This window comes from Pseudomaricurvus sp. HS19 (assembly GCF_009857815.1).
In the GTDB taxonomy this organism is placed as follows: Bacteria; Pseudomonadota; Gammaproteobacteria; order Pseudomonadales; family Cellvibrionaceae; genus Pseudomaricurvus.
Genome location: NZ_WVVW01000001.1, coordinates 1322299 through 1379660 on the forward strand (window position 1 = coordinate 1322299; position 57362 = coordinate 1379660).

The 57362-nt window shown below is 59.5% G+C and carries 55 protein-coding genes (2 of these 55 only partly in view); 19 read left to right on the top strand and 36 right to left on the bottom strand.

Translation table 11 applies throughout. The annotated features are described in order from the left end of the window. Both pheA and gyrA read right to left on the bottom strand, forming a co-directional pair. On the bottom strand, positions 1-408 hold the start of the coding sequence (gene pheA / locus GSF27_RS05910; RefSeq protein WP_160966622.1) for a prephenate dehydratase. 708 nt of this gene lie to the left of the window's left edge; only the first 408 of its 1116 coding nucleotides appear in the window; it begins with the start codon at positions 406-408; its stop codon lies beyond the left edge, outside the window. A 73-nt stretch (positions 409-481) separates the two neighbouring features. Then, positions 482-3046 carry a DNA gyrase subunit A gene (gene gyrA, locus GSF27_RS05915; RefSeq protein WP_160966624.1) on the bottom strand — a complete coding sequence of 855 codons (2565 nt, stop codon included), beginning with the start codon at positions 3044-3046 and terminating at the stop codon, positions 482-484. 334 nt (positions 3047-3380) lie between these two features. On the opposite strand from gyrA, the gene GSF27_RS05920 reads away from it, so the two are divergent. The 4 genes from GSF27_RS05920 to GSF27_RS05935 all read left to right on the top strand — a co-directional run bounded on the left by GSF27_RS05920 (position 3381) and on the right by GSF27_RS05935 (position 6958). Beyond that, a complete protein-coding gene (locus GSF27_RS05920; protein ID WP_160966626.1) occupies positions 3381-4712 on the top strand; it encodes a TRZ/ATZ family hydrolase in 1332 nt (443 codons plus the stop codon). 67 nt (positions 4713-4779) lie between these two features. Continuing rightward, positions 4780-5481, top strand: a complete 702-nt coding sequence (ubiG, locus tag GSF27_RS05925; protein ID WP_160966628.1) for a bifunctional 2-polyprenyl-6-hydroxyphenol methylase/3-demethylubiquinol 3-O-methyltransferase UbiG — start codon at positions 4780-4782, stop codon at positions 5479-5481. Beyond that, positions 5478-6155 (top strand): HAD-IA family hydrolase, encoded by a 678-nt coding sequence (locus GSF27_RS05930; RefSeq protein ID WP_370462566.1) that lies wholly within the window; start codon positions 5478-5480, stop codon positions 6153-6155. Before ubiG ends, GSF27_RS05930 begins: the two co-directional genes overlap by 4 nt. 53 nt (positions 6156-6208) lie before the next feature. Beyond that, positions 6209-6958 (top strand): YciK family oxidoreductase, encoded by a 750-nt coding sequence (locus GSF27_RS05935; RefSeq protein ID WP_160966630.1) that lies wholly within the window; start codon positions 6209-6211, stop codon positions 6956-6958. Between the two features lie 281 nt (positions 6959-7239). Here the strand turns inward: GSF27_RS05935 and GSF27_RS05940 are convergent, their stop codons facing one another. From GSF27_RS05940 to GSF27_RS05960, 5 genes are all read right to left on the bottom strand, one after another. Next, positions 7240-8853, bottom strand: a complete 1614-nt coding sequence (locus tag GSF27_RS05940) for a GMC family oxidoreductase (protein ID WP_160966632.1) — start codon at positions 8851-8853, stop codon at positions 7240-7242. Positions 8854-8975: 122 nt separating this feature from the next. Then, complete coding sequence (locus GSF27_RS05945) at positions 8976-10244, bottom strand: cyclopropane-fatty-acyl-phospholipid synthase family protein (protein WP_160966634.1); 1269 nt, start codon at positions 10242-10244, stop codon at positions 8976-8978. After that, positions 10244-11089: a DUF1365 domain-containing protein gene (locus GSF27_RS05950; protein ID WP_160966636.1), complete on the bottom strand. Its 846-nt coding sequence runs from the start codon at positions 11087-11089 to the stop codon at positions 10244-10246. Before GSF27_RS05950 ends, GSF27_RS05945 begins: the two co-directional genes overlap by 1 nt. Then, complete coding sequence (locus GSF27_RS05955; RefSeq protein WP_160966638.1) at positions 11083-12333, bottom strand: NAD(P)/FAD-dependent oxidoreductase; 1251 nt, start codon at positions 12331-12333, stop codon at positions 11083-11085. The genes GSF27_RS05950 and GSF27_RS05955 overlap by 7 nt, the downstream gene beginning before the upstream one ends. Before the next feature lie 61 nt (positions 12334-12394). Continuing rightward, positions 12395-12814 carry a nuclear transport factor 2 family protein gene (locus GSF27_RS05960; protein ID WP_160966640.1) on the bottom strand — a complete coding sequence of 140 codons (420 nt, stop codon included), beginning with the start codon at positions 12812-12814 and terminating at the stop codon, positions 12395-12397. A 177-nt stretch (positions 12815-12991) separates the two neighbouring features. On the opposite strand from GSF27_RS05960, the gene GSF27_RS05965 reads away from it, so the two are divergent. Then, entirely contained in the window at positions 12992-13573 is a 582-nt protein-coding gene (locus tag GSF27_RS05965; RefSeq protein ID WP_160966642.1) for a sigma-70 family RNA polymerase sigma factor, read from the top strand. Then, complete coding sequence (locus tag GSF27_RS05970; RefSeq protein WP_160966644.1) at positions 13570-14250, top strand: ChrR family anti-sigma-E factor; 681 nt, start codon at positions 13570-13572, stop codon at positions 14248-14250. The genes GSF27_RS05965 and GSF27_RS05970 overlap by 4 nt, the downstream gene beginning before the upstream one ends. A 378-nt stretch (positions 14251-14628) precedes the next feature. Here the strand turns inward: GSF27_RS05970 and GSF27_RS05975 are convergent, their stop codons facing one another. Beyond that, positions 14629-15840, bottom strand: coding sequence for a permease (locus GSF27_RS05975; protein WP_160966646.1), 1212 nt, complete (start codon positions 15838-15840; stop codon positions 14629-14631). After that, positions 15840-16235, bottom strand: coding sequence for a Cu(I)-responsive transcriptional regulator (cueR, locus tag GSF27_RS05980; RefSeq protein WP_160966648.1), 396 nt, complete (start codon positions 16233-16235; stop codon positions 15840-15842). The genes GSF27_RS05975 and cueR overlap by 1 nt, the downstream gene beginning before the upstream one ends. Before the next feature lie 143 nt (positions 16236-16378). On the opposite strand from cueR, the gene GSF27_RS05985 reads away from it, so the two are divergent. The 4 genes from GSF27_RS05985 (at position 16379) to GSF27_RS06000 (ending at position 19366) form a co-directional block, all read left to right on the top strand. Further along, positions 16379-17131: a M48 family metallopeptidase gene (locus tag GSF27_RS05985; RefSeq protein WP_160966650.1), complete on the top strand. Its 753-nt coding sequence runs from the start codon at positions 16379-16381 to the stop codon at positions 17129-17131. Between the two features lie 118 nt (positions 17132-17249). Next, entirely contained in the window at positions 17250-17477 is a 228-nt protein-coding gene (locus GSF27_RS05990) for a 4-diphosphocytidyl-2C-methyl-D-erythritol kinase (protein ID WP_160966652.1), read from the top strand. A gap of 163 nt (positions 17478-17640) precedes the next feature. Then, positions 17641-19047 carry a PhoH family protein gene (locus tag GSF27_RS05995; protein WP_160966654.1) on the top strand — a complete coding sequence of 469 codons (1407 nt, stop codon included), beginning with the start codon at positions 17641-17643 and terminating at the stop codon, positions 19045-19047. A gap of 100 nt (positions 19048-19147) precedes the next feature. Further along, positions 19148-19366, top strand: a complete 219-nt coding sequence (locus GSF27_RS06000; protein WP_160966656.1) for a hypothetical protein — start codon at positions 19148-19150, stop codon at positions 19364-19366. A gap of 13 nt (positions 19367-19379) precedes the next feature. Here GSF27_RS06000 and GSF27_RS06005 read toward each other — a convergent pair whose 3' ends face one another. After that, positions 19380-19667, bottom strand: coding sequence for a hypothetical protein (locus tag GSF27_RS06005; protein WP_237457350.1), 288 nt, complete (start codon positions 19665-19667; stop codon positions 19380-19382). Between the two features lie 212 nt (positions 19668-19879). Between GSF27_RS06005 and GSF27_RS06010 the strand changes: the two genes are divergently transcribed. Beyond that, on the top strand, positions 19880-20308 hold the full coding sequence (locus tag GSF27_RS06010; protein WP_160966658.1) for a hotdog fold thioesterase: 429 nt from the start codon (positions 19880-19882) through the stop codon (positions 20306-20308). 30 nt (positions 20309-20338) lie between these two features. On the opposite strand, the gene GSF27_RS06015 is transcribed toward GSF27_RS06010, so the two are convergent. Together GSF27_RS06015 and GSF27_RS06020 are read right to left on the bottom strand one after the other, a co-directional pair. Next, positions 20339-20911, bottom strand: a complete 573-nt coding sequence (locus GSF27_RS06015; RefSeq protein ID WP_160966660.1) for a DUF924 family protein — start codon at positions 20909-20911, stop codon at positions 20339-20341. 20 nt (positions 20912-20931) lie between these two features. Next, entirely contained in the window at positions 20932-21822 is an 891-nt protein-coding gene (locus tag GSF27_RS06020) for a LysR family transcriptional regulator (protein WP_160966662.1), read from the bottom strand. Between the two features lie 143 nt (positions 21823-21965). On the opposite strand from GSF27_RS06020, the gene GSF27_RS06025 reads away from it, so the two are divergent. Next, a complete protein-coding gene (locus GSF27_RS06025) occupies positions 21966-22379 on the top strand; it encodes an EthD domain-containing protein (protein ID WP_160966664.1) in 414 nt (137 codons plus the stop codon). A 33-nt stretch (positions 22380-22412) separates the two neighbouring features. Then, the gene (locus GSF27_RS06030) at positions 22413-22928 is read left to right on the top strand and encodes a nitroreductase/quinone reductase family protein (RefSeq protein ID WP_160966666.1); all 516 of its coding nucleotides are present in this window, start codon (positions 22413-22415) and stop codon (positions 22926-22928) included. Positions 22929-22986: 58 nt separating this feature from the next. Here the strand turns inward: GSF27_RS06030 and GSF27_RS06035 are convergent, their stop codons facing one another. Genes GSF27_RS06035 through GSF27_RS06050 form a run of 4 tightly spaced genes read right to left on the bottom strand, consistent with a single transcriptional unit; the run spans position 22987 to position 26106 of the window. Continuing rightward, a complete protein-coding gene (locus GSF27_RS06035) occupies positions 22987-23778 on the bottom strand; it encodes an SDR family NAD(P)-dependent oxidoreductase (protein WP_160966668.1) in 792 nt (263 codons plus the stop codon). A 29-nt stretch (positions 23779-23807) separates the two neighbouring features. Then, complete coding sequence (locus GSF27_RS06040) at positions 23808-24776, bottom strand: zinc-binding dehydrogenase (RefSeq protein WP_202410272.1); 969 nt, start codon at positions 24774-24776, stop codon at positions 23808-23810. After that, positions 24776-25540, bottom strand: a complete 765-nt coding sequence (locus GSF27_RS06045) for an SDR family oxidoreductase (RefSeq protein ID WP_160966670.1) — start codon at positions 25538-25540, stop codon at positions 24776-24778. Before GSF27_RS06045 ends, GSF27_RS06040 begins: the two co-directional genes overlap by 1 nt. Before the next feature lie 23 nt (positions 25541-25563). After that, on the bottom strand, positions 25564-26106 hold the full coding sequence (locus GSF27_RS06050; RefSeq protein WP_160966672.1) for a nuclear transport factor 2 family protein: 543 nt from the start codon (positions 26104-26106) through the stop codon (positions 25564-25566). A gap of 123 nt (positions 26107-26229) precedes the next feature. Here GSF27_RS06050 and GSF27_RS06055 point away from each other — a divergent pair, with 123 nt between their 5' ends. Next, the gene (locus GSF27_RS06055) at positions 26230-26829 is read left to right on the top strand and encodes a TetR/AcrR family transcriptional regulator (protein ID WP_160966674.1); all 600 of its coding nucleotides are present in this window, start codon (positions 26230-26232) and stop codon (positions 26827-26829) included. Between the two features lie 16 nt (positions 26830-26845). Here GSF27_RS06055 and GSF27_RS06060 read toward each other — a convergent pair whose 3' ends face one another. Next, entirely contained in the window at positions 26846-29347 is a 2502-nt protein-coding gene (locus tag GSF27_RS06060) for an ABC transporter permease (RefSeq protein ID WP_370462568.1), read from the bottom strand. Continuing rightward, positions 29344-30042, bottom strand: coding sequence for an ABC transporter ATP-binding protein (locus GSF27_RS06065; protein WP_160966676.1), 699 nt, complete (start codon positions 30040-30042; stop codon positions 29344-29346). The genes GSF27_RS06060 and GSF27_RS06065 overlap by 4 nt, the downstream gene beginning before the upstream one ends. A gap of 139 nt (positions 30043-30181) precedes the next feature. Between GSF27_RS06065 and GSF27_RS06070 the strand changes: the two genes are divergently transcribed. Then, the gene (locus GSF27_RS06070; protein ID WP_202410273.1) at positions 30182-30835 is read left to right on the top strand and encodes an arylesterase; all 654 of its coding nucleotides are present in this window, start codon (positions 30182-30184) and stop codon (positions 30833-30835) included. Positions 30836-30937: 102 nt separating this feature from the next. Here GSF27_RS06070 and GSF27_RS06075 read toward each other — a convergent pair whose 3' ends face one another. The 11 genes from GSF27_RS06075 to ffh form a co-directional block, all read right to left on the bottom strand. Continuing rightward, positions 30938-32275: an MFS transporter gene (locus GSF27_RS06075; RefSeq protein ID WP_160966678.1), complete on the bottom strand. Its 1338-nt coding sequence runs from the start codon at positions 32273-32275 to the stop codon at positions 30938-30940. 77 nt (positions 32276-32352) lie between these two features. After that, positions 32353-34092: a single-stranded-DNA-specific exonuclease RecJ gene (gene recJ, locus GSF27_RS06080; protein WP_160966680.1), complete on the bottom strand. Its 1740-nt coding sequence runs from the start codon at positions 34090-34092 to the stop codon at positions 32353-32355. Positions 34093-34442: 350 nt separating this feature from the next. Beyond that, positions 34443-35840: a threonine synthase gene (gene thrC / locus GSF27_RS06085; protein ID WP_160966682.1), complete on the bottom strand. Its 1398-nt coding sequence runs from the start codon at positions 35838-35840 to the stop codon at positions 34443-34445. Between the two features lie 87 nt (positions 35841-35927). After that, complete coding sequence (locus tag GSF27_RS06090; protein ID WP_237457351.1) at positions 35928-37226, bottom strand: homoserine dehydrogenase; 1299 nt, start codon at positions 37224-37226, stop codon at positions 35928-35930. 237 nt (positions 37227-37463) lie between these two features. After that, positions 37464-38222: a DsbC family protein gene (locus GSF27_RS06095; protein WP_160966686.1), complete on the bottom strand. Its 759-nt coding sequence runs from the start codon at positions 38220-38222 to the stop codon at positions 37464-37466. A gap of 91 nt (positions 38223-38313) precedes the next feature. Continuing rightward, a complete protein-coding gene (gene xerD / locus GSF27_RS06100) occupies positions 38314-39231 on the bottom strand; it encodes a site-specific tyrosine recombinase XerD (RefSeq protein ID WP_160966688.1) in 918 nt (305 codons plus the stop codon). Positions 39232-39632: 401 nt separating this feature from the next. After that, positions 39633-39995, bottom strand: coding sequence for a 50S ribosomal protein L19 (gene rplS, locus GSF27_RS06105; protein ID WP_160966690.1), 363 nt, complete (start codon positions 39993-39995; stop codon positions 39633-39635). Between the two features lie 81 nt (positions 39996-40076). Beyond that, entirely contained in the window at positions 40077-40877 is an 801-nt protein-coding gene (gene trmD / locus GSF27_RS06110; RefSeq protein ID WP_160966692.1) for a tRNA (guanosine(37)-N1)-methyltransferase TrmD, read from the bottom strand. Positions 40878-40895: 18 nt separating this feature from the next. Further along, positions 40896-41456, bottom strand: coding sequence for a ribosome maturation factor RimM (gene rimM, locus GSF27_RS06115; protein ID WP_160966694.1), 561 nt, complete (start codon positions 41454-41456; stop codon positions 40896-40898). Positions 41457-41477: 21 nt separating this feature from the next. Next, a complete protein-coding gene (gene rpsP, locus GSF27_RS06120) occupies positions 41478-41723 on the bottom strand; it encodes a 30S ribosomal protein S16 (protein WP_160966696.1) in 246 nt (81 codons plus the stop codon). Positions 41724-41968: 245 nt separating this feature from the next. Continuing rightward, positions 41969-43372 (bottom strand): signal recognition particle protein, encoded by a 1404-nt coding sequence (gene ffh / locus GSF27_RS06125; protein WP_160966698.1) that lies wholly within the window; start codon positions 43370-43372, stop codon positions 41969-41971. 182 nt (positions 43373-43554) lie between these two features. Here ffh and GSF27_RS06130 point away from each other — a divergent pair, with 182 nt between their 5' ends. The 3 genes from GSF27_RS06130 to GSF27_RS06140 all read left to right on the top strand — a co-directional run bounded on the left by GSF27_RS06130 (position 43555) and on the right by GSF27_RS06140 (position 46248). Next, entirely contained in the window at positions 43555-44358 is an 804-nt protein-coding gene (locus tag GSF27_RS06130; RefSeq protein WP_160966713.1) for an inner membrane protein YpjD, read from the top strand. A 128-nt stretch (positions 44359-44486) separates the two neighbouring features. Then, positions 44487-45755 carry an HlyC/CorC family transporter gene (locus tag GSF27_RS06135; protein ID WP_160966716.1) on the top strand — a complete coding sequence of 423 codons (1269 nt, stop codon included), beginning with the start codon at positions 44487-44489 and terminating at the stop codon, positions 45753-45755. Positions 45756-45882: 127 nt separating this feature from the next. Next, positions 45883-46248: an STAS/SEC14 domain-containing protein gene (locus GSF27_RS06140; RefSeq protein WP_160966718.1), complete on the top strand. Its 366-nt coding sequence runs from the start codon at positions 45883-45885 to the stop codon at positions 46246-46248. A 110-nt stretch (positions 46249-46358) separates the two neighbouring features. Here GSF27_RS06140 and GSF27_RS06145 read toward each other — a convergent pair whose 3' ends face one another. Continuing rightward, positions 46359-47354 carry a HupE/UreJ family protein gene (locus GSF27_RS06145; protein ID WP_237457352.1) on the bottom strand — a complete coding sequence of 332 codons (996 nt, stop codon included), beginning with the start codon at positions 47352-47354 and terminating at the stop codon, positions 46359-46361. After that, positions 47351-48190, bottom strand: a complete 840-nt coding sequence (locus tag GSF27_RS06150) for a peptidyl-prolyl cis-trans isomerase (protein WP_160966720.1) — start codon at positions 48188-48190, stop codon at positions 47351-47353. The genes GSF27_RS06145 and GSF27_RS06150 overlap by 4 nt, the downstream gene beginning before the upstream one ends. Positions 48191-48502: 312 nt before the next feature. Here GSF27_RS06150 and GSF27_RS06155 point away from each other — a divergent pair, with 312 nt between their 5' ends. Beyond that, complete coding sequence (locus GSF27_RS06155) at positions 48503-50455, top strand: DUF3604 domain-containing protein (RefSeq protein ID WP_160966722.1); 1953 nt, start codon at positions 48503-48505, stop codon at positions 50453-50455. 228 nt (positions 50456-50683) lie between these two features. Here the strand turns inward: GSF27_RS06155 and GSF27_RS06160 are convergent, their stop codons facing one another. From GSF27_RS06160 to GSF27_RS06180, 5 genes are all read right to left on the bottom strand, one after another. Beyond that, positions 50684-51739, bottom strand: a complete 1056-nt coding sequence (locus GSF27_RS06160; RefSeq protein WP_160966724.1) for a glycosyltransferase family 4 protein — start codon at positions 51737-51739, stop codon at positions 50684-50686. 375 nt (positions 51740-52114) lie between these two features. After that, positions 52115-52906 (bottom strand): enoyl-CoA hydratase/isomerase family protein, encoded by a 792-nt coding sequence (locus GSF27_RS06165; protein ID WP_160966726.1) that lies wholly within the window; start codon positions 52904-52906, stop codon positions 52115-52117. A gap of 310 nt (positions 52907-53216) precedes the next feature. Continuing rightward, entirely contained in the window at positions 53217-53987 is a 771-nt protein-coding gene (locus GSF27_RS06170) for an SDR family NAD(P)-dependent oxidoreductase (RefSeq protein ID WP_160966728.1), read from the bottom strand. A 165-nt stretch (positions 53988-54152) separates the two neighbouring features. Then, a complete protein-coding gene (locus GSF27_RS06175; RefSeq protein ID WP_160966730.1) occupies positions 54153-56318 on the bottom strand; it encodes a 3-hydroxyacyl-CoA dehydrogenase NAD-binding domain-containing protein in 2166 nt (721 codons plus the stop codon). A gap of 34 nt (positions 56319-56352) precedes the next feature. Then, positions 56353-57362: the 3' portion of an acetyl-CoA C-acetyltransferase gene (locus GSF27_RS06180; protein ID WP_160966732.1), read on the bottom strand. The gene runs 199 nt beyond the window's last position; 1010 of the gene's 1209 nt are visible here — the last part of the coding sequence; its start codon lies beyond the right edge, outside the window; the stop codon is at positions 56353-56355.

Genomic DNA, 57362 nt, shown 5'->3' on the forward strand with positions numbered 1-57362 from the left:
TACTTCGTCAATGGCCGACAAAGGCACGGTCACCGCGGAGTGGCCGAAGTGCTTCAGCGCTGCCTGCTCGGTAAATGTGCCTTCAGGGCCGAGGAACGCCACCTTCACAGGTTGCTCCAGCGCCAGGCAGGCAGACATGATTTCGCGGAACAGCCGCGCCATCTCTTCGTCGCCCAGCGGCCCCTTGTTGCGCTCCATCACCTTGCGCAATACCTGCGCCTCACGCTCCGGGCGGTAGTAGACAATGTCGCCCTGGGCGTGGGCATTTTTGACGTCCGCGACCTGCTGGGCGCACGCCGCACGCTCACTGATCAACTCGCCGATGCGCAGATCGAGGTCATCAATCTTGTCGCGCAGCAATTGCAGCTGCTGCGCTTCGCCAGCCTGATTCGTGGAATCCTGACTCATGGGGTCTCCAAGGTTACACTTGATTCTGCCGCGCTAACGCAACTGCAATCCGCGGCAGAATCGCTGCACATACTTACTCTTCGGCGTCCTCGTCGACGCCCTCTTCCGCTTCGCTCTCTTCGATGCGCTCGACGCCTACCAGACGCTCATCGCCTTTCACCTTGATCAGGCGCACACCCTGGGTGTTGCGACTCAGCACCGAAACCTCATCGACGCGGGTACGCACCAGCGTGCCCTGATCGGAGATCAGCATGATTTCATCGCCGCCGAACACCTGTACCGCACCCACCACAGCGCCGTTGCGCTCGGTGGTCTGCATGCCGATCACACCCTGGCTGCCGCGGCCCTTGGTTGGGAATTCCTCGACGCTGGTGCGCTTGCCGTAACCATGTTCACTGACGGTAAGCACAAAGCCACCTTCCTGAGGAATCACCATGGAGACCACAGTCTGGTCTTCCTGCAGGCGGATACCACGCACACCGCGGGAGGTACGACCCATGGCCCGTACCGCCGACTCGGCGAAACGCGCCGTCTTGCCGCTGGAGGACATCAGGATCACGTCGCAGTTGCCATCGGTAATGGCGGTGTGCAGCAGGCGATCGCCTTCGTCCAGCTCGATGGCCCGCAGACCAACGCTGCGCTGGCGGGAGAACTGGGACAGAACGGTTTTCTTCACGGTACCGTTGGCGGTAGCCATAAAGATGTAGTGTTCGTCGTCGTATTCCTTCACCGGCAGGATGGAGGTGATGCGCTCACCCTCTTCCAGCGGCAACAGGTTCACCATGGGGCGGCCGCGGGACTGACGTCCGGCCACCGGAATCTGGTAGACCTTGAGCCAGTACACCTTACCGGCGTTGGTGAAACAGAGAATGGTGTCGTGGGTGCTGGCAATCAGCAGGTGCTCCACGAAGTCTTCATCCTTCACCGAGGTAGCCGCCTTGCCCATACCGCCACGACGCTGGGCCTGATAGGCATCCAGTGGCTGGGTCTTGGCGTAGCCGCCGTGGGAGATGGTCACCACGCGATCTTCTTCGGTGATCAGGTCCTCAATGGTGAGATCCTGCTGCGAGCTCTGGATATCGGTGCGACGCTCGTCGCCGTAGTTGGCTACTACCTCTTCCAGCTCTTCGCGGATCACTTCCATCAGGCGCAAGGGATTGCCAAGGATCTCCAGGAATTCGGCGATCTGTTGCAGCTTCTCCTGATACTCAGCCAGCAGCTTGTCATGCTCCATGCCGGTGAGGCGGTGCAGACGCAACTCCAGGATAGCCTGGGCCTGGGCAGGCGACAGGTAGTAATTGCCATCGCGGGCACCGTAGTGATCTTCCAGGTCCTCCGGACGACAGGCGTTGTCACCGGCACGCTCCAGGAACTCACCAATCTGTCCCACAGGCCAGCCGCGGGCTACCAGCGCCTCTTTGGCTTCAGCGGGACTGGCGGAGTTCTTGATCAGCTCAATCACCGGGTCGATATTGGCAATGGCAACCGCCAGGCCTTCGAGGATATGGCCACGTTCACGGGCTTTGCGCAGCAGGTAGACAGTACGACGGGTCACCACCTCACGGCGGTGACGGACAAAGTACTCCAGCAGCTGCTTCAGGTTGAGCAGTTTAGGCTGGCCGTCCACCAGTGCCACAATGTTGATACCGAACACGCTCTGCAGCTGGGTCTGGGCGTAGAGGTTGTTCAGCACCACCTCACCCACTTCGCCGCGCTTCAGCTCGATCACCACGCGCAGGCCGTCTTTGTCGGACTCGTCGCGCAGCTCGGAAATACCTTCGATCTTCTTCTCTTTTACCAGCTCGGCGATCTTTTCGATCAGGCGCGCCTTGTTCAGCTGGTAGGGAATCTCGTTAATGATGATGGTTTCGCGGTTGGTCTTGTCATCACGCTCGATGTCAGCCTTGGCGCGCACATAGATGCGTCCACGCCCGGTGCGGTAGGCCTGCACAATGCCGCCGCGGCCATTGATGATGCCGCCGGTGGGGAAATCCGGACCGGGGATAAACTCCATCAGTTCATCGATGGTAATGTCTTCGTTGTCAATGTAGGCCAGACAGCCCTTCACCACTTCCCGCAGGTTGTGGGGCGGGATGTTGGTGGCCATACCCACGGCAATACCGGAAGAACCGTTGATCAGCAGATTAGGCACCCGCGTCGGCATGACGCTGGGCATCTGCTCGGTGCCGTCGTAGTTGGGGACGAAATCCACCGTCTCCTTATCGAGATCCGCCAGCAGGTCGTGGGCGATCTTCTGCATACGGATTTCGGTGTAACGCATGGCAGCGGCGCCATCACCATCGATGGAACCGAAGTTACCCTGGCCATCCACCAGCATGTAGCGCAGGGAGAAAGGCTGTGCCATACGCACGATGGTGTCGTAAACGGCGGAGTCACCGTGCGGGTGATATTTACCGATCACGTCACCCACCACACGGGCAGATTTCTTGTAGGCCTTGTTCCAGTCGTTGTTGAGCTCGCTCATGGCGAACAGCACACGCCGGTGCACGGGCTTGAGGCCATCACGCACATCAGGCAGGGCGCGCCCGACAATCACGCTCATGGCGTAGTCGAGATAGGACTGTTTCAGCTCGTCTTCAATATTAACGGGAAGGAGTTCTTTCGCTAGTTCACCCATGGGGTCGGCGTTCCTTTTATTATCGCATCGGCACTGCGGCATCCTGGTGCAGAGAGCTGCCCACAGAGACCATTTATACTCAAAGCCTTACAACCAATTAAAGCCGCCCATGCTACCACACAACCGCGCCGAGAAGCACCCGCCCGAGGGGCCCCGGCAGGGATCACAATTCCATCGTTAAAGCGCCTTACAGGGCCTCCTGAGACTGCGTAGCGGCCGGAGATCGGGTTATACTGGCAGGCGTTTTTACACAACGGATCACAGCCGTACAAATTACAGACAGATCGTCTGCAAAACGGCCCAAAATCCCGGTTTCAAGGAGCTTATCCGGCACATGGCCAGTCAGCCGTCCCCCGCTACCGTCGATCTCATTCTGCACGCCCGCTGGATGGTACCGGTGATACCCGCCAACACCCTCCTCAGTGACTGCGCACTGGTGATCGACCAGGGTCGAATCAAGGCCATCCTTCCCTCCGCAGAGGCGGAGCGTCGCTTTACTGCCCGCCAGACCGAGCGGATGGACAATCACCTGCTGATTCCCGGACTGGTGAACGCCCACGGCCACGCCGCCATGAGCCTGCTGCGGGGCTATGCCGACGACCAGCCGCTGCAGACCTGGCTGCAGGATCACATCTGGCCTGCTGAGGCGCAGTGGGTGTCGCCGGAGTTTGTGTTCGACGGCACCGAGCTGGCAGCGGCGGAAATGATCCGCGCCGGCACCACCACCTTCAGCGATATGTACTTCTTCCCCGAAGAAGCGGCCCGCGCCGTACTGAAAAGCGGTATGCGCAGCCAGCTGGCGTTCCCGATCTTTGACTTCCCCACCGCCTGGGGCACAGGTCCGGACGACTACATCCACAAGGGGCTGGCATTGCATGACAACTACCGCTCCCACCCGCTGATCAATGTGGTATTCGGCCCCCACGCGCCCTACACCGTCTCCGATGAGCCGTTGCAGCGCATTGCCACCCTGGCGGAAGAGACCCAGTGTGGCATCCACATCCACCTGCACGAGACTGCGCAGGAGGTGGCCGATGCCGTGGCTGCCAGCGGCGAGCGCCCCATCGAACGCCTCAACCGTCTTGGCGTGCTGTCACCACTGACCCAGTGTGTGCACATGACCGAGCTGAATAACGACGACATTGAACTGCTGGCCCAAAGCGGCGCCCACGTGATCCACTGCCCGGAATCCAACCTCAAGCTGGCCAGCGGCTTCTGCCCGGTGCACAAACTGCAACAGGCCGGCGTTAACGTGGCCCTCGGCACCGACGGCGCGGCCAGTAACAACGACCTGGACCTGCTGGCGGAGATGCGTACCGCCGCCCTGCTGGCCAAAGCAGTCAGCGGTGACGCCAGTGCACTGAACGCCCACCAGGCGCTGCACATGGCGACATTGGCAGGCGCCAGGGCACTGGGGCTGGAGAGCGAGATCGGCAGTCTGGAAGCGGGTAAAAGCGCCGACATCACCGCCATTGCCCTCGATGAACTGGAGCAGCAGCCGCTCTACAATCCGGTCTCCACACTGGCCTATACCCAATTGAGCCACAAGGTGAGCCACGTCTGGGTAGCGGGCCGTAAATTGCTGCAGGATCGCCGCCTGCTGACACTGGATGAAACCGCCATTGCCGGCAACGCCCGCCAATGGCAACAGCGCATCGGTCGCTGAACACACACAGAACCGGGCCGGCAACTGAACAGGGCCCTGCAATCCGTCCGCACAGGAAATTCGCTACATGAGTAACGTGGACCACGCTGAAATCGCCAAGTTTGAAGCCCTCGCCAGCCGCTGGTGGGACCGCAACAGCGAGTTCAAACCGCTGCACGACATCAATCCGCTGCGCTGCAACTTTATTGACGAGCGTTCACCGGTCGCCGGCCAGAAAGTGGTGGACGTGGGCTGTGGTGGAGGCATTCTCGCCGAGGCACTGGCCCAGCGCGGTGCTGACGTCACCGGCATCGATATGGGTGAAGCGCCACTGGAAGTGGCCAAACTGCACAGCCTGGAGAGTGGTGTGCAGGTCAACTACCGCCGCATTACCGCCGAGGAGCTGGCCGCCGAACAACCGGGCCAGTACGACATTGTCACCTGCCTGGAGATGCTGGAGCATGTGCCCGACCCTTCGTCAGTGATTAAAGCCTGCGCCACCCTCTGCAAGCCCGGCGGGCACGTCTACTTCTCCACCATCAACCGCAATCCCAAGGCCTACGCCTTTGCGGTGCTGGGGGCTGAATATGTGCTGCAACTGCTGCCCAAGGGCACCCACGAATACAGCAAGTTCATCAAGCCGTCCGAGCTGGCACAGTGGATTCGCCAGGCCGACCTGCAGATGCAGGATATGACCGGAATGACCTACAACCCCATCACCAAACGCTACAAGCTCAAGGCCAGTGATGTGGACGTCAACTACCTGGTCCACACCACCCGGGAGGCATGATGAGCCAGACCGCCCTGCCCCTGCGCGCCGTGGTGTTTGACCTGGATGGGACCTTACTGGATACCGCGCCGGATTTTGTATTTGTCCTCAACCGCCTGCGGGAAGAAGAGGGACTGCCGCCGCTTGACGCGACCCTGATTCGCAACACCGTCTCCGACGGAGCCCGGGCACTGGTCACCCTGGGGTTTGAACTGCAGGAAGATGAGGAAGGCTTTGAGCCGCTGCGACTGCGGTTGCTGGAACTCTACAGCGAGCACCTGGCGGTAAAGAGCGGGCTGTTCCCGGGCATCGCCGGACTGCTGGAGTTCCTGCAACAGCAGGGTCTGGCCTGGGGCATCGCCACCAACAAGCCGGAACTCTACACCACCCCCCTACTGGCGGCCCTCGGCCTGCAGCCGGATTGTGTCATCTGCCCGGACCACGTCAGCGAGCGCAAGCCCCACGCCGAATCCCTGCTGCTGGCCGCGCGCCTGCTGGACTGCAAGCCACAGCAGATACTCTACGTCGGCGATCACCAGCGGGATATTGCCTGTGGCATCAATGCCGGCAGCCCCACGGTGGCGGCGGCCTATGGCTATGTCCACAAGGACGACGATGTGAACCTGTGGCAAGCGGACCATATTGTGCGCCAGCCCGAAGATCTGCTGCCGCTGGTACGGCAATATATCGGCTGATAACACACCTGCGGCACCACCAATAAGTAATAAATTATTGAGAGAGTTACCTGATGAAACAGCTGCCCAGTGATTTCCAAGCGGCGCAAGACTGCCTTAAAGACCGCGTAATCATCGTCACCGGTGCCGGTGACGGCATCGGCCGCACAGCCGCCATCACCTTCGCCGCCCATGGCGCCACCGTGGTGCTGGTGGGACGCACCATCCAGAAACTGGAAATGGTCTACGACGAGATCGAAGCCGCCGGCCACCCCCAACCCGCCATTTATCCCATCAACCTGGAAGGCGCCTCCGCCAAGGATTACGAGGATATGGCGCAGGCCCTGTTTGATGAGTTCGGCAAGCTGGACGGCCTGCTGCACAACGCCGCCGACCTGGGTGAGCGCACCCCCATCTCCAACTACGCCCCTGACACCTGGTTGCGGGTGATGCAGGTCAACGTCAACGCCCCCTTTATGATGAGCCGCGCACTGCTGCCCCTGCTGGAGAAGTCAGACAGCGGCTCCATCCTGTTTACCGGCTCCTCCGTCGGCTACGAAGGCCGCGCCTTCTGGGGCGCCTACGCCGCCTCCAAAGCCGCGGCCGAGAACCTGATGCAGACCCTGGCTCAGGAACTGGAAGGCACCACCCGCATCCGCGCCAACAGCGTTAACCCCGGCGCCACCCGCACCCGCATGCGCGCTGCCGCCTATCCGGCGGAGAACCCGCAGAGCGTGAAAGCGCCGGATGACTTGATGCCGTTGTATTTGTATCTGTTGAGTGATGCCAGTGTGGGGGTTAGTGGGGAGCAGTTTTCTTCCTGAAACCGGACGCTTCGCTACAGAATTCAGGACGCCTGCGGCTACAGACTTCAGGACGCCTTCGGCTACAGGACGCTGCGCTACAGAATTCAGAACGCCGCGGCTACAGACTTCAGGACGCCTGCGGCTACAGGACGCTGCGCTACAGGAAAACGTTTTTGACCTTACTGTAGCGAAGCGTCCTCGACCCTAGAAGCGAAGCGTCCTCGCACCTGTAGCGCAGCGTCCTCGCACCTGTAGCGAAGCGTCCTCGCCCCTAGAAGCGCAGCGTCCTGTAACCTTATTTATTCCTTAATCCCGGCGAGAATAAACTCCGCCCCCTTCTCCGCAATCATCACCGTCGGCGCGTTGGTATTGCCTGACGTAATGGTGGGCATGATGGAAGCGTCAATCACCCGCAGACCGGCCACCCCGCGCACCGCCAGACGATCGTTTACCACCGCCATGTCGTCGCTGCCCATTTTGCAGGTGCCGACGGGATGGAAGATGGTGGTCCCGAGGTTGCCGGCCGCTTCCAGCAGCTGCTCGTCGGTTTCCAGTTTCGGGCCTGGCAACCACTCTTCGGGGGCAAAAGCCTTGAGCGCCGGTGCCGCCATAATTTCCCGCGTCATGCGCAGGCCGTCGATGGCCACCTGACGGTCTTCCGCCGTGGACAGGTAGTTGAGGGTAATGGCTGGAGCCTCCGTCATATCGGTGCTGCGGATGCGGATATGACCACGACTGCTGGGGCGCAGGTTACACACCGACGGGGTAATCGCGTTGAAGCTGTGCAATGGCTCGCCAAATTTATCCAGTGACAGCGGCTGTACGTGCCACTCGATATTGGCCGTCGGCTGGCCGGGATCGCTTTTGGCGAAAGCCCCCAACTGCGATGGCGGCATGGTCAGCGGCCCCTTTTTAAACAAGGCGTATTCCAGCCCCATTTGCGCCCGGCCCCACAGGGTGCGGTAGCGTTCGTTGAGGGTGACGGTATTGGAGACCTTGTAGACGCTGCGGATCTGCAGGTGGTCCTGCAGGTTTTCACCCACACCCGGCAGGTGATGCTGTACCTCGATACCCTGATCCCGCAGGCGCGCGCCATCGCCGATACCGGAGCACTGCAGCAGCTGTGGTGTTGCCACGGCTCCCGCAGACAGTACCACTTCACGCCGGGCGCTGATCAGTTGCTGGCTGCCATCGGCCATGGTGGCCCAGACGCCAGTGGCGGTGAGTCCGTCAGGCCCCTGCTCCAGCTGCAGTCGTTGCACCTGCACCTTAGTCATTACGGTGAGGTTGGGACGGGCAAGGGCCGGCTGCAGGAACGCCTTGGCGGCACTCCAGCGCTTGCCGCTGCGCTGATTCATCTGGAAGTAGGCGTTGCCGAAGTTATCGCCACGGTTGAACTCGGCAATTTTGGGAATCCCGCACTGCTCGGCGGCGTCGCGCCAGGCGTCGAGGATTTCCCAGTTAACCCGTCGCTCTTCCACCCGCAGTTCGCCATCGGCGCCATGCCAGGCGTCAGCGCCGTGCTGGTAGCTCTCGGAGCGTTTGAAGACGGGTAACACGTCATCCCAGCCCCAACCGCGGTTGCCAAGACTCTGCCAGTGGTCGTAATCGCTCTGCTGGCCACGCATGTAGATCATGGCATTGATGGAGGAACAGCCCCCCAGTACCTTGCCCCGGGCGTAGCCGATGCTGCGGCCGTTAAGGCCGGCATCTGGCTCGATCTTGAAACACCAGTCGGTACGGGGGTTGTTGATGGTGAACAGATAGCCAACCGGGATGTTGATCCAGAAGTAGTTGTCCTTGCCACCGGCCTCCAGCAGTAACACCGAGTGTTTACCATCCGCAGAGAGACGGTTGGCCAGTACACAACCGGCGGTACCGGCACCTACAACGATGTAATCAAAGCTCAGCATGGGCGACCCGTGTTATCAGTTGCCGTATTAGCAGACTGTTTATCCGAAAAATGGCGCCCATCTAGCCACGCCCCACCAGGCAAGTCAATGTGACTTCCGTCTGGGGCTATTGTTGGTTCCTGCTACTGGTGGGGAAGCACAGGCAACACCGCACGGGGCTTGGCCATCACCAGTTGCACGGTGCTGATGGTGCGCTCGCGGAAGCCGCCCTCACAATAGGCGAGGTAGAAGTCCCACATGCGACAGAAGGGTTCATCAAACCCCTGACGCCGTACCTCGGCGTGCCGCGCGTGGAATCGCGCCCGCCATTCCGCCAGGGTACGGGCGTAGTCACCGCCAATATCCTGCAGGTCCACCAGATTAAGATCCGTGGCGCGACTGAGGCAGCGACTGATCACCTCCATGGAAGGCAGCCCACCGCCGGGGAAAATGTACTTCTGGATAAAGTCGACGGAACGTCGCGCCGCCTCATAGCGCTGGTCGGCGATGGTGATCGCCTGGATCAGCATCAGGCCGTCGGTCTTCAGCAGCGAGGCACACTTGCGGAAGTAGGTTTCGTAGTACTCATGCCCCACCGCCTCGATCATCTCCACCGACACCAGCTTGTCGAACTCGCCCTCCAGCTCCCGGTAATCCTGGTGCAACAGGGTAATGCGATCCGACAACCCTTCCCGCTCCACCCATTCACGGGCGTAAGACAGCTGCTCCTGTGACAGGGTGGTGGTGGTGACCCGGCAGCCGTAGTGCTTGGCCGCATGAATCGCCATGCCGCCCCAACCGGTACCGATCTCCAGCAGGTGATCGCCGGGTTGCAGATTGAGCTTGCGGCAAATCAGGTCGCACTTATGCCAGGACGCCTCCTCCAGCGTTGCCTCCGCCGACGGATAGACGGCGGCGGAATACATCATGCGCTGGTCCAGGAAGAGTTCAAAAAAGTCGTTACCGAGATCGTAGTGGGCAGCGATGTTGCGCCGTGATCCCTTCAGGGTATTGGCGTTAAAACTGTGGGCTATGCGGTTCACCACTGTCTGCAGCCAGGGCCAGCGATCGTCCAGACGGTTCAGCTGCTCGATATTGCGAGCCAGCAACCGCACCACACTGGTGAGGCAGGGAGTGCGCCAGGCGCCTGCCATATAGGCTTCGGCGGCACCGACACTGCCGCCGAACATAAGCTTGCGGTAGACCGCCATGTGTTCAATCACCAGGTGTGCCCTGAGGCCATCTGCAGCCGGCTCTCCCAGGGTCAGGGTGCCCTGGGGGTCTTCGATAACCAGTTGCCCGTCCTGCAGGGTCGCCAATGCCTGCAGCACCAGCTTGCGCCACAGGCGATCCCAGCCGCTCTCCTGCAGCGATGCTGCAAACCTGTCCTGATCAATTCCGCGAATCTGCATCAGTCTCTCTCCTGCCTGGAAGACGGGTTGGTGGCAACCCGTGTGGATGGTGAATGATTAATGGATGAGTGATTAGTGGAGGAAGGATTGGCAAAGAAAGGCACACCCTTCCACCACAATTTCAGTGCATTCCAATAGATACCTAACGCCACCTGCAAGGTCATGCAGGGATAGCGCACCAGCGCCCTGCGCAAGGCAGGTGCTGTAATCTCTTCGCGCCGCAGCTTGAGCCAGGCGCCGAACTGGTGGCGTTCGCTGTCCCCGGCATCGGCGGCGAAATTGAGCAGGTGCACCCACAGCTGTTGGGCGGGGGTGTTGCCGCGAAAGCGGTACTGCATCTCCATGGGCATAAAGGGCGATACATGCATCTGCTTGTCGAAGTGGCGTTCGGTCACCGGTTGTTCCGGATCGCAGGCGAAGACATAGGTTTGCCTCTCACCCCACGGGGTGTTCGTCACTTCCAGCACCATGGCCCGCAAGCCTTCATCGCCATCAAAGCAGTAGTAGCAGGTGATGGGGTTGATCACGTAACCCCAAAAACGCACATGGGTGAGCATGCGCACAGCACCATCAGGCGCCCAGCCCAGCTGATCGCGAACCGCATCCAGTACCGCTTCTTTCAGCGGTTTATCGTGGGGCGCCAGGTAATCGTCGCGGCAGAAACGGGCCGGCGCCCGCTGGCGATCGGACCAGCTGCGTGTAAGAGAAAAAACCTCTGCCTGCTCATCGAGGTCGAGATAGAGCATTAACAGCGGAAAGCGCAGCTGGTGATCCACCGGTGCAAAACGCCGATGGACCACCCAGCCCTCGTAGAGGGCGCTGTGCAGTGCGGTCCCGGCTACCATGTCGCCCCCAGTGCCTGCGCCACACGCACTCCACTGCTGCAGCCGTCCTCGTGGAAACCATTGGCCCAGTAGGCGCCACAGAACCAGGTGCGCTGCACACCGTTAACCTCATCCCAGCGGGAAACGGCCTGCAACGACTCCCGGTTAAAGACCGGGTGACTGTAGTGGTAACGCCCGAGAATTTTTTGCGGATCAATCCGCGCAGTGTCATTGAGCGTGACACAGAAGGTTTCCGGAGCCTCCAGCCCCTGCAGGATATTCATGTTGTAGGTGAGTACCGCCTGTTGCTGGTTGTCCTCGCGGATACGGTAGTTCCAGCTGGCCCAGGCGCGCTGGCGGGCCGGCAACATGCTGGCGTCAGTGTGCAGGATCACCTCGTTATCCTGGTAGGGCATGGCACCCAGCACCTGCAATTCTGCTTCCGAGGGATCCGCCAGCATCGCCAGTGCCTGGTCACTGTGGCAGGCCAGCACCACCTGATCAAACTGCTGCGAACTGCCATCCGGCATCTGCAACTGCACCCCGTCGGCGGTACGGGCGATGGAGCGAATCGGCGTGTTGCAGTGGATACGATCGGCAAAGGCGCGGGTCAGTGGCTCCAGGTAACTGCGGGAGCCACCCTCAATCACCCGCCACTGTGGCCGGTCATTCACGGTGAGCAAGCCGTGATTGTGGAAAAAGCGCACAAAGAACTGCAACGGCATCGCCAGCATGGAATCCACGGAGGCAGACCAGATGGCACTGCCCATGGGCACCAGGTATTTGTCCCGCAGCCAGTCGCCCAGGCCCAAACGCTGCAGGTAGTCACCGAGGGTTGTGCCGGGCTCGATAGTACCGCGCTTGAGATCTTCCTCCGCCTGTCGGTTAAAGCGCAGGATATCCCGCAGCAGGCCCCAGAAGGCAGGTCGCAGCAGGTTGCGACGCTGGGCAAAAAGACCGCCGAGGTCAGTACCGTTGTATTCCAGCCCGGAGAGCTCGCAACTGACGCTGAAGCTCATCTCGGTGGGTTTGGAGGACACCCCCAACTGCTGCATCAGGCGCAGGAAGTTTGGATAAGTGCGATCGTTAAACACAATAAAGCCGGTATCGATGGCGTAGTGCTGCCCCTGCAGCTCCACATCCACGGTGGCGGTATGGCCGCCGGGCCTGGCGTCCGCCTCGAACACGGTGATATCGGCGTGTGGCTGCAGCAGGTAGGCACAGGTCAAACCGGAGATGCCGGAGCCGATGATCGCTATTTTCATTCTCTCTCTTTTCCTTGTAGGGCGCCCGGGGCTTCTATTCACCAAGCGGGCCGGGGGCCTGCTATTTTGTCAGTCGATGTTTCAGCCAGCGGGTGATACTCCCCGCCACCGGCACATGCTCGTAGAGCATCTGGCCCATGTCGTAGATGTCTTCATGGAAGTGGATACGCTGGTCAAACTCAATGTGGCTTGCCCCGCGCACCGTAATCAGCCGGTTCCCCAGCGAAGGGTGCCGAAAATGCATAAGCCACTTGATGTAGGCGCTGTGATCCCCCACCAGCTCATCCAGGTACTCGAAGCGCCCTTCACTCAGCGTGTCGCACATGCGCCCCATATAGCCCATCAGGGCGTCTGCCCCGCGTATCTCGTGCACCGGGTCGCGGAAAATAACCTGACCGGTGTACACCGATTCAATCCGGTCAAGCGGTACACGGGTGAGATCCCGGTAGAACGCTTTAAACCCCTCAACCACCGCGGCCATAGCCACCCCCTCTGCGTAATAACTACAAGCGATTACGCGGCAGTTTGCTATACAGATCAACAGTGATCCGTGGTTTTTGTTGCCACGTAATCTCTTTCACTACCCCGGTAATCGTCACGCTTGTCAGACGCCGCCCCGGGAGCTAACGTCAGTGCAGTTCCTACGGAGACAACCGTTTTGCAAGACCCAGCCGCAACCCATGTACAGCTGCTGTCCGGCCTGATTGAACAGGTCGGGGCGCAGCGCGATGAGCGGGCTTTCGAGCAGCTGTTCGAGCACTACGCGCCGCTGCTTCGCTCCTACAGCCTGGCGCGGGAGCCCGGTGCCCACCTGGTGGCCGACGAACTGGTGCAGGAGGTGTTGGTGAAGGTGTGGAACAAGGCGCACCTCTACGACAGCGCCAAGGCCAACGCCAACACCTGGATCTTTACCCTCGCCCGCAACTGCCGCATCGACTACCTGCGCCGCAACGGCCGCTTTGCCGCCGACATCGACGCCGACGATCTCTACGCCGGGCTGGAGGATGAGAACTCCGATCCTTTCGAGATCACCCAACAGCGCAAGGCCGCATTGCAGGTGCAGGAGGGACTGCGGCAGCTGCCCAACGAACAGGCGCAGGTGCTGGCCAAAGTCTATCTGGAGGGGAAAACCCAGCAAGAAGCCGCGCTGGAACTGAATCTGCCACTGGGCACCGTCAAGTCACGGGTGCGCCTGGCTTTGCAAAAACTGGAAATACTGTTTCGAGGTCGTCAGCCATGATCCATTACCACCCTGACACCGATCGCCTGATGGCGTTTGCCGCCGGCACCCAACCGCTGAGTCAGGCGATCTGCGTCAGTGCCCACCTGGAGCACTGCGCCCAATGCCGGCAGCTGTTGCGCCGCCTCAATCACGTGGGGTCCGAGATGATCTCGTCCCTGCCCCCGGCACGAGTACCGGAGCAACTGAAAGCGAAGGTGATGCAGAAAATCCGTTCCGGTGAGGCAGCGGTGGAACAGCCAATCAGCACAACCGGCAGCGCTCCGGGCCACTCCCCTATCGTGCCCCGCTGCCTGCGCAAGCTGGTACCTGGGGATATCGACAAGCTGCGCTGGAAACGTCTCAGCCCCTCCATCCGCTCCGCCCGCCTCTGTTCCGATGTGGACGGCACCCAGGTGGAGCTGATCCGTATCAAGCCCGGCGGCAAGGTAGCCAGGCACAACCACACCGGTGAGGAGGTCACACTGGTACTGAAGGGCGCCTTTTCGGATGAGTCCGGTATCTACCGGGCCGGGGATATTATTTTCCGTGACCAGCGCGACCGCCTGCACCGGCCCATCGCCAGCCAGGACAGTGAATGCATCTGCCTGACGGCGGTTGCCAGCCCGATACAACTCACGGGCTGGCTGGGACGTATCTTCAATCCATTGATCCGTCGCAGTCACTACGCCCATTAAGGGCATTTGCCCGAATCTAAAGTCTCTTACCTGACGCTGTCCCGGCAGCGTCAGGGCTCTTTATTTGTCCCAGACCAAAACCCACGCCGGGCTCAACCTGCTTCAGGCTGGTGGTCGCGATTTATACACAGCTGCACACAAAAAAGGCGTTTTGTTTACGACATCGCTGCACTAAACCTTACAAGAAACAGGCGATTGTCAAAAAGAATTCACAGCTTCTGTGGATAACCCTTTGGATTACTCTGTGACAATAGTCTACGGGCCCCACGACACAGTCGCTCCAGCATTTTGGTTACTTGGCGACCACCCCGGAAAGGGGTTCACCGGGTTAGTGCATCGCCAAAAACCAGCGCCCCGTCGTGGCACAATTTTCACCTTTCAGAGACCGTTCAGGATCAGGGCAATCACCACCACCTGGGGCACTGTCAGCAGCGGCAGGAAAAGCGCCAGTTTCCAGGAGCGGGTGGTATCTTTCAGCACCATCACCTCGGTGTAATCGGTGGAGACGCCGGTCATCAGAAAGGCAAAGCCGTTGCCCGGTGCGCCAGCGCGGGTTACCAGGTCCGCTGCGATGGGTGTGGAGCCCTCGGAACAGACTTCGATAATGGTGGCCGCCACCAGGGTCACCAGCAGGCCCAGCAGGCTGGGACCAAACCAGGTCTGGAAATCCTCCAGCGACAGGAAGCCACGCAGGGCGGTGGCCAACAGCACCCCGAACAGCAACCAGCGCAGCACCATGCGCGATCCCTTGATACCGTCCCAGCAGACCTCCAGCAGGGTGGCCGGGGTCCAGCGCACATCCGCCAGATAAGCCTTCAACTCGCGGCCCAGGTGATAATCTTCCGGCAGGTCGTGACTGTGGGGGTTGGCTGGCAGGGTGCCGCGTTTCACCAACAGGTCAAACAGCACCCCGGTAATCACCGCCACCAGCATGGAGAGCGCAATAAAGGCCAGCGTCCAGGGCAGGCCAATCAGCGCCACCAGAATCAGTGTCAGGGAGAGGGAGTTCCAGGGACTGGCCAACAGGAAGGCCATCACCTGCCCGGCGCTGGCACCGCGGTTATAGAGCTGCATACCCACCATCAGGATGCCGTGGCTGCAGAGGTCCAGCAGCACACCCGCCATGGTGGCCCGCAGCACGCCCATGACACTGCCGCCCTGCCCCAGGACTGCCGTCACCATACTCTGGGGTATACGTCCCAGCAGCCCCACAAACAACGCCGCCAGCAACACCCCCCACCACATGGTGTTGAGCAATTCGAAGACGCCGTGGCTCATGGTATGGGCCCAGCCCGGCAGGCTGGTATCCACCCCGCTCAAATGCAGCAGGTATCCCACCAGCACCAGTGAGCCACTGCCCCACAGCAGCCAGTCAAAACTGCGTTTATCGTCATCCGGGCAGCAGGAAGAGGTAGCTGCCGAAGCACCGCTGTGGCAACTGTCCGCCGGAGCGGAGGCGGCAGGTCCACAACAGCTGCCGCCGGCCGTTCTGGCTTCCGCGGCCGGCGCCGCAGCAGAGGTGTGACAACTACCCGCTGCCTCAACCTGACCTGCCGCCTCTTTCTTTTCTGAATCACAACAACTGGACATTACTTTCTCTCCGAATCCGCCAGGCGATCAATAATGGCGCAGTCCGGGGCGTCGTCACCACGACACGCCTTCACCATTCCCTGCAGTGTCTGCGCCATAGCCTGCAAATGGTTAATCTGTTCGTTTACCTGCTCCAGCTTGTGCTGCACCAGCTCCCGCACATGGGCACTGTGGCGCTGTGGTTCGCGGTAGAGCCCCAGCAGCTGCCGGCTCTCGTCCAGCCCGAAACCTGTGGCCCGGGCCCGCTGCAGGAACTGCAGCGCTTCCACATCCTCGCTGCCGTAGGTGCGGTAGCCATTGGCTGCCCGATCGGGATCAATCAGGCCGAGGGTCTCGTAATAGCGGATGGTTTTGCTGGTCAGCCCGGTCAGCCGGGCCACTTCACTGATATTCACCCTGAGCCTCCTGTCGCTGTGCGGCCGTGAGCACAACAGTCTGTACGCCACTTTAAACCTTCCAGCAGGTGGAAGGTCAAGCAATCCGTGTACTGACCATCACGGGCTTTTGAAAGCCCCCGGCAGGCCGCTATACTGCGCCGATGTTTACCCGCCGTCGCCACCGCCGTCCCGCTGCCAGCAGCACCACTGTCCATCAGCGGCAGACCCCCCATTTCGATTACGAAATCCACCTCTCATCACGCCGCACCACCAACCTGCGGGTACGTGATAACAAGGTCGTTGTGGCGGCCCCTGCGGGTAGCTGCCTGCCAAGCCTTGAGCAGTGGGTTAAGGGCAAGAGTCGCTGGGTTACTGCGCAACTGCAACGACAAGCCGAGCGCGTGAGTTCCATTCCCCAGCGGGACTATTGCGAGGGTGAACAGCTGCCCTTTATGGACTCCACCCTGACCCTGCGCGTTGCTGCCCCGGGGAAAAGTGGTGTGCAGCGCTGCGGCGACCAGCTGTGGGTGACACCATCCAGCCGCAGCCAGCGTCCCACTGTCAGTCAGGTACAGCAACTGCTGCGCGACTGGTACCGGCAGCAGGCGCAGGAGATCCTGGAGCAGAAAACCCGCTTACTGGCGCAACAGTTGCAACGGCCGGTCACCGCCGTACAGCTGCGCCAGACCCGCAGCAAGTGGGGACACTGCACCTCCCGCGGCGTCATTCAGTACAACTGGCTGATCCTCCTGGCCCCAGGCGCCGTGGTGGACTACCTGGTGGCACACGAGTGCTGTCATTTGATTCACCTCAACCACAGTGCGGCGTTCTGGCAACTGGTACGCCGCTGCTGTCCGGGCGCCGACATATCGCGCCAATGGTTGAAAGATAACGGTCACACTCTGGTGTTATGAATAAGCTCTGTTAATGGCATCAACTTGCGGCCCGGTGGCCGGAATGCACTGTTGACAGCCAGGGAGTGGATAAAGACCATAGCGAAAAAAATAACACGCCATGGAGCACTCTCAGAGAATGGAATATCTGGATAACTCACACCCCGAATGGGACACCATGTGGCAGACCCTCTCCGGCTACCCGATCAACAGCGGAGATATGCTGTGCATCAATGCGGGGCAATGCTGGGAATACATGGGCTCCAACCGGGACCATCACCACTTTCGTCACGCCTGTCATCCCGCTACACAAAGGGCTGAATACATTTATATCGAGCGCGGCCGGGCACTGGTGGGCTGGTCCTGAAACAGTGCGCTCGCGCCCCGTTTCAGAGCATAAATATTTTTTAAGGAATTGATTGCCGCACAGGAGAAAAGTCTGTTACAAATTGATTCAGCACTGAGGAAACCGGTGCCCTACCGGTGACTCCCGGTGCGATCCAATCAGCCATGAGAGAGGATGATCGCATATGCCCGATGCGCAACTCGCACAGCCCTTAACCGCCACAGACCAACCCATCCTGTACGTTCTGGATACGAACGTTCTCATACACGACCCCACCGCACTGCTGAACTTTGAAGAACACCACGTCATGATCCCCATGACGGTGCTGGAAGAACTGGACAAACTGAAGAGCGGCCGCAAAGCACAAGCCGCAGATTGCCGACAGGCAATCCGGGAGATCGACCGAATACTGGGTCGCGCCACTCCCGAAGAGATCGCCGCCGGCGTGCCGATACCGAGAGCCAGCAAAGACACCTACGGCCGACTCTCGATCATTATGTCCCCCCCGCTACCGGAAAACGTCTCTACCCTCCCCAACCACCTCAACGACAACAAAATCATCAACGACCTCTGCCAGCTCAAACACGACTTCCCCCACCATCGCGTCGTCCTCGTAACCAAAGATATCAACATGCGCCTCAAGGCTCGCGGCTGCGGCATTGAGTCCGACGATTACCAGAACGACCAGCTGGTCTCCGACATCGAACAACTCAACAAGGGCTATATCGAAATCCAGGGCAATTTCTGGGACCAGGTCAACAAGGTGGATACCGAGCAGCAGATGGGCCGCACCGTGCATCGCATTCCCCTGTCGGACTTTAACTGCGAGGTACATCCCAACCAGTTCATCATCGACGAGCTGGGTTTTATCGGCAGGGTAATCAATACCGTGGATGACGAAGTGCACCTGCTGCACATCGACTCCCACAGCTTTATGGAACAGGAAGCCTGGGGGCTGACACCACAGGATGTCTATCAGGCCATGGCCCTGAACCTGCTGATGGATCCGGACGTACACCTGGTAAACCTGACCGGTTCTGCGGGTTCCGGTAAAACCATCCTGGCACTGGCCGCAGCTATTGAGATGACGGTGGCCACCAAGCAGTACCGTCGCATCATTGCTACCCGCAGTACCCAGGGGCTGGATGAGGACATCGGCTTCCTGCCGGGCACCGAGGCCGAGAAAATGGAACCCTGGCTGGGCGCCATTACCGACAACCTTGAGGCCCTGCACTGCGACGATGAGGACTGCTCAGGCAGCATCGACTATGTGCTCAACAAGGTACCGCTGCACTTCAAGTCACTGAACTACATTCGCGGTCGCAGCTTCCAGCACAGCCTGATTTTGATCGACGAGTCCCAGAACCTGACGCCGCACCAGATCAAGACCATCGTCACCCGCGCTGGTAACGGCTCCAAGGTGATCTGTCTTGGCAACCTGGCGCAGATCGACACTCCCTACCTGAACGCCACCAGCTCGGGTCTCACCTACCTGACAGAGCGCTTCAAGGACTTCCAGTTTGGCGGCAACATCAAACTGCAGGGCGTGCCCCGTTCACTGCTGGCCGAGTACGCCGAGGCCAACCTGTAACCCCAACCTCTCGCGCACGGAGTGCGCTCCTACGCCGACTACTGGATCCGTAGGAGCCCACTCTGTGGGAGATCTCTTGCTTCTGCGATAAACTCGCTGCATGGATAACCATCACTACGACAACCTGCCCGATGTTCGCGACGGCCTTAACCGCAAGGAACGGGCGATTCTGTACTGTCTGCAGGAAACACAAAAGGAACTGGGCGGGCGCAATGTGCCCACCATCATGCTCTATGGCCGGGTGCTGGAACTGGTGGATATGAGCCAGCAGGAGTTCCAGGAAATCCTTTCCCGCTTTGTCGGGCTCACCAAGCTCTGAGAAAAAAACCTGTTCAGGACGCCAGCTCCACCCAGCCCTTGATAGGGGCCACATAGACAAAACGCGCGTCCATCGCTGACACCTCCCGCATATCTCCATGATCCGGTGGATCGTAGGACTCCAGGCCTTCCAGTGCCAGACTGGTAGCCATGGGAGGCTTGTGCGTCAACTGATCGGGCAGAGAGTGTAACTGCAGCTCGAGGTCGTTCCAGATCATTCCCTGGCGTTCCACCGGCTTGTCGGCATGCTGGTCTGACAGCACAAATACTGCCGCTGTGCCTGCCATTTTTTTATAGTGCATCCTGGCTCCCTCCCGCTCTGTAGTCGCGAGGCACATCCTAGCGTGTGCAGTCCGGGGTTCTCTGATCCAGATCAGAAAGGACCCACTATCCGGCACCTGAGACCTCATCGGTTGTGAATACTCCCCCCTGCCACTGCATTACGGCAGACTCCGCCAATGCTGTCGGGGTATCATTGCGGCTTTGTAAAAAGCCAAGACCGCAGAGAAGCAATATGTCGTCACCCATCTGGTTTGCATCACCCGACCTGGAGCACATACAGGCTGTCCAGAAAGGAACCATCGATGAACATCTGGATATCCGCATCATTGAAATTGGAGCGGATTTCCTGCGTGGCACCATGCCGGTGGATGCCCGCACCTTTCAGCCTACCGGACGGGTTCACGGTGGCGCCAACGTCGTGCTGGCCGAATCCCTTGGCAGCGTGGCTGCCAACATGGTGGTAGACCCGCAACGCTTCGTCTGCTTCGGTATGGAGGTAAACGCCAATCACCTTCGCGGCGTCAGCCAGGGGTTGGTGACCGGCACAGCCACACCATTACACCTGGGGCGAACCTCGCAGGTGTGGGAGATCAAGATCCGGGATGAGGACCAGCGCCTGACCTGCATCTCCCGCCTGACCATGGCTGTAGTCGCAAAGTAACGTCCCGATGACAGCACTCAGCGCCGGGGCTCAGGCGTAACGGTTACCCCCGGAAGCCAGGAACAGCTGCTCCTCAGCACTGCTCTCCCGCCCCAGTACCTGATTGCGATGGGGGTAACGTCCAAACTGATCGACGATGGCGGCGTGGTCTTTGGCAAAGTGCAGGATATTGTCAGCGTAATCCCGCAGCTCCCTGAACTTTTGCAGGCTCAGTTTCTGCAACGCTGGATCTTCGGCATGCATCAGTGGCATATAGAAGAAATGTCGCTCCCCCATATTCAGCAACTTGTCCCAGCCTTGCGAAATCCCGTCCAGCACCAGACGCTGGGCTTTGGGATCCCGGGCAAAGGCCTGCGGCTGGCCGCGGTGGATATTGCGGGTGAATTGATCCAGCAGCAGGATCAACGCCAGACAGCCCCGTGGTACCGCCGCCCAGCTGTCCAACTCGCCACGCTCTGCCTGCTGCAGTAACGGGGTAAAGCGCTGTTGCATCAGCCGGTCGAGCTCCTCGCCACCCCGGAACCATTGCTGCGGGGTCAATTCCGTAAACCAGAAATCAAGCACTGGCTGATACGCGGCCCTTACCTCATCGATGTCGTTCATCGTTTGCTCCTTGCCAATGACTATAGCTGGCGCTGCAAGCGCGCGCGTATGCTCCCCACCGCCTCCAGGGCCAGGGGCGAACTGATACGCCCCGGCAAACGAGCAGCACAGATAGCGGTTGGCGGCAGCGGCAGACCGGTCACCGCGATCTCACACAACAGGCCATCCACCAGCTGCTGACGGACAAAGTTACGGGTACAGATACAGATCAGGTCACTGTTCAGCACCGTCTCCCTGAGGATATGGTAGTTATCGCACACGAACTGGGACGGCTGAATGGCTTCCCGCAGCTGTTCCGGCAACACCGAACTGGCCCAGGGGAAACCCGCCAGGTCCTGCCGGGTCAACTCACCCTGAGCCAACACCTGCGCTAACAGAGGATGGCCACGTCGCACCACACACACGGGCTCGATATAGCCCAGAGTTTCCACCTCCAGCTCCGGGGCGTCTCCCATATAGCCTGCGGGATAGAAGACCAGCTCGATTTCGTCGCGCTTGAGCTTCTCCATCAGGATCGCTCCCGCCTGGGTGGTCACCTGCAAATCCACCCGGGAGGCGCTGTTAAAGAATTCGCTGGCCAGCTCCGCCAGCACCTCGCTCGCCAGTAATGGCGCCATTCCGATGGCCAGTGAGCCCACCTTGCCGGAACCAAACAGCTTGAGGTTGTTATCAAACACCTGCATATCCTGCAGCAGCGGCCTGGCGAGCTCGATCACCTGGGTTCCCGCAGCGGTCAGCTGCACCCCGTGCCCGACCCGGCTGAAAATCTGGAAGCCGTAGCGGTGCTCCAGAGCGGCGATACTACGACTCAGCGCCGGCTGGCTGATATTGAGTACCTGTGCCGCCGCGGAGAAGCTGCCCAGCCGGGCCACAGTAACCAGTTGCTGCAATTTTCCAACCGACAGATCCATAACCAATTCACATAGGTTTACTATAATTTTGCATTGGACAGCATAGCAGCAGCCCCGCAGACTGTCTGCCATACTCACCGGACAAAAGCGCTCCGGTGGCTGGGACAACAACCACATAACCATAAGAATGCAGGTGACACCCCATGTTCAAACAGATCTGTTTTTTCAGGAAACACCCGGACATGAGCCAGGAAGAGTTCATGGACTACTATGAAAACCAGCACTCCCAGCTCTCCAAAAAACAGGGCCGTTCACCCTCCATCCCCAACGCCGTGCGCTATGTACGACGCTACCTGCAGCCGGAAAAGAACCCGGTCACCGGCGAGGTCCATGACCCCGGTTTTGACTGCATCATGGAGATCTGGTGGAACAGCCGGGAGGACTTTGAAAACTCACAGAAGATTATTGCGTCGCCTGACCGTATTGAACACGTCAAAGCGGATGAGGCAAAACTGTTTGCCAGTCACGCCAATCCGGTCTGCTCGGTGCTGGAGTACGACTCCCCCATGGGGCCCAATGGCGAGCAGACCCACGTAGAACTGAGTTACCACGACTAGCGCGAACACGCGCAGCACTGAGAGGATTACCCAATGAGTGATGAATCATCCGCCGCCATCTCGGCCCAACGCCGCGACTGGGTGTTTGAACACCGGGAGCAGTACCTGCGCTCCGGCGGTGCTGAGGGGCACATTATGGATATCACCGCCGTCGGTGGCCGCAGCTTCGCCACCCACTGCCTGATCAAGTACAAGGGGCGCAAGAGCGGCAAGATTTTTATCACTCCCCTGTGCTACGCCGACATCGGCGGTGAGGTAGTGATCTGCGCCTCCAAGGGCGGCGCCGACCATCACCCGGCCTGGTACCTGAACCTGATCGACAGCGATGAGGTAGAGTTCCAGATCGCCACCCAGGCGTTTCGTGGCAGCTGGCGTGAACCGGAAGGCGCCGAGCGGGAGAAGGTGTGGAATTTCTTTATCGATTGCCACCCCTTTTACGCCACCTACCAGGAATCCACCGACCGGGTGCTGCCGCTGGTGATGATGAAAGCCGAAGAGGCCATCGCTGTGTTTAAGGAGTCAGATGCAACCGGCATTCGCCAGAGCTGATAGTGCATCAGGGCAGCCGCAGGCTGCTCTGCCCTTCTTTCCCTGCAGCAACAACCGGTTACTGAATCCCGTGTCCGCAGGTAATACCGCCATCCACCGGTAATACAGTACCGGTCACAAACGCCGAGTCATCGCTGGCGAGAAACAGCGCCGCTTCCGCTACATCCCGTGGTGTACCATGACGCTTCAGCGGCTGTGGCGCCATACGGATTTTCTCCAGCGTCTGCGCCCACTGCCGCGCCTGTTCCGTATCCGCATCTCCACTGCTGAAAGCGTTCATCTCCGTACTGATATTACCCGGGGCAATACAGTTGACGCGGATATTATGCGCGCCGTAATCGATGGCCGCCGACTTGCTGAAATGATTCACACCGGCCTTGGTAATCCGGTAGGTGGCTACCCCGTAGCCCGCCTCAATGCCGCTGGTGGCGCTGGTGTTGATTATCGAACCGCCACCGTTGTGCATCATATGCCGCGCCGCCAACTGCGTACCCAGGATTACCCCCAGCAGGTTCACGTTCATGACCCGCTGGAAATCGGCAAAATCGTCGTCCTGCAGTTGCAGGTGGAAGGCACAGGAGATAGCGGCGTTGTTAAACATAATGTGTAGCCCGCCAAAGTGATTCACTGCGGTATCAATCAGCCCCTGCACCTCCTCTTCGCGGGAGACGTCTGCGCGACGAAAAACAACCCTGTCACCCAGTCGCTTAACCAATGCCTCTCCTCGCTCCTCATCCAGGTCGGCAATCACCACCCGCGCACCTTCCGCTACAAATAACTCTACCGCGGCCTGCCCCAGGCCACCGGTACCACCGGTGATGATTGCCACCTTACCTTCAAGCCTGGCCATAGCGACCTCCCGCTGCTTATTCATGAGGCTTACCCATTCGGATTAGCCACAATCCGCCCAACCACACCACCCCGTTGCAATCGTTCCAGGCCTTCGGGTATCCCGGCAAAGTCGATAACAGACGCCTCAATCGTCAACTGGCCCTGCGCCATATAGTGCAGCACTGCCGCGGTATCCGACGGCTGGCCACCACCGGAGCCTCGCAGGGTCACCGACTTGGCGATCAGGGGCATGGTAGGGATCAACGCCTCGGTACTCCCGAGTCCCACCAGCACCACCCGACCGCCGGCGCGTACCGCAGAGATTGCGCCCGCCGTGGTGTCGCCGAAGCCGGCGAAATCCACAATCAGGTCCAGAGCCAATGGCGCTAACTCGCTGACATCGCTCACCACCGAGGTAACACCCTGCGCTTTGGCTGCGGACCACGCCTCGCGTCGGGGCTCGGCCGCATGCACTTCGGCGCCAGCCAATACCGCGATGCGGGCACCGGTCATACCCAGCCCGCCGAGACCAACGATACCCACCCGCATACCCGGCTGCAGCTCGCCGGCCACCATCACCGCGTGGTGCGACGTCTGGCCGGCATCGGTGGCGGCTGCCCCCTGCACAAAGCTGACCGCGTCCGGCAATGCCAGCAGGCAATGGACCGGCAACAGGCAGTGGGTTGCATAACCACCGTCGGCGTCGCGCCCCGGGCAGTAGGCCTGGGTGCCGGAGGCCACCACCCGGTCGCCCACGGCAAAGCTCCCCGGGTCATCACCAGTGGCAATGATTACCCCGGCGATTTCATGACCGAGGACAATCGGCGGCTGCTTCGGCATGTAGGGAGTCAGGGTGCCATCCATACGCCCCACATCACTGTGACAAAGGCCGGAACCACGCACTTCGATCAGTACCTCTCCCGCAGCCGGTTGCGGCACAGCACGCGCTACTGCTTCCAGCGGTATCCCGACTCCGTGAAACACCCAGGCCTGCATTGGCAGGACGCCCTCGCTCATCAGAAGTTAAACCCGCCGCTGGCTTCAATATTCTGTCCGGTAAGCCAGCGCCCCGGAGGAGCGATCAGGGCATGGACGATATCGGCAATATCGGTGGGATGACCAAAGCGGCCGAGCAGTGTGTTCTGTTCGATCTGGCGGGCCAGCTCCGGATTGCCTTCCACCTCCTGGTTGGTCTCCCCGGTACAGTAGCCTGGCGCCACAGAGTTGACGGTGATGCCGCGCTTGCCCAGATCCTTGGCCAGCACCCGGGTAAACATCTCCACCGCCGCCTTGGCCATGCTGTAGGAGATAAAGGTAACGCCAGCCAGGCGGGAAGCCGCCGAGGAGATATTCACAATACGCCCCCCGTCCGCCAGATAAGGCAACAGCGCCTGGGTGAGGAAAAACGGACCGCGAACGTTATTGGACATCACCCAATCGAAATGGGCCTCGGTCTCGGTGGCAATGGTGGCGTGCTCGCCGCCACCGATATTGTTCACCAGGATATCCAGCTGCGCACGACCGGTACGGTGTTCGAATTCTGTTATGACTGTCTCGACCAGGTGCTCGATGGCACCCGCCTCGCCAATTTTGGCTTGCACCAGGAAGCCCTCGCCGCCGGCACCTGTAACCGCCTTCAGTGCAGCCTCCGCCGCAGATCTGTTGCCGGCGTAGTTAATGGCGACAAGGGCACCGTCTGCCGCAAGCTTCTCCACGATGGCCCGGCCAATACCGCGACCACCGCCACTGACCAGCGCGGTTTTGCCTTTCAGTTCCTGCATCTGTCTCTCCTGTTTGCAAGGGATTAGCGGGGAATGCGCAGCGGACGCCGGTAGGCCGGGTCCGACCGGTCCCTGGCGGGTGCGGCAAGAGAATCGGGTACCAGGATCATGCGTTCCAGCAAACCGTTCTTGTCGAAGTTGGTGGTGCCTTCGGTGGTGCAGACCCGGTCGGTAATCAGCCAGCCGGACGCAAACCGTTGCAGCCGATCGAGATAGCGGCCCACAGCAAACTCATCCTGCTGCCCGGGATTGTTGCCGTAATAGGCGACGTAGGTTTCGGTGTGCGCCTCATCGCCATGCAGCTGACAGTAGTGGTTGGTCATGATGTGCTGGGTCTGCACCTGATTGTCACGGTGATGACCCAATACCCAGTCGGCAAAGCTGCGGGGTTCACCACTGAAACTGCCGGTCTGAATACGGGCGTCGGCATGAAACCCGGACAGCAACAGCTCGCGATCAAGCCGGTCCAGTCCGCGGGTGTAACACAGCAGGCAATCCCAGATACGCTGGCGATCGGTGAGTTCACGGAGCATGACATCCGTGTCGGCCTGATACAGGTCGGCCATGGTCGTTCCCCTGTTATGGTTATTGAGGTTGGGGCTGGCAACGCCTAACTAAGCAGTTGCTTACTTAGAAGACTGACTGCTAAATTAGTAGCTCATGTAACCTACTGTCAAGCCGGACTTGTGATGCCAGATGCACCAATCAAACGCCGCAATCCGGCAGAGACACAGCAGAAAATTATCGCCGCCGCACAACAGGCGTTTGCGCAGCAGGGTTATGCAAGGACAGGGCTGAGGGATATTGCCGGTCTGGCGGACGTATCTTCCGCCCTGCCGGTGCGTTACTTCGGCACCAAGGCCGGGCTGTTCAGGGCAGCACTGGAAAATGCGGTGGAGCTGGATTTTATTACCGCTGGCAACAAGGCAGAGTTTGGCAAGCTGCTGGTGGAGGCGATCCTGGACAAACAGCGCCCTATCACCATTCCGGCGATGATCACACTCTCCATCGGCGATCAGGAGGCCGCCACCATCGCTGCGGAGTTCGCCCGTACCCGGTTAATCGAACCCATGGCCAAATGGCTGGGAGCACCACGGGCGCGGGCGCGGGCCACGGCAATACTGATGCTCAGCACCGCCTTTGTTATTTTTAACCGGCACATCATCCTGCAGGACAACCACCCAAAACGCAGCGGCGTGTCACTGTGGCTGGCCAATACCGCGCAAGCCATCGTCGATGGTGACGAGGTGACACTGAAACATTTCCTGCAGGCGCGTACCGGAGTCTAGGGGGTTGCGCCGGGACTCAGGCCAGCTCCCGCAAGATCACCGCCGGCGGGGTGGTGATGGTGCGGCGACAGGCAAACACCCCCATAGCCCCGATCAGCAGCACCGACACACTGACTCCCCATAGCCACAACCCGGGGTGCCAGCGCACCGGGATCTCCAGTACCCAGCGCTGCATGGCCAGCAACAGCACTTCTGACGCGGCCACCGCCATCACGCCGGACATCAATCCCAGCAAACTGAACTCCAGCCACAGGCTGCCCAACAGTTGCTTGCGTGAACTGCCCAGAGCCCGCAACAGTGCTGCCTCCTGCTGGCGTTCACTGAAACTGGAGGTCACCGCCGCCCACATGACCAGGAAGCCTGCGGCCAACACTGCCAGCAACATCAGCTCCACACCGCGGCTGACCTGGCTGACAATGGCCTGGATCTGAGCCAGCATCCGATCCATTTCGATTACCACCAGGGTGGGATCAAAGCGCAGTAGCGTGTTGATGAAAGCTTTCTGCTGTGAGGGAATATAAAGGCTGGTCATATAGGCCGGGGCAAAATCGTCCAGCGACTGCGGTGAAAACAGGAAGTAGAAGTTGGGGTTCATGGAGTCCCATTTCAGGCTGCGGATGCTGGCCACCGTCGCCTCCAGCGTCAGGCCACCGATACTAAACCGCAGCTCGTCCCCCACCTGCAGGCCAATCTGCCGGGCCGCCTCCTGCTCCACCGACACACCCACACGCCCACCTGCAGGCCAGCTGTCCCACCACTGACCGGCTATCACCTTGTTGTCGCTGTTTAAGTGGTCGGTCCAGCTGAGGTTGAGCTCACGGCGCAGGGTCTCGGTACGCTCACGTTTTTCCTCATCGGGCTCAACTCCATTGATGTGTGTCAGGCGCCCTCGCACCATGGGGAAGAACTGTTCGGTGGTGAGCTGGTTGTCACTCATCAGCTGTTTTACGCCATCCAGCTGGTGCGGAGCCACGTTCAGCAGAAAATGGTTGGGCGTCTCCGGCGGCAATTGCAGCTGCCAGTCCTCCAGCAACGATGTGCGCAGCCCGGTAAGGCTGAGCAGCAGGCTGACCGCCAGTGCGAACACCACGGTCTGTATCAGCGTCTGCTGGCGGTTGCGCTGCAGGCTCGCCAGAGCCAACCGCCAGCGACTACCGGAACGCTCACTATAGTGCTGGATCCCATTCAGCAACAATCTCGCCAGCAGCAGCCCCAGGGCCACCAGCACCACCAGGCCGGCGCTCAGGCTCACCGTCAGCACCCAGTCGCCACTGAACACCGCCACCAGCAGCAACAGCGCCAGCAATCCAATCAGCACCTGCCAGTACTGGCGCACCGCACTCACCGGCAGTTCCCGCCGCAGGATTTTCATGGGCGGCACTGTGGGAAGGTGCCATAGCGGCGGGGCAGCAAAGCAGACCAGGCACACCAACCCGGTGAGCGCCGGGGGCAACAGCGCCAGCCAGCCAGGCGCCAACAGCGTCACCGGCAACAGGTCGCCCACCAACTGCACAATCGCCGCTTGTAACCAGTACCCCAGCACCAGTCCCAGCAGTGAAGTGATCACCCCCAACCACAGCAGCTGCGCGGCGTAGAGACCGCGGATCTGCCCTGCTCCCGCACCCAGGCTCTTCAGCAAAGCCACCTGCTCCACATGGCGACTGGCAAAACGGCGAGCGGCGATGGCGATGGCGACACCCGCCAGCAGCACGCTGATCATGGCCGACAGGGAGAGGAACTTGCGCGCCGTGGCCAGCGCATTGGCGAGGCGCTTCTGTGAAGAGGCGACGTCACGAATGCGCTCATGCACACTCAGGCGGGGTTGCAGTTGCTGCAGGAATGCCTGCAGTTGCTGAGGGTCTTCTGACGCCAGCAGCCAGTTATAACTGATACGACTGCCGGGCTGGATCACGCCGGTGGCCTGCAGGTCCGCGGCGTTCATCAGCAATCGCGGCCCCATGGGTGAAAAGCTGTTGCCGCCGTCGGGCTCTTCCGCAATCACCCGGGTCACCTTGAGCGGCTTCTCCCCCACTTCCAGCGTATCCCCGAGGGAGATACCCAGCAGCGGCAACAGCCGCGCGTCCACCCAGGCCTCACCTTGTGCCGGAATAGTGGTAGCGACCGTGATCTGCTGCGGGTCAGTGGTAAACGGTTGGGTGGCGATATGCAACTTGCCACGCAGGGGATAGCCTTCGGTGACGGCTTTGACCGCTGCCAGCTGCATGGCATCACCGGCAAAGGCCATGGAGGAGAACTGCGTGCTGTAGGCGTATTGCAGCCGGTGCTGCTGCGCCAGCGCCCGCCACTCCAGCGGTATGGGCTGACTGGAGTTGATCACACGATCCGCCGCGAGAAAGCTGTGGCTCTCCCGGGTGATAGCGCTCTGCAGGCGATCGGTAAAGATTGAGATGCCTGCCACCACGGTGACGGCCAGCAACAGCGCAACAGCCAGGATTTTCATCTCGCCGGCGCGCCAGTTACGCCATAAGAGCCGCCAGGAGAGAGTCAGGCGCTTCACGTCGTCAGTACCCCAGCATCAGAAACCTGACCGTTAAAACCCACCACTTCGCCACCTTCCATCACCAGGTGCTGCTGGCACAGATCCGCCAGCCGCTGTTCGTGCGTAACCAATACCAGTGTGGTGCCCTGCTCACGGTTGAGATCAAACAGCAGGTCGATGATGTGGGCCCCGGTGGTGGAATCCAGGTTGCCGGTGGGCTCATCGGCAAACAGGATATCGGGCTCCGAGGCAAAGGCCCGGGCAATGGCCACACGCTGTTGCTCACCGCCGGAGAGCTGTTGCGGGTAGTGCTGCAGGCGCTGCTGTAAGCCAACCCGCTGCAGGAAGGTCTCTGCCTTGGCGCGGGCATCGCTGACACCGTGCAACTCCAGCGGCAACATCACATTCTCCAGCGCTGTCAGCCCCGGCAACAGCTGGAACGACTGAAACACAAAGCCCACATGCCCGGCCCGCAGCGCCGCCCGGCCCTCTTCATCCAGTTGGGTTAGGGATTGGCCGGCCAGCTCAACCTCGCCACAGGAAGGCACATCCAGGCCCGCCAGAATTCCCAGCAAGGTGGATTTGCCGGAGCCGGAAGCCCCGGTAATGGCCAGGCTGGCACCGGCGGCGAGGGAGAAAGAGACGGACTTAAGGATTTCCAGTTCGCCGGCGGAGGTCTCCACCCGCTTGCCGACATTGGTGACAGAAAGCATTGCTGAATTTCACTCGCTGGTTGGGGTCAGAGGATTGTGACCAAGGCGGCAACGCCGGGGCAAGGTTTTCACAGAACTTTACCCGCTCCACCGGAAGCGGCAACATGATCGTTCACAGATCCACCAACAGAAAAAAGATATGACTCTGGTTACGACACTGCTGCACCGAAAAGATCACAACGTTTTTTTGCGCCCACTGCTGGTGATATTGCTGCTTGGCGCCATGCCGGTACTGGCTGAGCCACGATTGCTGGTGATGGGCGACAGCCTCAGTGCCGCCTATGGCATGGATGCCGCCAAAGGCTGGGTGGCGCTGCTGAATGGCCGTTTGCAGGACGACTGGCCGGAAGCAGAGGTTACCAATGGCAGTATCAGTGGCGAGACCACCGCCGGTGGCCTGGCGCGACTGCCCAAGCTACTGCAACAGGCACAGCCACAACTGGTAGTACTGGAGCTGGGTGCCAACGACGGCCTGCGCGGCTACCCCCTGCGGGAGATGCGCAACAACCTGCGTCGCGCCATTGAGATGAGCCGCGAGGCCGGTGCCGAGGTACTGCTGCTGGGCATGCAGATCCCGCCCAACTACGGCCCCCGCTACAGCAACCAGTTCCAGCAGACCTACAGCGAACTGGCCGAGGAGCTGGAGGTACCGCTGGTGCCGTTTTTCCTCGACGGCGTCGCCGGAGACCCGGAACTTAACCAGGCCGATGGCATGCACCCCACCGCCCCTGCACAGCCCAGGCTGCTGGAGAATATCTGGCCCTATGTGGAGCAGTGGCTGGAGCTGATTTAAGCATTGGTGAGGGTCAATTACCTATTCCGTGACTAGGGGAACAACAACACAGCCTACCCGCCGGGCTCCTGTATCTCGCCACTCGCCACTCGCCACTAATTATCAGCTCAATTCACGCATCGGCGTCGCCAGCACGCACAGCGCCGCCGCCAGTGCCGGCAAGGCGAAGCAGACAAACAACATGGGCATGGAAACCTCCAGCCCGATCAGCAGTCCCGCCAGCACAGGACTGATCACCGCCCCGGCACGACCAAGACCCGCGGCCCAACCCAGGCCGGTGCTGCGGATCTGTGCCGGATAGATCACCAGCACCACATTGTAGAGGTTGGAGAAGGCGCCCATCAGGGTAATACCAATGATAAACAGCATGCTCCACACCAGCTCAAACGGCAGAGTACCAATATCATTGACCAGCACCGCCATGGCAAAAATGCAGAGCGTACCAAGGGCAAAATTGATTGCCACCAGCTGGTTGAGCCCGAGCCAACGGGTCATCCAGCCAATCAACATGGTGCCAAACAGAGATCCAAAGGGAATGGCCGTCGTGCCCTGAATCGCCCTCTCCTGCGACAGGCCAGCGTTGCTGAGCACCTGCGGCATCCAGCTGCTGATAAAGTAGACCACCACAAAACCGGTAAAGAAGGCGCTCCAGGTGAGCAGTGTGGGCCAGCGGCGATGGGTCACCAGCAGGGATTTAACCGACGCCGACTCCTGACTGGCAGCAATGCTCAGCGCCGGCAGTTCGGCAACGGTGCGCTGGCCGATGTACTGCAGGGTGCGATTCACTTTTGCCAGTGCACGCTGCGGGTCGCGCTTCATCACAAAGGCGATGGACTCCGGTACCAGCCACTGGATCAATACACCCAGCACCACGGTAATCAGGCCCGCATAGAGGAAGATCCCCTGCCAGCCAATGCTACTGATGTACGCTGCCGTGAGCAGGCCGCCCAGCATGGCTCCTGCCGATGCCGCTGCCACCAGGATTGAGACAATCAGGATGCGGTGACGGAGCGGGCTGAACTCACCGATCAACGGCGCAAGTGAGGCCACCAGTACCCCCAGCGCAAGACCGGCAATGGCTCGCAATATCACCAACTCCACGGCGTTGCTGGCAAACACCACGGCGCAGGTGGCAACCCCGGAGATCAACAGCGTCAAGCTCACCATAATGCGGCGCCCGTAACGATCCGCCAGCCAGGAGAGGAACATGGCACCGAGCGTCATGCCCAGTACCCCGGAACTGAACACCAGCCCCATCTCGGCCGCAGGAACACCCCAGTCGGCACTGATGGCCGGCGCGGTGTAGGAGATCACCACAATATCAAAGCCTTCGATCATGCTGGCCAGCATGCCCAGTATCAGTATCAGGTACTGTTTCGGGGTGAGGCGGGATTCGTGCAGCAGTTCCAGTGTGCGGGTAGTTTCAGGTGTTGCAGACATATTGATCTATCACTGTTGGTCTGATTGAAATTGTTATGTGTCAGTCCGGCGTAGCCGGCCTAGGAGCCCGGTGGCTTTCAAATTAAGGCTTCGAGGTGTTCCACCATCAGCTGCAGCGACTGCCGACCGCGGAACTCATTGACGTCCAGTCGATAGGCCAGTCTCACCCGCTGCGCGGCATTATTGGGCCACTGCTCCAGGTCCACATTGAAGGCAATGGCGTCCAGCAGCTGACTGCGGGCAGCATCTGTGGCCACCACCAGCTTCAGGTGCTTTTCACCCACAATGCGCTGCTGTACCAGGTAAAACTCGCCATCAAACAGCGGCTCCGGGAAGTGCTGCCCCCAGGGACCAGCCTCACGCAGGCAATGGGCCAATTCCAGAGTGAAATCCTGCTCACTCAGCTCACCATCGGACAGAATCACCGCGTGCAGGTCGTCTTCACCCAGTGTGCTGCGCACCACCTCATCAAAGGCCTGCTGGAAGGCCGGCAGTTTGTCCGCCGACAGGCTGAGACCGGCAGCCATGGCGTGGCCGCCAAATTTGGTCAGCAGCCCCGGGTGGCTGGCCGCCACCGCATCCAGTGCATCTCGGATGTGCAGGCCGGGAATGGAGCGGGCAGAACCCTTGATTTCGCCGTTGCCGGCGTCGGCAAAGGCGATCACCGGGCGATGGAAACGCTCCTTGATGCGCGAGGCGAGAATACCGATCACGCCCTGATGCCAGCCGGGATCAAACAGGCAGATGCCCCAGGGCATATCCGCGCTTTCGGAAAGGGTCACCTGCGACAGGGTGGCCATGGCCTCCTGCTGCATATTGGCTTCGATGGCGCGGCGGTCGCGGTTGAGCTCATCCAGCTCTACCGCCATCTCCCGCGCCAGGTCCGGGCTGTCGCACAGCAGGCACTCAATGCCCAGCGACATATCATCAAGCCGCCCCGCCGCGTTAAGCCGCGGGCCAACCGTAAAACCCAGGTCCGAGGCCACCAGCCGCTGCTGGGAGCGTCCCGACACCTGCAGCAGTGCCAGGATACCGGGACGGGCACGGCCAGCACGGATACGCTGCAGGCCCTGGTGCACCAGGATGCGGTTATTGGCATCCAGTGGCACCACATCCGCTACCGTACCCAGTGCCACCAGGTCCAGGTAGTTGCCCATATTGGGCTCGGCAATGCCCTGCTGCGCAAACCAGTTGCTGCCTCGCAGCGCCGCGCGCAGGGCACTCATGAGATAGAAAATCACCCCTACCCCCGCCAGGTTTTTGCTGGGAAAGGGACAGTGTGGCTGGTTGGGGTTCACAATGGCGGCGGCATCCGGCAACCCGGCGCCGGGCAGGTGGTGGTCGGTGACCAGCACACGAATACCGGCTGCGTTGGCAGCGGCCACACCATCGAGGGAAGAGATACCGTTATCCACGGTGATGATCAGGTCCGGCAGGTAGCCCTTCGCCACAGCCACGATCTCCGGAGTCAGGCCGTAACCAAACTCGAAGCGGTTGGGCACCAGGTAGTTAACCTCTTTGGCCCCCATATCCCGCAGCGCCAGCACCGCCAGCGCGCTGCTGGTGGCACCATCCGCATCGAAGTCACCCACCACCAGGATGCGCTGCTGTGCCTGCAGGGCCTCCACCAGCAGCGCCACCGCCTCATCAATGCCCTTCATCTGCTGCGGCGCCTGCAGGTGTTGCAGGGTGCGCTCCAGCTGCTGTGGATCCGTCACTCCGCGACTGGCGTAGACCCCGCGCAAGCGGGCTGGCAAGGCGTCGGGCCAGACAATGTCGTTGGCGGGGGCGGTACGGCGAACAATAGCGGGATTCATCGGCTCAGGCGTGTCTTCAGGTCGGGGTAACAGGTATGGCTGTATGGTACCGGCAAAGCGGCGGCGACACAGCGCGGGGAGTGTAAATTTAGGAAAAACTCAGCTTATGACCTGCCGTTCTCGCCCCACTCCCGTTACATCTCATTCCCATCACATGTCATTCCCGCGCAGGCGGGAATCCAATGCTTGCCGAGTGGACTGGGCTCCCGCCTGCGCGGGAGCAACGGAAATCAGGGATAACCAGGAAATAACGGGGTCGACCAGAATTAACAGTGAAAGGCCAAGATTCTCTGACCAAAAAAAACCCGCCATAACGGCGGGTCTTTAACAGGCCGGTAATACCACTGCACTTACGCGCGGATATTGCCTTGCATATGCTTCTGCACCACAGACAGATCGTTATCCAGCACTTCGTAACGCTCTTCGCGATCAAACAGGTCGGCCATGTGGTGAGGCAGCGCCGGATCGTCGGTCTGGCCAGCCTTGCGCACCGCTTCCGGGAACTTGGCCGGATGGGCAGTGGCGAGGCATACCATGGGGATATCCTGGCGGCGGCGACGTTTACGCGCAGCCTGCACACCAATAGCGGTATGCGGATCCAGCAGGTATTCGGTGTGCTCAAACACATCGGCGATCACCTGGATCATCTCCTCGTCGTCCAGACGGTAGGAGGAGAAGAGTTCGCGAGCCTTAACCAGGGCCTCATCGCTCAGGTGCATGGCGCCGGACTTGAACTCTTCCATCAGCTGCTTGATGGAGGCACCGTTACGGCCGTACAGATCAAACAGCAGGCGCTCGAAGTTGCTGGAGACCATGATGTCCATACTGGGCGACAGGGAGTGGATCAGCTCCTTCTTCGAGTGATCGTTCTCGCTGATGCAGCGATGCAGGATGTCATTGGCGTTGGTGGCAATCACCAGCTGGTCGATGGGCAGGCCCATCTGCTTCGCCAGGTAGCCGGCAAAGATATCGCCGAAGTTACCGGTGGGCACCGAGAAGGAGATCGGACGAGCCGGACCACCCAGCGCCAGTGCGGCGTAGAAGTAGTAGACGATCTGCGCCATGATGCGCGCCCAGTTGATGGAGTTCACCGCCACCAGCTGACGCCCTTCCGGCAGGAAGGACTGGTCGCCGAAGCTGGCTTTCACCATATTCTGGCAATCGTCGAAGTTGCCCTTGAGAGCAATGTTGTGCACGTTCTTCTCCAGCACAGTGGTCATCTGGCGACGCTGTACGTCGGAGACTCGCTGGTAAGGGTGCAGGATAAAGATGTCGATGTTGTCGCAGTGGCGACAGCCTTCAATGGCTGCAGAACCGGTATCACCGGAGGTAGCACCCATGACCACCACTTTCTGGTCGCGCTTCTTGAGAATGTAGTCCAGCAGGTTACCGAGGAACTGCAGGGCAAAATCCTTGAACGCCAGGGTCGGCCCCTGGAACAGCTCCAGGATCCACTCGTTGTGGCCGGTCTGCACCAGCGGCGCAATAGCATCGTGACGGAAGGTGGCGTAGGACTTGTCAATCAGGCCCTGCAGGTCGGCATCGGGGATTTCGCCGGCCACGAACGGGGCAATCACCTTGAACGCCAGTTCCTGATAGCTGAGTCCCGCCCAGGAAGCGATCTCTTCCTGGCTGAATTTGGGCAGCGTCTCCGGCACGTACAGGCCACCGTCCGGCGCCAGGCCAGTGAGGACCACGTCTTCGAATGTCAGTGACGGTGCATCGCCACGGGTGCTGATATATTTCACGTTAATCTCTTCCTCTCTTGCCGGCACCCCTGTCGCAGGTGCCTCTTGCCAGCACTGAATGCCAGCACTGAACGCCAGCTCTCAAAATCAGCTCAGGGTTTCCACACGGATATGGACCACTTCGCCCAGCACATAACCCAGTGATTCAATCGCCGTCACAGCGTTCATCACTTTCTTCTCAATAGTGCGGTTGGTCAGCAGAATCATGGGCACATGAACCTGCTCTTCCGGCGCTTCTTTCTGGATCAGTGCTTCGATACTGATACCGGCATCACTGAGAATCTGCGCGATTTTGGAGAGCACACCGGGCTGATCCAGGGCCGATATACGCAGGTAGTAAGCGGTCTCCACCTCGTCCATCGGCAGCACCGGCCACTCCTGCGCTTCGTTGAAGCCCAAAGGTGGAACACAAACTGCCTGACCGGTACCCAGTTCGCGGGCGATATCCACAATGTCCGCCACCACCGCTGACGCGGTAGGCTCGGCACCGGCGCCGGGACCGTAATAGAGGGTCGGACCAACGGCATCACCCTTGACCACGACGGCGTTCATAACGCCATCGACATTGGCCAGCAGGCGCTTTTCCGGAATCAGGGTCGGGTGTACGCGCAGCTCCACACCACCATTGGTGCGACGGGCAATACCCAGGTGCTTGATGCGGTAGCCCAGCTCACCGGCGTAGGCCACATCCACCGGTTCGATACGGCTGATGCCCTCGGTGAATACCTTGTCAAACTGCAGCGGCATACCGAAAGCCAGTGAGGCGAGGATCACCAGTTTATGGGCAGCGTCGATGCCCTCCACGTCAAAAGTGGGGTCTGCTTCGGCGTAACCCAGTGCCTGGGCTTCTTTCAGCACATCGTCGAAATCGCGACCCTTGTCACGCATCTCGGTGAGAATGAAGTTGCCGGTGCCGTTGATGATGCCCGCCAGCCACTTGATCTTGTTGGCAGCGAGGCCTTCACGCAGGGCCTTGATGATGGGGATACCGCCAGCCACAGCGGCTTCGAAGGCGATGGTGACACCGGCCTCTTTGGCACGGGCAAACAGCTCGTTACCGTAGTGGGCGATCAGCGCCTTGTTGGCAGTGACGACGTGCTTACCGTTAGCCAGCGCCTCTTCCACCAGCTCTTTGGCGACGGTAGTGCCACCGATCAGTTCAACCACCACGTCTACGTTGGGGTTGCGCACGACTTCAAAAATATCGCGGGTGACATTGAAACCCGAGGTATCACAGGCGGGGTTATCACGACGGGCACCGATCTGCTCAATAATGATCCCGGTTCCGGCCCTGGCGCTGATCTCCTGCGCATTGCGTGTCAGTACATTTACCGTACCGCTACCAACGGTACCCAAACCACAAATGCCTACTCTTACCGGATTCAAGTGAATTCCCCTGTGAAACGAATGCATTACAGCCGGCGCAGCCTGTACAAGGTTAACAGTCGCTAACCCATGAGGCCTGCTGCCGGGCAAAGGGGGCCACATTACTGAGCGCCCCCGACCCTGTCAATTGACAGGGCCGCGTATTATACGGGAAGGCCCCTCTGCAGGGCTACAGAGGTTGGGAAGTGCGGCAAAATCCGCAGGCCGGAACCACGGTGGATTCCGGCCGGGAGGGGGTCAGAGGCCCAGCTTGGCGGCCAGGTTGTCAGCGGTGGGCAGCAGGTTGAAACGACTGCCGTCCGGCATAATGACCGTTGGTGTGGCGCTGATCTCCAGCTCGCCGGCCAGCTGGTAGTGCTGCAGTACCGGGTTGTCCTGACAGAACTCCACATCAACATCCTCACCATTCTTGAGGCGGGTCAGGGTTGCCGCACGATCCTTGGCACAGAAGGCCTGGGCCAGCTTGACGTGGTTGGGCGAACCGGGGCCGCCCAGCGGGTAAGCCAGATAGCGCACCTCGATACCGCGTGCAGTGATCTCCTCAATATGCTGGTGCAACCGGCGGCAGTAAGGACAATCCACATCGGTGAACACATTGATTATCGCTTTGGTCTCACCCTTGGCCGGGAAGACAATGGTGTCCTCATCCTTCACCTGCGCCAGGCGCTCCTTGCGCAGTGGCGCCAGCGCCACATCCACCAGGTTGACGTAACCGTCCTCCGTTACGCCGAACACATCACCAATCAGCACCATATCGCCGTTGGGGACAACGTACATCAATGGGCCCCGCTCCACCTGCACCTGATACAGACCAGGCACCAGGCTCTTTTTAACTTCACCATAGGTGAAATCAGGCCGCGCGGCCTGCAGCTTTTTCAGAATAGCGGCTGCCTCTGCAGCCGGGGCCGGCTCGCCTATCGCCAGCACGGAAAGCGGGAACAGCAACCCTGCGACGAGTAGCAGCGTGCGGCAGGATTTCACCAGATTGTTGTACATATTCTCTCACTTCAGACCAGATGGGTTTGTCAAAGGGCTCAACTGTATCACAGACCTGTTAGAGGGTACGACGCGCCAACGGTTCCCTGCATCACCCCCGGGGGTGATGTTCGCCATGCAGTGACTTCATCCGCTCAATCGCCACATGGGTGTAGATCTGGGTAGTGGAGAGATCACTGTGGCCCAGCAACAGCTGCACCACCCGCAGGTCCGCCCCATGGTTGATGAGGTGTGTGGCAAAAGCGTGACGCAGCGTGTGGGGCGACAAGGGCTTTTCGATACCCGCCACCATGGCCCAGTGCTTGATGCGGTACCAGAAGGTCTGGCGGGTCATGGGCTGGCCGCGCCCACTGGGGAAGAGAATGTCGTGGCTCTGCTTCAGCAGCTGCGGACGCGCTTCACGGGCGTAGCGCAGCAACCAGCTGACGGCTTCGTCGCCCAACGGGATCAGGCGCTCCTTGCCACCCTTGCCCACCACCCGCACCACTCCCTGGCGCAGGTTAACGTCGGACAGCGTCAATCCCACCAGCTCGCTCACCCGCAAACCGCAGGCATAGAGCACTTCAAACATGGTGCGATCACGCAAACCAATGGCCTCCTCCAGGTCCGGCGCGGCCAACAGTGCCTCGACGTCTGCCTCGGACAGTGATTTGGGCAACGGGCGCCCCTGGCGCGGACTCTCGATCAGGGCGGTGGGATCAGTGACGATGCGGTTCTCCCTCAACCAATGTGCGTAGAAACCGCGACTGCAGGAGAGGAAACGGGCGGTGGAGCGGGCAGAGGCGCCCTGCTCCGTCAGGCGGTAGGCGAGATAACAGCGCAGGTCGGCATCGGTCATGGCCAACAGGGTCAGCGACTGCGAGAACCCCCAGCGAGCCAGACCCAACAGGTCCTGGCGATAGGAGGAAAGCGTGGCTTCGCTCAGCCCCTTCTCCATCCACACGGCGTCGAGGTAAGCATCGATGATCTGCTGATCAGGATCGGATATGGTGCTGGGGGCTGACTTCATGGAGGCTAAGCTAATCAATCCCGTGCAACTTGTATAGCGCCCCCTGACAATCCTCTGCAATCTCCGGTATACCGCAGAGCCTGAACAGTGCGCCCTCTCCCCCTTTTGCGCAGCCGAGCACAGAAGCATTTTGCGATTAAAGGCGAGGAGTGTCTGAAGGAGCGCAGCGACTGAGTTCCGCAGCCTCAGCAAAAGGTTTCTGCGCGCAGGGAAGTGGCGCAGCCACCCAGCATAGGGGCGGCTTGGGATTGTTAAGGGTCTTGGCCGCCCAAGACCCTTGACTCGCCCGCAAGGCGAAACCGCCGTTCAGCCACCCCAAACGCCCCGGCCATTTCCTGCAGGCACAAAAAAGCCGGCATAGTGCCGGCTTTTCCTGAAGTTGATCGCTTGCGCGCTCAAACTTACTTGCTGGTGAGCTTCTCTTTAATACGAGCCGCTTTACCAGACAGTTCACGCAGGTAGTACAGCTTGGCCTGACGAACGTCACCACGACGCTTGACGGCGACACTGTCAACAACCGGGCTGTGAGTCTGGAAGGTACGCTCAACGCCAACACCGTGAGAAATTTTACGCACAGTGAAAGAAGAGTTCAGACCACGGTTTTTGATGCCGATAACCACACCTTCGAACGCCTGCAGACGCTCACGGTTACCTTCTTTTACTTTAACCTGAACTACCACAGTGTCACCTGGGGAGAATTCTGGCAGTTCTTTTTTCAGTTGCTCGTTTTCCAGCTCCTGAATGATTTTGTTTTTGTTACTCATGGTCGACTCCTGAGTCAAATGTGTAGCTTCACAGCTATATGGGGAACGATAGTCGGCTTAGTCCAACCGTAAGTTCCCCGGTTAATCGTCCTGACCCGCCTGCTGCACAATGTATTCGTCGAGCAGCTGTTGTTGTTCAGCGGTCAGACCTCTGTTTTCCAGCAGGTCCGGGCGTCGCTGCCAGGTCCTGCCGAGCGCCTGCTGTAATCGCCAGCGCCGGATTCTTTCGTGGTTGCCCGACAGTAAAACTTCGGGAACCGCCCTGCCCTCGAAAACCTCGGGGCGGGTATAGTGGGGACAATCCAGCAGGCCATCGGTAAACGAATCCTGCTCCGCCGACTGGGCATCACCCAGTGCTCCCGGCAACAACCTGATCAGGCTGTCGATCATCACCATGGCGGCCAGTTCACCGCCACTGAGTACGTAATCGCCGATGGACCACTCTGCATCCACTTCCAGCTCTATGAGGCGTTCATCAATACCTTCATAGCGCCCGGCAATCAGCACCAGATTGTCACCCCCGGCCAGTTCCACCGAGCCCCGCTGGTCCAGCGGACGCCCCTGGGGCGACAGATAAATAACCTTGCAGCCTGCACCACCATCGTCTGAACAATCTGCCCAGGCTCTGGCAGCGCTGATCGCGTCACGCAACGGCTGAATCATCATCAACATGCCGGGACCACCACCGTAGGGGCGGTCATCCACTGTCTGATGACGATCCTGCGTAAACTGACGCGGATTCCAGAGCTGCAGTTCCACCAGTCCCTGCTTGATGGCTCGACTGGTGATGCCGTAGTCGCTGATGGCGGAGAACATCTCCGGAAACAGCGTGACTATTGCTATGCGCTTCGCTTGTGCTATGCGCTCTGCCGGTGTTTCCATTCCGGTACCAGAACCGACCTAAAAGGCCGGATCCCAATCCACATGGATTTCACCCGCATCCAGATCCACTTTGGTGACAAACTGGCCCGGAACATAGGGGATCAGACGCTCGCCCTGATCCACACTGTCAGCATCTCCTTTAACTACCAGCACATCGTTAGCGCCGGTTTCCAGGATCCGCTGCACCACACCCAAACGGGTGCCCTGCCCTTCGAAGTCACTGATGACACGGAGTCCCTCCAGCTGGTGCCAGTAGAACTCACCGTCTTCCAGGTTCGGCAACTGCGCCCGCTCCACCGCAATGGTCACGGAGCCCAGCGCATGCGCCTCATCCCGGTCGTCCAGCCCTTCGATATGGGCTACCCAGCCTTTGCCGTGGGGGCGGTATTCATCGATCTTTACCGCTTTGACGCCGTGCCGGGTTTTCAGCCACCAGGGGCTGTAACTGAACAGGTTTTCCTGCGGCTCGGTATCGGAGTGGATTTTCAACCAACCCTTAACCCCGTACACCGTGCCTATGCGGCCCACATCCACCAGATTGGAGGACTTTTTTGCAGCAGCGTTGTCCGCTTCGCTCATGGGCCTTCAAGCTGCCCGCAATTAAGCAGCAGCCTGCTCTTTCAGCAGCTTGGCAACGCGATCAGACACAGAAGCGCCCTGGCCAACCCAGTGGTTTACACGCTCCAGGTCGATGCGCAGACGCTCTTCACCACCGCGAGCGATGGGGTTGAAGAAGCCAACGCGCTCGATGTAGCGACCGTTACGGGCGCTGCGGCTGTCAGTTACGTTCAGGTGGTAAAAAGGGCGCTTCTTGGAGCCGCCACGAGAGAGACGAATGGTTACCATTTAAGTCTGCTTCCTGTTTATCAAATTTCGCACCCTGCCAACGGCACAGTACGTTCGTAATTGGTTCCACGCAGGCACAGCCCACGAAAGGCGCGGAATTTTAAGGGAAATATCAGGGATTGTACAGTGCTATCAAGGGCATACCGGCAACTTAATGCCGGCATCCCGGAGCGGGGCATCAGAAATCGCCCCGGCAATCCGGAAGAGAGCTTAGAGAATTCTATAACCGACTGATTTTTATGAAATTATTTAAATCCAGGTGGCAGACCACCGCCAGGGAATCCTCCCGGAGGCATACCGCCACCGCCGCCCATCATGCCACCCAGGCCGCGCATCATCTTGTTCATGCCGCCGCCTTTCATCTTTTTCATCATCTTCGCCATCTGCTTGTGCTGCTTCAGCAGGCGGTTGAGATCCTGGATCTGGGTGCCGGAACCCTGGGTGATACGACGCTTGCGGGAGCCGTTCAGCAGGTCCGGGTTGGAGCGTTCGGCCGGCGTCATGGAGTCGATAATCACCTCCATGGTCCTGAACTGTTTGGTCATGTTGGCCTGCTCGGCCACCTGGGCAATATTGCCCATGCCCGGCAGCTTCTCCAGCATGGAGGCCATACCGCCCATGTTCTGCATCTGCTGCAGCTGCTCACGCAGGTCCTCAAGGTCGAAGCTCTTGCCCTTCTGTACCTTCTTGACCAGCTTTTCAGCCTTCTCCCGATCAATCTTGCGCTCGGCCTCCTCGATCAGGGACATCACGTCACCCATACCGAGGATGCGGGAGGCGATACGATCCGGGTGGAATGGCTCCAGCGCATCCACCTTCTCACCCATACCCAGGAACTTGATGGGCTTGCCGGTGATATGACGTACCGACAGGGCAGCACCGCCGCGAGCGTCACCGTCCGCCTTGGTGAGAATGACACCGGTCAGCTCAAGGGCATCATTAAAGGCCTTGGCGGTGTTAACCGCATCCTGACCGATCATGGCATCAATAACGAACAGGGTCTCAGCCGGCGTGATGGCGGCGTGCAACTCCTTGATTTCGCCCATCAATGCTTCATCAACGTGCAGGCGGCCGGCGGTATCCACGATCACCACATCGGCAAAGCTCTTACGTGCCTGAGTGATGGCGTTATTGGCGATATCCACGGGCTTCTGGTCCGGCGACGATGGGAAAAAATCCACGCCCACTTCACCCGCCAGGGTCTCCAGCTGCTTGATGGCGGCGGGACGGTAGACGTCCGCCGATACCACCAGAACCTTTTTCTTCTCGCGCTCTTTGAGGAATTTGGCCAGCTTGGCCACAGATGTGGTTTTACCCGCACCCTGCAGGCCCGCCATCATCACCACCGCCGGCGGCTTGACCGCCAGGTCCAGCGACTCGTTGGCGTCGCCCATCATGGCGACCAGTTCACTCTCTACAATTTTGAGAAACTGTTGGCCCGGGTTCAGTGCCCGCGACACTTCCTGGCCCAATGCACGCTTGCGCACCCGCTCTACAAAGGCCTTGACCACGGGCAGTGCAACGTCAGCCTCCAGCAGCGCCTTGCGCACTTCGCGCAGCGTATCCTGGATATTGGCTTCGGTCAGCTTGGCCTTGCCGGTCACTTTTTTCAGTGTACGCGACAGGCGATCCTGTAAATTCTCAAACATGGTGAATCTGATACCGTCAGTGGAGTCTGTGAGAAAGGGGCAGAGTATAGCGAACTTTGGCAACCATACCCAACGCGAATTGCGTGCCGGACCACCACCTCCCGCCGCGAGACTTCTCTTTCCCACGGCCCTGTGACACACTGCTGGCCAATTCAAGACTCACCGACCATCAGCGCTCCACTATGATGTCCACCACCTCCCTGGTCATAAATACCGCTGCCATTGCCCTCTATCTTGCCGGGGCCTTCTATCTTGTTCACCAGACCGTGAAACAGCAGGCGGGCAACCCGCGCTGGGTGATCGCACTGGTCATCGGAGCCCTCGCGCTACACGCCGTAGGCAGCTATCTCCACCTCATGGCTCCCCTGGGCCTGAACCTCGGTTTCTTCAAGGTGGGCGCCCTGATCTTCTGGGTGATCAACCTGATCGTGCTGCTGAGCGGGCTGAAAAAGCCCATGCACAGCCTCTTTATATTTTTGTTTCCGCTGTCGGCACTGGCGCTGGCCATGGCCACCTTCAGCGGTGAATCCACCGTAAGCACCAGCGTCAGCGGCGAAATCGTGGTGCACATCCTGCTTTCCATACTCGCCTACAGCCTGCTTATCATTGCCACCCTGCAAGCCGTGCTGCTGGCCTACCAGGATTACCAGCTGCGCCACAAACACCCCACTGGCCCCATCCGCCTGCTGCCACCCCTGCAGACCATGGAGTCACTGTTTTTCGACATGCTGTGGGCCGGCGAGATCCTGCTGACCCTCTCCATTGTTACCGGATTTCTCTTCCTCGATAACATGTTCGCCCAGCATCTTGCGCACAAAACCTTCCTGTCGCTGCTGGCCTGGGTCATCTATGCCATCCTGCTGGTGGGACATTGGCGGCTGGGGTGGCGCGGCTATACCGCCATACGCTGGGCCCTCGGCGGATTTATTGCCCTGATGCTGGCCTACTTCGGCAGCAAGTTTGTGCTGGAAGTCCTGCTCGGCTGAACACCCCCATGCACCACGCCGGAGCGACTCCGGAACCGGAGCCATCGCAGCCGGATTAATGGTTGCACGGGGGTGGCATCTGGGTGAAGATACCGGGTTCCTAAAGGCGATACAGGCACTTACCCCCTTTGAACGACGTTCCCCTTGGCCTTCTGTTTGGAATCCTGGCCTCCCTGATCGTGCTGTCGGCGTTTTTCTCCAGCTCCGAAACCGGCATGATGTCCCTCAACCGCTACCGACTCAAACACCTGGCGAAGAATAATCACCACGGTGCGCAGCGCGCGTCCCGCCTGCTGGAACGACCCGACCGCCTGATTGGCGTGATCCTGATTGGTAACAACCTGGTCAACAACTTTGCCGCGGCGCTGGCCACGGTAATAGCCGTGCGCCTCTACGGTGAGGGGGCCATTGCTGCCGCCAGCGTCCTGCTCACCCTGGTGATGCTGATCCTGGCCGAAGTGACGCCGAAAACCATGGCGGCGCTCTATCCCGAGAAAATTGCCTTCCCCGCCAGCCTGATCCTCAAGCCCCTGCTGTGGGTACTCTACCCCGTGGTATGGATGGTCAATGGCGTATCCAACTCACTGGCGCGACTGTTTGGTGTCGACCCCCAGCAGGTGAGTACCACTGAACTGCTGCACCCGGATGAACTGCGCACCGCCGTGGATGAACATGGCGACCTGATTCCCGACCAGCACCAGGGTATCCTGCTGAACGTGCTGGACCTGGAAAAGTCGACGGTGGAAGACATTATGATTCCCCGCAACGAAGTGGTCGGCCTGAACCTGGAAGATGATATCGAGACCCTGCTGAAAGAGATCCGCACCGCGGACTACACCCGTCTGCCGGTCTACGAAGGGGATATCAACAACATCGTTGGCATCCTGCACCTGCGTAATGCCGCACGCTTTATCTACGGCGACGACACCTCCGTCACACACGAGGCCATACGCCGCTTTACCCACGACCCCTACTTCATTCCCGAAGGCACCCCGCTGCACACCCAGCTGATGCACTTCCAGAAGCAGAAGAGCCGCATGGCCATCGTCGTGGACGAGTACGGTGATATTCAGGGCATTATCACCATGGAAGACCTGCTGGAGGAGATCGTCGGTGACTTCACCACCAACTCCGCCGAAGACGAGAACCCGGAAATCACCGATCTCGAGCAGGGCTGGTACATGATCGAGGGCGGCACCTCCATCCGCGACATCAACCGCCACGCCGGCTGGGACCTGCCCACTGACGGTCCCAAGACGCTTAACGGCCTGATCCTTGAGCAACTGGAAAACATTCCAGCCGGTAATATCGGCCTGCGCCTTGGTAACTACTACATCGAGACCCTGAGCCTGTCCGGCAAGATGGTGGAAATGGCGAAAATGCAAGCCTTCCGCTGAGGGCTTGCCAATAACCCTCAGGCACCACTCACGACATATAAACCGGCAACTACTCCCTCCCGACGAAGCACCCCCCTCCCCCAAACCGCTATACTCGCAGGATGCTATTTCCTGCGAGGCAGCGCTTATGTTTACGGTAGAACGGCTGGATGACCATACCCTTACCATGACCCTCAGCGGCAAGCTGGATAAGGAACAGATGATCAGAGCCCTGGACGACCTGGAAGCCCAGTCCCGGGGTATTGAGAATGGCAAAATGCTCTACGACATTGTTGAGTTTCATATGCCATCACTGGCGGCAATTGCCATTGAGTTTTCACGCCTGCCACGCATGCTCAAGCTTATCGGTCAATTCTCGCGTGCCGCCGTGCTCACTGACAAAACCTGGCTGCAAACCATGAGTGAATGGGAAGGCAAACTGATGCCGGGACTGGAAATCAAAGCTTTTGAGCGCCATCAGCGAGAGGCGGCCGAACTTTGGCTCAACTCTTAACCCGCAAGTTCAACAGAGAGCCCCCGTCCAGCCAACACACAACCTGAAGAACTGCTTATGCCCCTGGATGAACGGCTCACCCCGTGAAGCTATCGGCGACGCGCTGGACATCATCCCCAGAAAGCCGCTGTTCGCTCAACCGTCCAGAAAGCCGCCAGAATGCCAATCACATACACCGTAGCCGGTTTGATCAGCACCGGCACAGGCAGGCGCAAGCGCCGCACCAGCTGCAGGCAGGAGAGCACAACCCCGACAAACAGCAGTTGACCGATTTCCACACCCACATTAAAAAACAGCAGAGCCGCCGGGATATCCGTTTGCGGCAATCCAATCTCTCCCAGTGCGGCCGCAAACCCGAGGCCGTGCAACAGCCCAAACGAGAAGGCCACCAGCCATGGGCGGCGCTCGGTGAGTCCGGGATGACCACGATGTGAGCGCAGGATCTCTGTGGCCACAAACAGGATGCTCAGGGCGATGCAGGCCTCTACAGGTGGCACTGGCACATGCATCAGATTGAGGGAAGCCAGACTCAGGGTAATGCTGTGAGCAATGGTAAAGGCGGTTATGGTCCACACCAGCTTGCGGGTACTGTTTACCAGCAGCAGAAGAACCAATACAAACAGCAGGTGGTCCACCCCGATCAGGATGTGCTCGACTCCCAGCACGAAGTAGGTCATCACCACCTGACCCAGCCCTGCCCGCGCCTCGACCGTGTACGATGGCGCCTCCGGTACCAGGCGGTGAATCAGCGACGTGCCATCCAGGTACTCAATGCGCAGCAGCACCTCCGTCGCAACCTCTGGCAGCCCGGCAACAGTTATAACAACACCAGCCAGCCCCCCGGGACGTTGTATCATCCAGCTCTGCAGGTAGGCATTCCCGACCAATCCGCCCAACGGCTTATCCGCCACAGCAACGCTGGAGTCAAATACCGGCGTCAGCCCGGCCATCTGCCGCTGACTGCTGGCCGGCACCTTCCACAGCACCTGGTACAGCTCAGGCTGGCGTTCGGTAATTTGCAGAAAAGCGGGCCGGATCTCATCCGCCTGCAGAGGCATTGACCACAGGGATACCAGCAGCAACCAGCCAATGACGCTACGCATCATATGCGACCATCCCGGTCAGCCTCGATAACTACCGTGTACTGACGCCTCAGGTTATCGATCATGGCAGCTTTCACTTCCCGGCTCTTGTTGTCCTGCCAATCACGCTGCAGTGCATCACGCACTTCCGCCAGTTCCGGCAGGCGGGGCGGAACCACAGCCGTCAGCCTTACCAGATGCATGCCCAGCCCGGACGCCACCGGCTGCCACTGGTTCAACGCCAGCTCTTCGACCCCCTGCGCGAACGCCTCACCAAAGGTAGCCTTCATCCGGTAGGCAGGTACCTGGCGATAGCTGCGCTCCAGCAGGCTGCGATCCCCAACCACCTCGGACCCATCCAGCAACTGCTGCTGCAGGTCCTGCAAATATTGTTGCCACTGCGCCTCCGGTCCGTCGGTATTGATGTAGACCTGCTCAAAACTGAACAGGGCATCCAGCTGGTAACGACTGCGATGCGCTTGCAGGAATTGGGTCAACTCTGCATCAGACGGTGGCGACAAGGCCGATGCGTCGAGAGAGATAAATTCCATTTTCTGACTCAGGCGCCGGCGAATCACGCCATCACCCGCATCCAGCCCCAGGGCCATGGCCTGCCGGTAGAGCACCTCCTCGGTGACGAAACTGTCCACCAGTCCGGCCAGCTCCTGCTGAGTGGGCTCCCGTTGCCAGGTGCTCATAAAGCGTTGTCGCAGCTGCTGTATGCGGGCCTGATCCACCACAATGGTGGTGTCGTCCACAAAGGCATCGGGATTGAGGTAACTGTACAAAGCGAACAGCGCCACACCGGCGACTGCAAAATGTACCAAAGGCTCCCGGAGCCAGAGTTTTGGATTGAACATGGGGCTTCCCTGTGACTGACACTTAAACGGGTTTACACAAGCGCAGAACCCGCTATCAAACAGACCTCACTGTTGGGAAAGCCCCGTGCGATGTCAACCACAAACACCAATCCCGTTGCGGGAGCCTTGTTTGTCAGGCCAGCCTACCCCGCCTCCTGCTCCCCGTACCGACCGGCGCCGCCAGGGTATATGAAATACCAGACCTGTCGGTGCCGGAATTATCTGCTATCTTCAGAGCCATACCGACAAAAGGAAGGCCGCCGCAGTGAGCCTGTAACCCGGCCCAAGCGCATACCATACAGAGGGATTTTTATGATCAGCCTGCGAACCTCCCGTCATGCCGCCTTGCTGCTGGCCGCACTGGGCAGCGTGTTACTGGCCGCCTGTGGTTCCGACCAGAAAGGGTCAGACAAGGACACATCTGCAGCACCTGCCTCAAGCAGGCCTGAACCGGAACTCATCACCCCGACCCGCCCGGTGCGCAACCCGTTGATGGACGCCTATTTCGGCGAACTGCACCTGCACACGGCTTACTCGCTGGATGCCTATATATTTGGCAACACCATGAACGACCCCTTTACCGCCTATCGCTTTGCCAAGGGTGAAGAGGTAGCTCTGCCCACCGGCATTGCCAAGCGCATCCGCAAGCCGCTGGATTTTGCCGCCGTTACCGACCACTCGGAAGCACTGGGTGAATACGAGATCTGTACCAACCCGGCGCAGGACAACTACGACTCCGACACTTGCGTGGGCATCCGCAACTTCAAAATGCAAACCTTCCAGCAGCTGTTTTCCGGTATGGCCGTTACACCACCCGCACGGCTGGCTGACATCTGTGGAGAGGGCGGCAGTGAATGCCTGAATGCCATAGCCCCACCCTGGCAGCGTATTCAGCAAGCTGCCAACGAAAACTACCAGCCGGGTAAATTTACCTCGTTTGTTGCCTACGAGTTTTCTGCCAACGCCCCCGAAGGCCAGGGCGGCATGATGCACCGCAACGTTATCTTCCGCAGTGACAGCGTGCCCGACACGGTTTTCTCGGCCTTTGAAGGCACTGGCGAGGATCTGCAGGTGTGGCTGGAACAGAACTGCACCGACGACTGCCAGGTGCTGACCATCCCCCACAACCCCAACTTCTACTGGGGTCGACTCTACTGGGGCAAGAACAGCGATGGCAGCGAGTGGACCGACGAGCAGGTGGAGCGCCGCACCCGCTACGACCGACTGGTGGAGATTATGCAGATCAAGGGCAACTCCGAATGCCAGACCGGTATCATGACCACCGATGAAGAGTGTAACTTTGAAACGGTGTTCCAGCCCTGCCCTGAAGGCGAGAACGCCGGCTGCAGCAATGAGTACGCCATGGTACGTAACGGCCTCAAGCTTGGCCTGCAACAGCAAGCCGAAAACGGCATCAATCCCTTCAAACAGGGCTTCGCCGGCGGCACCGACAACCACAACGGCACCCCCAGCGATACCGCCGAAAACGATTTTGAAGGCCACTACGCCAACAACGATGGCACCCCGGAAGTGCGCCTGGGACTGAAAGCCAACCCCACCGCTGAAGCCATGGGCATGAGTGGCGATGACGACCCCACCCGCCTCTACAACCCCGGCGCCATCACCGGCGTGTGGGCCGAGAGCAATACCCGCGAAGACATCTGGGACGCGCTTTATCGTAAAGAGACCTTCGCCACCAGCGGCACCCGCATCAAGGTGCGGATGTTTGCAGGCTTCGAACTGCCGGACGATCTCTACCAGCAGGAGAACTGGGTAAGCACCGCCTACGCCAGCGGTGTGCCCCAGGGCGGCGATCTGGGCAGTGCAACGGAAGGCCAGGCTCCCAACCTGGTGGTATGGGCCCAGCGCGACCCGGACAGCGCCCCGCTGGCGAAGATGCAGATCATCAAAGGCTGGCGTTCGGCGGATAACGAATTGCACGAGATGACTTACGACGTCGCCTGCTCTGGCGGCGCCTCACCGGATCCTGCAACCCATCGCTGCCCCGACAATGGCGCCACCGTGGACCTCAACGACTGCACCATCAGCACCGACAAGGGTGCCAGTGAATTGGCAGCCACCTGGCAAGACCCGCAGTTCAACGCTGGCGAGCACGCCTTTTACTACGCCCGTGTACTGGAGAACCCGGTTTGTCGCTGGAGTATGTACGATGCAAAGAAAGCCGGCGTAGAACACCCGGCGGATCTGCCCAAAACCATCAGGGAGCGGGCCTGGTCTTCGCCCATCTGGTATACACCAAACTGATCACGAAGCACCTTAATTACCCGATCTAAAAACAGCCCGACGTAAAAAAGAAACCGCCGTTTGGCGGTTTCTTTTTTCGCTTCTTAAAGCATGCAACCGCAATTGCACTCGCTACTGGTTAATCTCTGTGTTCAGCGGTGAATGAGGAGAGTGACGACACTCTTCGGTCAGGAATCCACGTCCGAAACCACTATCTCCAGCACCCCCCGGATGAATTGTTCACCACTCTTAACCTTTGGAGCGGGAGCCCTTGACGCGCTGATAGAACTCAAGCGTTTGGCCCGCCAGACGATCCCAATCATAAGCCGACAAATCCACCTCACCCTGACCGGCACCGGAACCCACCCATGCAAGTGCGTCACCCAACGCCTGCGCTGAAAACTCACCTTCATAGGTTAGAACCCAATCCGGGTGCCGCTCCTGAAGCTCAAGAAACGCTCCCTGTGCCGGCCCCAGCACCGGGACATTCAGGGACAAGGCATAAAGTGCAGCGCCGGAATTGGAAACCCGCCGGTAGGGCAAGGCAATCAAATCAGATGCGAACACAAAGTTCGACATTTCATCTTCATCAAGTGCGCGATTAATGTACCTGATCCTGTCATTTCCCTGAACGGCACGCTCTATTTCGCCCTCAAGGGTTTTGGACCAGGACCTTCCTGCAATAACCAACACGGTGTTCTGCGGAGACAGTTCATTAAACACCCGGATCAATTGCAACGTATTTTTGTAACCGCGGATAAGGCCGTAGTGGCCAATCAGACACTGCCCCGCCCCTACCCCCAACTGACGCCGGCTCTCCTCTGCTGACTGTGAGCAATTTACGACATCCCGATAGTGACCATGGGGCACTACCGCACTTGGCTTGGCCGCTAATGCCGAATGTATGGACTCACATTGGCTGCGCCCGGTCTCCGACATGTAGAGACAACCATCGACCAGATAGGTAAGCACACGATAAAAGACCGCGGTGGACAGCCGGGAAGCATGCTTCTCATGAGGGAGCGCATTGTGGACAGTCCAGACAATCGGAATTTTTCTACGCTTATAGTTTGCCAGGGTAAACAGAAACCGCAGCAACGCCTTTTTATTCTGGCGTTTATTAAGTTTACGCAGAAATCGTTCCGGCCAATGCAGGTGAACCACATCGGCGACCACTGTTTCCGGGGTATCAGTAATATCGTAGATCTCAGCGCCTCGCGCGCGAAGCGATCCGTAAAACAGCTTCAGGTAAGGATTACTTTTCAGGTCAACAGTTTCTGTGACTAAGGATTTTATTGGGCTCATAGGATCAGGATAGACATTTTCAACGGGGCTCCAGCTCCGGGAACCACAGCATTACAACCAATGAAACAGAAACCGTTCCGCTCTGCGGATTAGACTTCACGTCCCGGGCAAACCCTCTGACTTCCGCCCGGCGATAAGGCTCTACCACGCGAATACTGTTGTTCGTGGCGCCAGCCCCGGCAGGCAACCATACAGTCAAAGCACTTTGGAGGACAACCACTTACAGAAGGCAAGCGTTGTATTTGAGACACACAGACAGGCTAAATAAGAAAGCCTTTTAGTTGAGGAGAAGGTTCCGGTCAATGGCACATCCAATACCACCCACCGGAACCAGTGATTACCGGCCTGCTGAACAGGCGGATAACCAAAGCCCTGTCAGCGCCCCTTGAACTGCGGTTTACGCTTCTCGAAGAAAGCCGCCCCGCCCTCGCGGAAGTCGTCGCTCTGGAAGCAGATATCCTGGCACTGGGACTCACGATCCATGATCTGGTCAAAGGTGGAGGTCTGGGACTCCTGGATCAGCTTCTTGGAGAAGGTCAGGGTGTAAGGCGCCTGCTCCGCCAGTTGCTGTGCCCAGGCTTTGGCCTCGGACAGCAGTGACTCAGCCGGTACCACACGGTTGGCCAGGCCCCAACGCTCACAGTCCGCTGCCGGCAGGCGCTGGGAGAAGGCGATCATCTCATAGGCTTTCTTGTTGCCCAGCGCGTTTTGCAGCAGTTTGTGGGTGCCTCCATCCGGCACCAGGCCAATTGCGCCAAAGGCAGAGTAGAGGAAGGAGTCCTCGGCCATGATCATCAGGTCACAGGCCATGGCCAGTGCACCACCGATGCCTGCCGCCGCGCCCTGTACCACACTGATCACCGGCTTGGTGTTCTTGGTGATGGACTGCAGCATGGGCGTGTATTCGCTGTTGATCAGGCTGGTAACAAAGCCGGGATCTTCCGGGGGGGGCAGCATCTCCTGCAGGTCAGCACCGGCACAGAAACCCTTGCCATTACCGGCCAGCATAATCACCCGCACATCGGTATCAAAATCCGCCTTGCGCATGGCTTCCACAAACTCACGGCGCAGGGTGCGGTTGAGTGAGTTGCGGGATTCGGGACGGTTCAGCGTGATGATGGCAACGGCGCCATCCAGCTCGTAAGTCAAAGTTTCGAAGTTGCTCATGGTGTGGTCCTTGTTATTTAGGCTCTCGGTGAGCGACACACTGCGAAGGAAAGAGGCCCGTTAACTGGTGGGCCTTTCAACAATCCTTGCCGTCATGGCGAGGAGCGCTTTCAGCTCCGCAGCAAAACGGTGAATTGCCAGAGGGTAAGAGAGGGGGGGGGCGGGCCATCCACTTACGGCACCCTGTAACCTGCAACGCCTCTGACATGGATCGCCGCGCTGCGCTCGCGATGACGACACTGGAATTTGTTGCATCCAGGAGGCCCGCAACATTGCGGGCCTCCTGTTCAGTCCACGATCAATCGCAAACTTACTTGGGCTGCATGCGGATGGCCGCATCCAGACGCACGGTTTCGCCGTTCATGTAGTCGTTCTCGACAATGTGCAGAGCCAGCTTGGCGATCTCTGCGGTTTTGCCCAGACGACGTGGGAACACGGTAGAAGCTTCCAGTGCCTTGTAGTAGGACTCTTCGATAGTGTCGAACAGTGGGGTATGGATCAGGCCGGGAGCAATAGTGTTTACACGGATGCCGTAAGGCTCCAGTTCACGAGCCATTGGCAGGGTCATGCCCACAACAGCGCCTTTGGTGGCAGAGTAAGCCACCTGGCCGATCTGGCCTTCGAACGCCGCGACAGATGCTGTGTTGATGATCACACCACGACAGCCGTCTTCGTTCACAGGCTCGTTCTTGGCGATCTGCTCAGCCGCAAGGCGGGCCACGTTGAAAGTACCTACCTGGTTGATCATGACGATCTTCATGTACAGGTCCAGTGGGTGCGGACCTTTCTTGCCGTAGGTTTTGCACGCAGGGCCGATGCCAGCGTAGTTGTTCACAATGTGCAGGGCACCGAACTTGTCCATCACGCCATTGATGCCGGCCTGCACAGACTCTTCGCTGGAAACGTCAACCTTGAAAAAAGCCACGTTATCACCCAGCTCAGAAGCTACCTGGGTGCCCAGCTCTTCGTTCATGTCGAAAATGGCAACGTTGGCACCCTTGGAGGCGTACAGTTCTACAGTCGCGCGGCCCAGACCGGAAGCACCACCGGTAACAATCGCTGTTTTACCTTGAATATCCATTGTTTTCTCCTGTTGTTTCTTGCGCCTTGTCAGGCACAGATTTCAAATCAAAATGACCTATCCCAACCACCGTCATTCCCGCGCGGGCGGGAATCCACAGCTCGTCCAAAATTCACTTCTGGCCTCACCATGGGTTCCCGTTTTCACGGGAACGACAGGACACTATTAAACCAGCAGCTCACCGGCAGCCAGCTTCTCACTCAGGATCGCCGGTACCGCAAAGCGCTCGCCATAGGCTGCTTCCAGCTCTTTGGCGCGGGCGATAAAGGCCGCAATGCCAATCTCGCCATTGTACTCGTAGGTATTCACCACCTGAATGAAACCGCCGGTCCAGGCCGGTGCGGCAATGCCCAGCATGGAGCCCACATTACCTTCGGCCACAGAACGCAGTACGCCCTCTTGCAGGCATTTCAGGGTCTCAATTACCTGACGGAACAGCAGGCGATCCTGCATGTCGGCTTGCGGCAGGTCAGCGCCCTCTTTGCCGTACAGTTCCGCCAGCTGGCCCCAGGGCTGCTTCACATCACCGTACTCGAAGAAACCGCCGCCGTGGTGACGGCCGCCGCGGCCAAACTCGTTGACCATGGTCTCGGCCACTTCGGTGGCCACGCTGTAATCCATCTTGGCACCGAACACACCCATTTCACGGTGAGTAGCGGCCATCTTGCGGATCAGCTCCTGACTGATTTCGTCGTACACGGTCAGCGGGCCCACGGCCATGCCGATGTACTTGCCCATGTTGTCGATCAGTACCGGGCTCAGGCCCTCTTTCAACAGGCGCACACCCTCGTCCAGGTAGGTAACGAAGACACGGGTAGTAAAGAAGCCCAGGGAGTCGTTGACCACGATTGGGGTCTTGCGAATCTGACGGGTGAAGTCGATGGCTTTCGCCAGCGCTTCATCGCTGGTCTTCTCGCCCATGATGATTTCCACCAGTGGCATTTTGTCCACCGGGGAGAAGAAGTGAATACCGATAAAGTTATCCGGGCGCACACTGGCTTCCGCCAACTCGGAAATAGGCAGTGAAGAGGTGTTGGAGCCAAACACGACGCCTTCGCCCAGATGTGCTTCCGCCTCTTTGGTAACCTGTGCTTTCAGTTCCTTGTTCTCGAACACGGCTTCCACGATCAGGTCACAGCCCGCCAGGTCAGCGTAATCGGCAGACGGCGTGATCAGGCCCAGAACACGTTCCTGGTCTTCAGCCGTCATACGGCCCTTCTCAACCTGCTTGCCCAGCAGCTTGGCACTGTAGGCTTTACCTTTTTCGGCGGCTTCCACGCTGATGTCTTTCAGTACCACCTGGATGCCAGCCGTAGCCGCACTGTAGGCAATGCCCTGGCCCATCATGCCGGCACCAAGAATACCCAGCTTCTTCACTTCGGAAGGCGCCACATCTTTCGGACGGGCAGCACCGCCGTTAACGGCGTTCATCTGGAAGAAGCCGGCGGTGATGGTGTTCTTGGCTTCCTTGGTGGTCAGCAGGTAGGCCAGGCCACGGGACTCCTGACGCATAGCGGATTCAAAACCGCTGCACATGGCTTCGCTGGCCACCTGCAGAATCTGCTCGGGGGCAGGCAGCAGGCCGCGGGTTTTCTTGAACACGGTGCCCACAGCGAGGGACAGGGTCTGGCCATTCACCGGATTCCAGACATCGCCACCGGGGATCTTGTGGCCGCTTACATCCCAGGGCTGGGCCCAGGCTTCGGGGTTGGCCTTGATCCACGCTTTGGCAGCCGGTACCAGGTCTTCAGCGTTGGCCACCAGCTCATCCACATAGCCCACTTTGGCCGCTTTGGCAGCCGGCATTCTGGCGCCTTCCAGCAACAGCGGCAGCGCGTTCACCAGACCCAGCATATGGATGGAGCGCACCACACCACCGGCACCTGGCAACAGGCCCAGGGTCACTTCCGGCAGGCCGATAATCACTTTGGGGGAGTCCCAGGCGATGCGACGATTACAGGCCAGGCAGATCTCCAGGCCACCGCCCAGCGCGGCGCCGTTGATCGCAGCCACCACAGGCACCTGCAGCTTTTCCCAGCGACGCAGGGGCGCTTTCAGCTCGTCCTCGATCATGCGGTAGGCAGACTCTTCCTCTCCCTTGGGGATGGAGGAGAGTTCCTTCAGGTCACCACCGGCAAAGAAGGTCTTTTTGGCAGAGGCAATCACCACACCGGTGAGGCCCGCTTCCGCTTCCAGCTTGTCCGCCACTGCTTTCATGGCGTTGCGGAACTGGACGTTCATGGAGTTAACGGGACCGTCCATATCCATGGTGATGGTAACGATACCGTCAGCGTCTTTTTCGTAGTTGAAACCGTGAATATTCTCACTCATGACTAATAACCCTTATTCTGTCGCTATCGTTGACTTACACGCGCTCGATGATGGTGGCGATACCCATACCGCCGCCCACACACAGAGCGACCATGCCGCGCTGCAGGTCACGACGCTCCAGTTCGTCCAGCAGGGTACCGACCAGCATGCCACCGGTAGCACCCAGCGGGTGACCCATGGCGATGGCACCGCCGTTGACGTTGACGATATCGTGGGACACGTCCAGATCCTGCATAAAGCGCAGAACGATAGAGGCGAAGGCTTCGTTCACTTCGAACAGGTCGATGTCTTTTGCTGTCAGGCCGGCCTTGGCCAGCGCTTTCTTCGCAGCAGGTCCCGGGCCGGTCAGCATAATGGTGGGCTCGGTAGCCAGTACCGCTGCAGAAATGATGCGGGCGCGGGGCTTCAGGCCCAGGTCCTTACCGGCCTTCTCGCTGCCAACCAGAACTGCCGAGGAACCGTCCACAATACCGGAGGAGTTACCGGCGGTGTGGACGTGATCGATGGCCATCAGGTCGGGGTACTTTTTCAGCACCATGTCGTCGAAACCCATGGCGCCCAGGGGCGCGAATACCGGCTTCAGACCACTCAGGGTCTCTACGGTGGTACCGGGACGGATGAATTCATCTTTGGCCAGGATCGGCAGGCCATTGAGGTCTTTCACCGCCACTACCGACTTGTCGAAGTAGCCATTGTCGCGGGCGAAGGCAGCGCGCTTCTGGGACTCGGCGGCGTAAGTGTCCACAACGGTACGGCTCCAGCCGCCAATGGTGGCGATGGTGTCAGCGCCAATGCCCTGGGGCACGATGCTGTCATTGAGAATCATCTCGGGGTCGTTCAGCCAGGCCCCGCCGGAGGCACCCATGGGCACGCGGGACATGGACTCCACACCACCAGCCACGATCAAGTCTTCCCAGCCGGACGCAATCTTCTGCGCGGCCATGTTGACGGCTTCCAGGCCGGAGGCACAGAAACGGTCGATCTGCACACCGGGGATACTCTCGTCCCAGTTGGCAAACTGCACAATGTGCTTGGCCACATCGC

Coding starts and splice junctions, on each gene's coding strand:
- rimM (WP_160966694.1), bottom strand. CDS start 41,456: ATGAGCGAAGCGGACAACGCTGCTGCAAAAAAGTCCTCCAATCTGGTG.
- GSF27_RS06140 (WP_160966718.1), top strand. CDS start 45,883: ATGTTTACGGTAGAACGGCTGGATGACCATACCCTTACCATGACCCTC.
- GSF27_RS06040 (WP_202410272.1), bottom strand. CDS start 24,776: ATGAGCGAGGGCGTCCTGCCAATGCAGGCCTGGGTGTTTCACGGAGTC.
- ubiG (WP_160966628.1), top strand. CDS start 4,780: ATGAGTAACGTGGACCACGCTGAAATCGCCAAGTTTGAAGCCCTCGCC.
- GSF27_RS06030 (WP_160966666.1), top strand. CDS start 22,413: ATGAGTGATGAATCATCCGCCGCCATCTCGGCCCAACGCCGCGACTGG.
- GSF27_RS05950 (WP_160966636.1), bottom strand. CDS start 11,089: ATGGTAGCCGGGACCGCACTGCACAGCGCCCTCTACGAGGGCTGGGTG.
- GSF27_RS06160 (WP_160966724.1), bottom strand. CDS start 51,739: ATGAGCCCAATAAAATCCTTAGTCACAGAAACTGTTGACCTGAAAAGT.
- GSF27_RS05970 (WP_160966644.1), top strand. CDS start 13,570: ATGATCCATTACCACCCTGACACCGATCGCCTGATGGCGTTTGCCGCC.
- GSF27_RS06065 (WP_160966676.1), bottom strand. CDS start 30,042: ATGCTTTCTGTCACCAATGTCGGCAAGCGGGTGGAGACCTCCGCCGGC.
- GSF27_RS06095 (WP_160966686.1), bottom strand. CDS start 38,222: ATGTACAACAATCTGGTGAAATCCTGCCGCACGCTGCTACTCGTCGCA.
- trmD (WP_160966692.1), bottom strand. CDS start 40,877: ATGGAAACACCGGCAGAGCGCATAGCACAAGCGAAGCGCATAGCAATA.
- rpsP (WP_160966696.1), bottom strand. CDS start 41,723: ATGGTAACCATTCGTCTCTCTCGTGGCGGCTCCAAGAAGCGCCCTTTT.
- ffh (WP_160966698.1), bottom strand. CDS start 43,372: ATGTTTGAGAATTTACAGGATCGCCTGTCGCGTACACTGAAAAAAGTG.
- GSF27_RS06025 (WP_160966664.1), top strand. CDS start 21,966: ATGTTCAAACAGATCTGTTTTTTCAGGAAACACCCGGACATGAGCCAG.
- GSF27_RS06075 (WP_160966678.1), bottom strand. CDS start 32,275: ATGTCTGCAACACCTGAAACTACCCGCACACTGGAACTGCTGCACGAA.
- GSF27_RS06035 (WP_160966668.1), bottom strand. CDS start 23,778: ATGGCCAGGCTTGAAGGTAAGGTGGCAATCATCACCGGTGGTACCGGT.
- xerD (WP_160966688.1), bottom strand. CDS start 39,231: ATGAAGTCAGCCCCCAGCACCATATCCGATCCTGATCAGCAGATCATC.
- gyrA (WP_160966624.1), bottom strand. CDS start 3,046: ATGGGTGAACTAGCGAAAGAACTCCTTCCCGTTAATATTGAAGACGAG.
- GSF27_RS06010 (WP_160966658.1), top strand. CDS start 19,880: ATGTCGTCACCCATCTGGTTTGCATCACCCGACCTGGAGCACATACAG.
- GSF27_RS06005 (WP_237457350.1), bottom strand. CDS start 19,667: ATGCACTATAAAAAAATGGCAGGCACAGCGGCAGTATTTGTGCTGTCA.
- GSF27_RS06045 (WP_160966670.1), bottom strand. CDS start 25,540: ATGCAGGAACTGAAAGGCAAAACCGCGCTGGTCAGTGGCGGTGGTCGC.
- GSF27_RS06155 (WP_160966722.1), top strand. CDS start 48,503: ATGATCAGCCTGCGAACCTCCCGTCATGCCGCCTTGCTGCTGGCCGCA.
- GSF27_RS05975 (WP_160966646.1), bottom strand. CDS start 15,840: ATGTCCAGTTGTTGTGATTCAGAAAAGAAAGAGGCGGCAGGTCAGGTT.
- GSF27_RS05935 (WP_160966630.1), top strand. CDS start 6,209: ATGAAACAGCTGCCCAGTGATTTCCAAGCGGCGCAAGACTGCCTTAAA.
- GSF27_RS06170 (WP_160966728.1), bottom strand. CDS start 53,987: ATGGATATTCAAGGTAAAACAGCGATTGTTACCGGTGGTGCTTCCGGT.
- GSF27_RS06175 (WP_160966730.1), bottom strand. CDS start 56,318: ATGAGTGAGAATATTCACGGTTTCAACTACGAAAAAGACGCTGACGGT.
- GSF27_RS06015 (WP_160966660.1), bottom strand. CDS start 20,911: ATGAACGACATCGATGAGGTAAGGGCCGCGTATCAGCCAGTGCTTGAT.
- GSF27_RS06070 (WP_202410273.1), top strand. CDS start 30,182: ATGACTCTGGTTACGACACTGCTGCACCGAAAAGATCACAACGTTTTT.
- recJ (WP_160966680.1), bottom strand. CDS start 34,092: ATGAATCCCGCTATTGTTCGCCGTACCGCCCCCGCCAACGACATTGTC.
- GSF27_RS05920 (WP_160966626.1), top strand. CDS start 3,381: ATGGCCAGTCAGCCGTCCCCCGCTACCGTCGATCTCATTCTGCACGCC.
- GSF27_RS06130 (WP_160966713.1), top strand. CDS start 43,555: ATGATGTCCACCACCTCCCTGGTCATAAATACCGCTGCCATTGCCCTC.
- GSF27_RS05940 (WP_160966632.1), bottom strand. CDS start 8,853: ATGCTGAGCTTTGATTACATCGTTGTAGGTGCCGGTACCGCCGGTTGT.
- GSF27_RS06020 (WP_160966662.1), bottom strand. CDS start 21,822: ATGGATCTGTCGGTTGGAAAATTGCAGCAACTGGTTACTGTGGCCCGG.
- GSF27_RS06165 (WP_160966726.1), bottom strand. CDS start 52,906: ATGAGCAACTTCGAAACTTTGACTTACGAGCTGGATGGCGCCGTTGCC.
- GSF27_RS06055 (WP_160966674.1), top strand. CDS start 26,230: ATGCCAGATGCACCAATCAAACGCCGCAATCCGGCAGAGACACAGCAG.
- GSF27_RS05945 (WP_160966634.1), bottom strand. CDS start 10,244: ATGCAGATTCGCGGAATTGATCAGGACAGGTTTGCAGCATCGCTGCAG.
- GSF27_RS05990 (WP_160966652.1), top strand. CDS start 17,250: ATGGAATATCTGGATAACTCACACCCCGAATGGGACACCATGTGGCAG.
- GSF27_RS05995 (WP_160966654.1), top strand. CDS start 17,641: ATGCCCGATGCGCAACTCGCACAGCCCTTAACCGCCACAGACCAACCC.
- GSF27_RS05930 (WP_370462566.1), top strand. CDS start 5,478: ATGATGAGCCAGACCGCCCTGCCCCTGCGCGCCGTGGTGTTTGACCTG.
- GSF27_RS06145 (WP_237457352.1), bottom strand. CDS start 47,354: ATGATGCGTAGCGTCATTGGCTGGTTGCTGCTGGTATCCCTGTGGTCA.
- GSF27_RS06000 (WP_160966656.1), top strand. CDS start 19,148: ATGGATAACCATCACTACGACAACCTGCCCGATGTTCGCGACGGCCTT.
- rplS (WP_160966690.1), bottom strand. CDS start 39,995: ATGAGTAACAAAAACAAAATCATTCAGGAGCTGGAAAACGAGCAACTG.
- GSF27_RS06150 (WP_160966720.1), bottom strand. CDS start 48,190: ATGTTCAATCCAAAACTCTGGCTCCGGGAGCCTTTGGTACATTTTGCA.
- GSF27_RS05985 (WP_160966650.1), top strand. CDS start 16,379: ATGTTTACCCGCCGTCGCCACCGCCGTCCCGCTGCCAGCAGCACCACT.
- GSF27_RS06050 (WP_160966672.1), bottom strand. CDS start 26,106: ATGGCCGACCTGTATCAGGCCGACACGGATGTCATGCTCCGTGAACTC.
- GSF27_RS05955 (WP_160966638.1), bottom strand. CDS start 12,333: ATGAAAATAGCGATCATCGGCTCCGGCATCTCCGGTTTGACCTGTGCC.
- GSF27_RS05960 (WP_160966640.1), bottom strand. CDS start 12,814: ATGGCCGCGGTGGTTGAGGGGTTTAAAGCGTTCTACCGGGATCTCACC.